The 46,080-nt window shown below is 36.7% G+C and carries 32 protein-coding genes and 1 pseudogene; 19 read left to right on the top strand and 14 right to left on the bottom strand.

Features of this window, described 5'->3' with window-relative positions; translation table 11 throughout:
• The 6 genes from AC1W31_RS10790 to AC1W31_RS10765 form a co-directional block, all read right to left on the bottom strand.
• A partial coding sequence (locus tag AC1W31_RS10790; protein WP_481734452.1) for a sugar phosphate isomerase/epimerase family protein occupies positions 1-638 on the bottom strand: 638 nt, incomplete at its 3' end.
• Positions 639-709: 71 nt separating this feature from the next.
• Positions 710-1,561 carry a sugar phosphate isomerase/epimerase family protein gene (locus AC1W31_RS10785; RefSeq protein WP_481734451.1) on the bottom strand — a complete coding sequence of 284 codons (852 nt, stop codon included), beginning with the start codon at positions 1,559-1,561 and terminating at the stop codon, positions 710-712.
• 1 nt (position 1,562) lies between these two features.
• Positions 1,563-2,333 (bottom strand): 3-keto-disaccharide hydrolase, encoded by a 771-nt coding sequence (locus tag AC1W31_RS10780; protein ID WP_481734450.1) that lies wholly within the window; start codon positions 2,331-2,333, stop codon positions 1,563-1,565.
• A 167-nt stretch (positions 2,334-2,500) separates the two neighbouring features.
• Positions 2,501-5,206, bottom strand: coding sequence for a c-type cytochrome (locus AC1W31_RS10775; protein ID WP_481734449.1), 2,706 nt, complete (start codon positions 5,204-5,206; stop codon positions 2,501-2,503).
• A gap of 160 nt (positions 5,207-5,366) precedes the next feature.
• Positions 5,367-6,875, bottom strand: coding sequence for a RagB/SusD family nutrient uptake outer membrane protein (locus AC1W31_RS10770; RefSeq protein WP_481734448.1), 1,509 nt, complete (start codon positions 6,873-6,875; stop codon positions 5,367-5,369).
• Positions 6,876-6,894: 19 nt separating this feature from the next.
• On the bottom strand, positions 6,895-9,993 hold the full coding sequence (locus AC1W31_RS10765; protein WP_481734447.1) for a SusC/RagA family TonB-linked outer membrane protein: 3,099 nt from the start codon (positions 9,991-9,993) through the stop codon (positions 6,895-6,897).
• Between the two features lie 432 nt (positions 9,994-10,425).
• On the opposite strand from AC1W31_RS10765, the gene AC1W31_RS10760 reads away from it, so the two are divergent.
• The 6 genes from AC1W31_RS10760 (at position 10,426) to AC1W31_RS10735 (ending at position 19,356) form a co-directional block, all read left to right on the top strand.
• A complete protein-coding gene (locus AC1W31_RS10760; RefSeq protein WP_481734446.1) occupies positions 10,426-10,566 on the top strand; it encodes a hypothetical protein in 141 nt (46 codons plus the stop codon).
• A 15-nt stretch (positions 10,567-10,581) separates the two neighbouring features.
• Positions 10,582-13,737: a SusC/RagA family TonB-linked outer membrane protein gene (locus tag AC1W31_RS10755; protein ID WP_481734445.1), complete on the top strand. Its 3,156-nt coding sequence runs from the start codon at positions 10,582-10,584 to the stop codon at positions 13,735-13,737.
• An 18-nt stretch (positions 13,738-13,755) separates the two neighbouring features.
• Positions 13,756-15,240, top strand: coding sequence for a SusD/RagB family nutrient-binding outer membrane lipoprotein (locus AC1W31_RS10750; RefSeq protein WP_481734444.1), 1,485 nt, complete (start codon positions 13,756-13,758; stop codon positions 15,238-15,240).
• 78 nt (positions 15,241-15,318) lie between these two features.
• Positions 15,319-17,742 carry a bifunctional YncE family protein/alkaline phosphatase family protein gene (locus tag AC1W31_RS10745; RefSeq protein WP_481734443.1) on the top strand — a complete coding sequence of 808 codons (2,424 nt, stop codon included), beginning with the start codon at positions 15,319-15,321 and terminating at the stop codon, positions 17,740-17,742.
• A 144-nt stretch (positions 17,743-17,886) separates the two neighbouring features.
• Positions 17,887-18,630 (top strand): dioxygenase family protein, encoded by a 744-nt coding sequence (locus AC1W31_RS10740; protein ID WP_481734442.1) that lies wholly within the window; start codon positions 17,887-17,889, stop codon positions 18,628-18,630.
• A gap of 66 nt (positions 18,631-18,696) precedes the next feature.
• Complete coding sequence (locus AC1W31_RS10735) at positions 18,697-19,356, top strand: pirin family protein (protein ID WP_481734441.1); 660 nt, start codon at positions 18,697-18,699, stop codon at positions 19,354-19,356.
• An 81-nt stretch (positions 19,357-19,437) separates the two neighbouring features.
• Here AC1W31_RS10735 and AC1W31_RS10730 read toward each other — a convergent pair whose 3' ends face one another.
• Positions 19,438-20,577 (bottom strand): MalY/PatB family protein, encoded by a 1,140-nt coding sequence (locus AC1W31_RS10730; RefSeq protein ID WP_481734440.1) that lies wholly within the window; start codon positions 20,575-20,577, stop codon positions 19,438-19,440.
• A gap of 3 nt (positions 20,578-20,580) precedes the next feature.
• Positions 20,581-21,861, bottom strand: a complete 1,281-nt coding sequence (locus tag AC1W31_RS10725) for an MFS transporter (RefSeq protein ID WP_481734439.1) — start codon at positions 21,859-21,861, stop codon at positions 20,581-20,583.
• Positions 21,862-22,057: 196 nt separating this feature from the next.
• Between AC1W31_RS10725 and AC1W31_RS10720 the strand changes: the two genes are divergently transcribed.
• Both AC1W31_RS10720 and AC1W31_RS10715 read left to right on the top strand, forming a co-directional pair.
• Positions 22,058-24,397, top strand: a complete 2,340-nt coding sequence (locus AC1W31_RS10720) for a ChbG/HpnK family deacetylase (RefSeq protein WP_481734438.1) — start codon at positions 22,058-22,060, stop codon at positions 24,395-24,397.
• Between the two features lie 223 nt (positions 24,398-24,620).
• Positions 24,621-25,589 (top strand): VOC family protein, encoded by a 969-nt coding sequence (locus tag AC1W31_RS10715; protein ID WP_481734437.1) that lies wholly within the window; start codon positions 24,621-24,623, stop codon positions 25,587-25,589.
• 186 nt (positions 25,590-25,775) lie between these two features.
• Here AC1W31_RS10715 and AC1W31_RS10710 read toward each other — a convergent pair whose 3' ends face one another.
• The 3 genes and pseudogenes from AC1W31_RS10710 to AC1W31_RS10700 form a co-directional block, all read right to left on the bottom strand.
• Positions 25,776-26,369 (bottom strand): gluconate 2-dehydrogenase subunit 3 family protein, encoded by a 594-nt coding sequence (locus AC1W31_RS10710; RefSeq protein WP_481734436.1) that lies wholly within the window; start codon positions 26,367-26,369, stop codon positions 25,776-25,778.
• Positions 26,370-26,412: 43 nt separating this feature from the next.
• Positions 26,413-28,130 (bottom strand): annotated as a pseudogene (locus tag AC1W31_RS10705) (GMC oxidoreductase).
• Positions 28,131-28,237: 107 nt separating this feature from the next.
• On the bottom strand, positions 28,238-28,978 hold the full coding sequence (locus AC1W31_RS10700; RefSeq protein ID WP_481734435.1) for a PI-PLC domain-containing protein: 741 nt from the start codon (positions 28,976-28,978) through the stop codon (positions 28,238-28,240).
• A 194-nt stretch (positions 28,979-29,172) separates the two neighbouring features.
• Between AC1W31_RS10700 and AC1W31_RS10695 the strand changes: the two genes are divergently transcribed.
• On the top strand, positions 29,173-30,075 hold the full coding sequence (locus tag AC1W31_RS10695) for an MBL fold metallo-hydrolase (RefSeq protein ID WP_481734434.1): 903 nt from the start codon (positions 29,173-29,175) through the stop codon (positions 30,073-30,075).
• A 71-nt stretch (positions 30,076-30,146) separates the two neighbouring features.
• Here the strand turns inward: AC1W31_RS10695 and AC1W31_RS10690 are convergent, their stop codons facing one another.
• Positions 30,147-32,312, bottom strand: coding sequence for a hypothetical protein (locus tag AC1W31_RS10690; RefSeq protein WP_481734433.1), 2,166 nt, complete (start codon positions 32,310-32,312; stop codon positions 30,147-30,149).
• A 614-nt stretch (positions 32,313-32,926) separates the two neighbouring features.
• On the opposite strand from AC1W31_RS10690, the gene ccoS reads away from it, so the two are divergent.
• The 9 genes from ccoS to AC1W31_RS10645 all read left to right on the top strand — a co-directional run bounded on the left by ccoS (position 32,927) and on the right by AC1W31_RS10645 (position 41,905).
• Positions 32,927-33,076 (top strand): cbb3-type cytochrome oxidase assembly protein CcoS, encoded by a 150-nt coding sequence (gene ccoS / locus AC1W31_RS10685; protein WP_481734432.1) that lies wholly within the window; start codon positions 32,927-32,929, stop codon positions 33,074-33,076.
• A gap of 136 nt (positions 33,077-33,212) precedes the next feature.
• Complete coding sequence (ccoN, locus tag AC1W31_RS10680) at positions 33,213-35,369, top strand: cytochrome-c oxidase, cbb3-type subunit I (protein ID WP_481734431.1); 2,157 nt, start codon at positions 33,213-33,215, stop codon at positions 35,367-35,369.
• Between the two features lie 221 nt (positions 35,370-35,590).
• The gene (locus tag AC1W31_RS10675; RefSeq protein WP_481734430.1) at positions 35,591-35,767 is read left to right on the top strand and encodes a hypothetical protein; all 177 of its coding nucleotides are present in this window, start codon (positions 35,591-35,593) and stop codon (positions 35,765-35,767) included.
• Positions 35,764-36,624 (top strand): cbb3-type cytochrome c oxidase N-terminal domain-containing protein, encoded by an 861-nt coding sequence (locus tag AC1W31_RS10670; protein WP_481734429.1) that lies wholly within the window; start codon positions 35,764-35,766, stop codon positions 36,622-36,624. The genes AC1W31_RS10675 and AC1W31_RS10670 overlap by 4 nt, the downstream gene beginning before the upstream one ends.
• A 1-nt stretch (position 36,625) precedes the next feature.
• The gene (gene ccoG / locus AC1W31_RS10665) at positions 36,626-38,050 is read left to right on the top strand and encodes a cytochrome c oxidase accessory protein CcoG (protein WP_481734428.1); all 1,425 of its coding nucleotides are present in this window, start codon (positions 36,626-36,628) and stop codon (positions 38,048-38,050) included.
• 10 nt (positions 38,051-38,060) lie between these two features.
• Entirely contained in the window at positions 38,061-38,486 is a 426-nt protein-coding gene (locus AC1W31_RS10660) for a FixH family protein (protein WP_481734427.1), read from the top strand.
• Between the two features lie 3 nt (positions 38,487-38,489).
• The gene (locus tag AC1W31_RS10655) at positions 38,490-39,203 is read left to right on the top strand and encodes a sulfite exporter TauE/SafE family protein (protein ID WP_481734426.1); all 714 of its coding nucleotides are present in this window, start codon (positions 38,490-38,492) and stop codon (positions 39,201-39,203) included.
• A 37-nt stretch (positions 39,204-39,240) separates the two neighbouring features.
• Positions 39,241-40,842: a sensor histidine kinase gene (locus tag AC1W31_RS10650; RefSeq protein WP_481734425.1), complete on the top strand. Its 1,602-nt coding sequence runs from the start codon at positions 39,241-39,243 to the stop codon at positions 40,840-40,842.
• A 4-nt stretch (positions 40,843-40,846) separates the two neighbouring features.
• On the top strand, positions 40,847-41,905 hold the full coding sequence (locus AC1W31_RS10645) for a response regulator (RefSeq protein WP_481734424.1): 1,059 nt from the start codon (positions 40,847-40,849) through the stop codon (positions 41,903-41,905).
• A 3-nt stretch (positions 41,906-41,908) separates the two neighbouring features.
• Here AC1W31_RS10645 and AC1W31_RS10640 read toward each other — a convergent pair whose 3' ends face one another.
• Positions 41,909-42,901, bottom strand: a complete 993-nt coding sequence (locus tag AC1W31_RS10640; RefSeq protein ID WP_481734423.1) for a 2-hydroxyacid dehydrogenase — start codon at positions 42,899-42,901, stop codon at positions 41,909-41,911.
• Positions 42,902-42,943: 42 nt separating this feature from the next.
• Positions 42,944-45,328, bottom strand: coding sequence for a heavy metal translocating P-type ATPase (locus AC1W31_RS10635; protein WP_481734422.1), 2,385 nt, complete (start codon positions 45,326-45,328; stop codon positions 42,944-42,946).
• Between the two features lie 162 nt (positions 45,329-45,490).
• On the opposite strand from AC1W31_RS10635, the gene AC1W31_RS10630 reads away from it, so the two are divergent.
• Positions 45,491-46,080, top strand: a 590-nt coding sequence (locus tag AC1W31_RS10630) for a universal stress protein (RefSeq protein WP_481734421.1), incomplete at its 3' end; no start/stop codon positions are given.

The following is a 46,080-nucleotide window of genomic DNA, read 5'->3' as shown; positions in this document are numbered from 1 at the left end:
TCGCCATTCCAATCTTTATAATGGACATGATTTATTAGCGAAGCATACTCTTTCATTTTTTCGAGCGGATTCATGCCACCATTTATGATATGGCCAACATCGGGTGTCCAGCCCGTTACGGTACTATCTAAGGATTCTAAAACAGACTTGTAATCTGATTCAGTTCTAATAATTGAGCTATGTGGAGAATTGGGGTGAAAACTACATGGAATTCCTTTTTCGGATGCTCTTTTGGAAACGGCATTAACGATATTCACCAAATTCCGTTGGCGATTTTCTAAATCATGGCGACCCGTTGGAATTTGAACGGTGTTTAAGACTGCCCCAGGAAAACGTTGCAATAAGGCAATTGCATTATCAGCAATTATTTTTTCTTTTTCTGATTCTTCCGTACCATTCCACTCCAATGCCAAAGCAAGTGCCGCTAATTCTAAGTTTTGTTCTTTTAACTTAGCTTCCAAACGGTCGGCATCAACCAAATCGCCCATCCAAGTGAAAATTGGTTGAATTCCTGTGAAACCTGCTTTGGATATAATTTCTATCATGTGAGCCAATCGTCCTTGGTGGGTTTGTCCATTACCACTCATAAACCACGTATAAACTTCTGAACCGAATCGAAAAGGCAATTTGTCTTCCATTTTAATCTTTTTTTAATTTTTTACCTTAGATTTTTAAATTATTTTTTGTGAATGCATAAACATAAAGTTCTTTACAATCCATGTTTTTGACCCATATCTTTGATAAATTTCAGTCCATTTTCGGCAATGTGCCAAGGGTCATTGTATTCTCGCCAAACGTTTATGGCGTTCGCAAAATCAGGGTCATTTCTTGAAAAAGCTTCAATAGTAAGCCAACCACTATAATTAACTTTTGCCAAAGCTGAAAAAGCATCATCAAAAGGAACGTGACCATCTCCAGGCGTACCTCTATCGTTCTCGCTGATATGTACATGGCTCAAAAATGGCGAAATAGTTTGAATGGCGTGGAGGTATTTTTTCTCCTCAATGTTGGCGTGATGCGTATCAAACATGGCTTTTACGTTTGGATGATTTGACATATTGACCAATTTTGCTAATTGTTCCATGGTATTGCACAAATAACATTCAAATCGATTGAGGGCTTCTAATGCCAGTGTTACTTGCGCTTGGTGCGCATATTCTCCCGCTTGATGCAGAACTTCCGCTCCCCATTTGTACTCGTCTTCCAAAGCAGGATGCGCTAAAAAATGAGCGTGAGCAGAATGAAATGGCCCGCAAAGTATTCGAGCATCTAAATCAAAAGCACGGTCGATTGACCATTTTAGGCGGTCAAGGCCTTTTGCTCTGATAGTTGCTGAATCACTAATTGGATTCGCTTCTGGACTTACCACGGTTACAGCGGTAACTTCCAAACCTACTTCTTTTGAGTGTTTTCCTAAATTTTTATATTGAGATTCTTCGGGAGAACCAACAAAATATTCGACGCCGTCGTAGCCAATTAATTTTAATCTTTCAATGATGGGAAATATATCCTCGGAAACCCCCGCCGACCATGCTAAAACATTAAATCCAATTTTATTCATCTTATAATTTTTTCAAACGTAAATTTCTATATTGAACTTTCATGGGTGGACCTACGTGAACTTGTACGCCAATAATGCCTTTTGATTTGCCGTTAATTACGTCATTATCTGTTACATCGCTCATCAAAATATCATTGATATAATGCTGTAAACGATTGCCTTTGATAATTAGATGAAACGAATTCCAATCTTGATTTTTTATTTGCGTTTTTAAGGAATCTGAACTACCCAATGAACCCGTAACTTTCAAATCCGACCAAGCATTATTTTTAACTTTTGCTCTCACCTCTTCTGGTGTCCAATTTCCTGATTGTGGATTTATGGTCGTAATTTGTCCACGGTAAGCCAATGTTGTTCTGCCACGTTCTTCATAATTTTGTCCAGTATAACGATTTGCACCGTCAATATCGGCTTGATAACCTTTTAAAGCATAAGGAACATCGGGTAATTTTTCACTTCGGTAATTTATTCCCGAATTTCCTTTTTCGGTAATATGGAATTCTCCTTTCAGTTCAAAATTGGCAGGTTCTCCGCCTTTCCACATAATAAATGAATTGGTTTTTAGTAGGGTTTGTGGTGTAATTTCTCCCACTAAACTCCCATCTTCAACTCGCCAATATGTTGGGTCACCTTCCCAACCATTCAGCGTTTTTCCGTCAAAAATATTGACAAAACCTTTTTCTTGACTTGAATTAATAACTTTACAACTAATGAATATGATAGAAATGAGCAATCCAATTTGCCAAAATGATAATTTATCTTTTAATTTCATGGAGGTAAGTATGTTATTATTTGTATAAGTAAGTATTCGGAATAATTTATTTGATACTACTGTAGGAACCAGTACTATCAAATTAAGGAATTTATGTGCTTAACGCTGGCAGGGTTCAAAATCCTGCCAGCGTTGAAGCCATATAACCCCGCATTTTAAAGAAAACGTTACTTGCCGTCCTTTTTAACTTCTGATTTGGTCGCCGAGAACATGGGATTTTTGTCATTCCCACCAGACATCAAATACGCCATTAAGTCTTTCATTTCATCGGCATTTAGGCTGTTAATTAATCCTCCAAACATAATGGAAACAGATGAAAATTTAGCGGAAACAACATTCTTTTTCAAGACTTTTTCCAAGACTTCTGGAGAATACGGATTCTGAGAAACGTAATAATAATTTTTGTCTTCATTAATCAAGCGTCCAACAATTGAACTGCCATTTTTAAGACTGTACTGCGTGGCAGCGTATTGATCAGAAACCGTTTTGTCGGGGTGGATAATTGCCTCTAACATATCTTTTGAGGAAAAACGAGTTCCTAATTGCGTTAAATCTGGCCCAATTGCTCCGCCCTCTCCCCGCATTGTGTGGCACATTTTGCAAGTTGCAGCGGAATACATTGCTTTACCTTGGGCAAAATCTCGATTTACTAATCCATTTTCAACCAGTTGCAAAGCAGTTTCCATTTTCCAATATCCACCTGGGCCTTTTGGTGCGGTGGCAGAAATTAAATCATTGCCATTTTTGCTTAATCTTTCTGCTCCAGATAATTTATCAAGATACGCCCTCTTGCTTTCAGGGACATTTTTTAAAGCCAATTTTCTTGCTCTATCTAAAAAGCCTACATAACTTCTTCCTCCTTTATAGCCGAATGCATCGTAATACCACTTGAAATATTTATCCTGAAGAGCGGGTGTCCAGCCAACTTTTGCTAAACTGAGCATGGTCGCATAATACGTATGTTGAGCAGGCGGAATATTCGCCAACATAGCGGCAATATCGGCTCCGTATTGAGGGTTTCTCAAAATCAAATCGCTTGAGGCCGTTGCTGTTTCAACATTCAATTCATTACTTCCCGCCTCGGTTTTGATATCCATCAATTTCATGGTTTTTGCCACGGCTTCAGGAGCATCTAAATAAATCAAAACCTTGCTCAATGAACGGTTCAAATGAGCGGTATTTGCTGGATAAAGTGGGTTCAAATACGCAATAATTTTAGGTTTTAAGGTAGCATCGGGTTGTCCCATTCTTAGAAATGCTAACTCAAATGCCCTCAATAAATCCAATTGTTGAGGTTGCGTTAAGGCTTTAAAGTTGATAGTTAAAAGCGCATTCAAAATTTCATTTTTCTTGTCTACTTTATTCTGGCGAATTAAGGAAACCAAGGCCTGAGTTTGTGCCATCGGGTCTTTTTCATTCAAAGCCAAGTTTTCCCATTCGCTTACAGGTTGATGTTCGATGGCCAAACGAGCAGCGTATCGAATAAATCTATCGGGATTTTTCAAATAAGGAAAAGCAATTTTAACGGCTTCTTTATTTGGTTCGCCTGTATGATATTGTTCCAAGCTTCTTCTGATGGTATTGGCAGAATTTATCGGTTTTGCCGCAACAGGGTCAGTATTTTCATTTCCAATATAAGAAACTCGGTATAAATCAGATTCTAATTTACGACCACCCGTTAAGAAATACAATGCTCCATCTGGACCAATAACGCCATCGGTTAATGGTAAAGGAAGTCCCGATAAAAATTCTTCTCTTTCGCCCGAATAAGTTGAACCCGAAGGTTTTAGATTTATTGCGTGAATAATGCCAAAACTCCAATCGAAAGCCAACAGCGTACTTTTATATTTTGCGGGAAATTTGGCATCTTTTAAATGGATTAAATTCGTTGGCGAACCTTGCCCAATGTTAAGAACGGCAGGTAAATTATCAGGAAATGTTGGCGACCATTTACTATTGCCCGTTCTCCAGCCAAATTCACTGGCACTTGTAGCGTGACAAATACGAGTTGGACGGTACCAAGGCAGACCAAAATCCCATTCCATATCCGCATCGTACACAAATAAATCGCCTACTTCATTAAAAGCCATATCAAAGGCATTTCGATAGCCAGCGCTAAATAATTCCCATTTTTTTCCTTCAGGGTCGAGGTTTGCAATCCATCCTCCTGGAGCATTACGGTCATTGGCGTGTCCACGAGGGTCTTTTATGAGTGGAAATAAATTGTCTTCCTGCCAATTTGAGGGTAAACGGTAAGCATCCAAAGGTGGAATGTCGGTATGATTTCCACAAATAACAAACAAAGATTTTTTGTCGGGAGAAAGCACGATGCTATGCGGGCCGTGTTCTCCTTCACCAACTAATTCTTTTAACAAGGTAAGTTTATCAAATTGGTCGTCATTATCCGTGTCTTGAAGTCGGTACAAGCCACTTTTACGAGTAAATTGTTTGTTATTTTTGCCGTTATTAATCATTACATACAAACTATTGAAGGCATACAATAAGCCATGAGCATAACCCATTCCCGTTGTATCAATATTGGGTGCTTTCCCAATTGTTAGCTTTTCGATAGTCGTTTTACTTTCAGTACCAATGGCGGGAATTTTTAAGCGATATAAAGAACCGTATTGGTCTGAAACAATCATCCTTCCTTTGTCATCGAAAGTCATTGAAACCCAAGAGCCATAATTATTTTCCGAAGGACTATAAAGATGTTCTGCTTTGAACCCATCAGTCAGTTTTAGCTTTTCAACTTTTGGATTTTCTACGCCTGAAATAGAAGGTTTTGTAGTTCTTACGGGTATAAATGAAGCAATTACAAAAATTGCAATTAGCCCAAAGAAGAGTTTAATATAAACACTTTTTGTAAACATGAGTTGTTGATTTTATAAACTATTTATTTTTTGATTTCTAATAAAATAATTATGAAATAATTAGGATAAATATAGTTAATCATACTACCTTTTTAGTACCGACCTGTAAGGTTTTGTCAAACCTTACAGGTCGAAATATTGATTTTGGTCAATAATAAAACTAAAAATAAGGTGTTAAGGCTGCTTCATCGGCAGGAAGACCGTATAATAGGCTAATATTTGAGAAAGCGTTGCTCCGAAGTGTTGCGCCTTCTGGATAATAGTAATCCACAGGGTTTGCTTTAATTCGATTTCCGTAGGCTGTTATTACTTCAATGGCTCTGCCTGTTCTAATTAAGTCAAACCAACGTTTATTTTCAAAGGCTAATTCAACTCTTCTTTCTTGATAAATAGCACTCCGCATTTCAGTTTGCGAAATGGCTTTTGAAGCACCAAGACTCGCTCTTGTTCGGATTTGATTTAAATAAGTTGCGGCTTCAGAAACTTTATTTTGCTCCATTAAGGCTTCGGATAAAAATAATAGAACTTCTGAATAGCGGTAAATTGGCCAATTATTTCCCGTATTTCCGTGTAAAGTATGCGTCTTGGCGAATTTTTTGATGTACGGAAAAACCTTATTTGCCCTTAAACTTCCACTTAATGTTACATAACCAATTGAGGCACCTTTTCTTAAATCACCCGTTTCGTAAGCCGCAATAATATCGGGAGTTGGCGCATTATTGCCTTCACCTGTCAGCGGTTGTGGGTTAGAGGTCCCCGTGATGGGCTTTAATTCTTCGGGAGTCATTGGGCGAGGGAGAAAATTGTAAATTATACTGCCATTCAATCCCGCTGAACCTTCCAAAAACTGAACTTCAAAAATTGATTCTTGATTGTTTTTATTATCTGTATTGGTGGAAAAGGCATTTTCATACCCAACCATCAAACTGTATTCGCCACTCGTAACGATCTCTTTGGCTACTTTTTCAGCCTCTGCCCATTTCTTTTGAATAATATATACGTTTGCCAATAAGGTCTTTGCCGAACCAGAAGTAACTCGACCCGCTTCTTGTTTTGATTTTGGTAATAAAAAAGTGGAGGCTTGCGTAGCATCTTTAATAATCTGTGCGTACACTTCCTCAACTGAAGATAAGGGCAAAGCTGCTTCTTGTCTGATGGTTACGGGCGTTAAATGCAAGGGTACTTTTCCGAAATATTGTACTAATTCAAGGTAAGCATACGCTCTCAAAAATAGGGCTTGACCTTTCAGATTATTTTTTGAATCAGCATTAAATTCAACATTGTCAATCTGAGATAATATTTGATTGGCACGGGCTATAATCTGATAATCCAAACGGTAATTATTTAACACGTGGGTGTTTGAAGTAACACCATTGGCAGTTGGAACGGCAAAATCGGCAATATCTTCTTGCTGCTCAGTGGCTCCAAAGAGGATATTTCGGTAATAATAAGTATTGTCGGAGTGCATTTCTCCTAAAAGATACGCTCTGTCGTTGACAATACTTCGCAATGGCACATACGTCGCATTGACAGCTTGTTGAAAATCAGCTTCTTTATTAAAGAAAGTGGCTGAACTCAAGGCCGTTTCTGGAACGACCGTCAGAAAATCCTCTTTACAACTCGTTTGGGAAAACCCCAATATGATGGATATAATTAATACCTTTTTCATGTTTTCAAAAGTTTAATGTTTAGAAATTTAGATTTATACCGAGTGTATAGGTACGAGGCACGGGATAGTTTGACAAATCCAGACCTTGACTTAAGTTTCCACCATCACCATTGCCAGCACCATTGGCACTTGTTTCGGGATTTGGTCCGCCCCAATATTGCGTAAAAATGTACGCATTTTGGATGGAAGTATAAATCCTTGCCGATTTGAACACTTTATTCAAAGCGCCAATTGAGTACCCAAGTGTGATGTTTTTGATAGTGAAAAATGAAGCATCCGCAATAAATCTGCTGTTCATCCAATCCCTTTCAATACCCGTTACGTTACCGCCACCGACGGTTGTACCGTAAAATCCTTTCCCTGGATTTTCAACTGAACGGAAACGATATTGGGCTTCTTTTACCATGTTAAACACCCCATCTAAATTTGCCGTACTGTATAAGTGTCTGACTAATAATTGATTACCGTAAGAACCTGAACCGATCACACTAAAATCAAAGTTTCCGTATTGCAGTGTATTTGTAATCCCGTAAGTGAATTTTGGGAAAGGACTTCCAATGATTACACGGTCATCATTGTCACCGCCATTAGTAATAATTCCATCTCCGTTTTGGTCGGTTAATTTGATACTTCCTACCGTAGAACGACCTGGAACTTGGGGAGAATTCTTCAAATCTTCAGCATTTTTATAAACTCCTTGAGCTACATGTCCATAGAATTGCCCAAATGGCTGACCTACTTTGGTAATATGAAAGGCACCATAAACTCGGTCAATACCATCGGCTAAGGCTACCACTTCGTTTCTATTAAATGAAATATTGAAATTGGTTGTCCATTTTAATTTTCCAACAGTGTTTTTAGTGACAAGCGAAAATTCATGTCCCCAAAATTTAATCTCACCGATATTATCATTAAAATTTCCAAAACCAGATTCTTGTGCTACTTGAACACTGTATAATAGATTCGTTGTGTTTTTCTTATAAAAATCATAGATAAATTGCACTCGGTTATTGAATAAACCAAGGTCAAGTCCGATATCAAACTGGCGAGTAGTTTCCCAACCCAAATTTTTGTTTGCCAAAGATGTAACCACTGCCCCAGACGAAACTGTATTGCCAAAAACGGCGTTAACCGTATTGTTAATTAGAGCGTAGGAAGTATAATTACCAATATTATTATTCCCAATAACGCCGAAACTTGCTCTAAGTTTCGCAAAAGAAATTTCGGAATATTTTTGAATAAATGGCTCGTCCGAAATCACCCAACCCACTGATGCAGAGGGAAATGTACCCCATCGATTATCTGAACCAAAGCGAGATGAACCATCGGTTCTCACAGCGGCAGTAAATAAGTATTTGCCTTTATAATTGTACGTTAATCTGGAAAGGAAGGAGGTTAAACTCCATTCTTGAACGCCATTAAAAGTACCCGCCCGATTGACATTAATTGCTCCCTGCACCGTTGGAAGTCTGTCGTCTGCATAAGTGTCGGCTTGGGTACGTGTGCTTTCTTGTCTAAATTTTTGGTTTGTGAAACCCACTAATAATTCAAAATTGTGATTATTATTGAAACTCTTCGAATACGTAGCCAAATTTTCATTCAACCAAGTGGTATTTTCCGTGTTTTCACGAATTGAAACGGCCGTGGTTGGAATCGGAACATTGATTGCACTCGTCGCAGTGGAAGGATTAAAAAAGAAGAATTTTGTACGCAAAACCTCCACGTTAAAAGTCGATTTCAAGACTAAACCGCTAAATGGTTTATATTGAAGATACGCATTTGAAATTAGGTTTGTGGTCGTGGTCTCATTCACTAATTCATTTGCTGCACGCACCCAATTGGCGTAAGCGAAAATATTTCCTGTACTGGCTGGGAATTTATTGAAAAGAGTCAATTCACCATTGGCATCACGAATTGGCATAACTGGCCAAGTGTGCAGCGCATTAAATAAAATACCCGTTCCTCGGTCACCGTCCGTTCTTGGCGTATTATCGAAAACGTATTGAGGCGCTAAATTAAAGCCCAGTTTTATTTTGTCCGAAACATCAAATTCAGAATTTATCCGAAGTGAATACCTTTTATAAGCATTATTTATCACCACGCCTTGCTGATTAAAAACCCCCGCAACCACGGCAGTTCGGGCTTTTTCTCGGTTGGAAGTGATGCTTAAATTATAACTTTGTAACGGTGCGACTCGCAAAAGAGCATCATACCAATCATTATTTTTACCTTCATATTGGGCTGGATTTTGAAATTCTGCGGGAACTGGTTGCTTGGCATCCTCATAAGATTCTTTTTTAAACTGTGCAAATTCAACCGCATTCATCATTTCAATCCTGCCTTTCATGGGAACTTGTTGTAAGCCTGTGAAAGTATTAAAACTCACACTCGTGCCAGCTTTTCCTTTTTTAGTCGTTATCAAAACCACTCCATTGGCTGCCCTTGAGCCGTATAAAGAGGTGGAAGCGGCATCTTTCAAAATGGAAATTTCTTCAATTTCATCGGGGTTCAACGCACTAATATTCCCAGTAATCGGAAAACCATCAATCACGTAGAGTGGGTCACTTCCTGCCGAAACCGAGACTTGCCCTCGAATACGAACCGACATTCCTTGACCAGGTTTTCCCGTAGTTTGGTTTATTTGAACTCCTGCCAATTGCCCCTGTAGTTTTTGGGTAATTTGCGAAACTGGAATGTCTTTCAACTCTCGATAATTTACCGTTTGAACGGCTCCGGTAACTTCCTTTTTCAACTGTGTGCCGTACCCGACTACCACAATTTCATCCAAATTCTGTTGATCTTCGTTCAACAGTACACTCAAAATATTTTGTCCTTCGGTAATCGCTACTTCTTTCGATACGTAGCCGATAAAACTGAATGATAAAACGGCTTTATTGCTTACTTCAATCTTAAAACTACCTTCAGCATCCGTAGTAGTACCTCTTGTTGTGCCTCTTACCGCAACACTTACACCACTTAATGGAACGCCATCTTGACCAGAAACTTTACCTTTGATTTGTTGCTGAGAAAAAGCAACTGATGAGAGAAACAGAATCGTTGCAAAAAAACAGGTGGACGCAATAATTCTGACTTTGTGAAAAGTAATTGTGTTTTTCATTTGTAAAGGTTGTTTAGAATTTGAATAATTTTAATAGCACTTAATAAGTATATTATTTCTTAAAATTATTCAAATTTTATAAATTATTAATTAACGACTGTCCTGTACCTTCATGCGTTAAAAAAAGAAGTATTTACATAAAACAGATGCTTCTTCAGAAATCAAGAAATAGAAAATTTAGTTAAAATCGGGAATTCTTCTACTGTTAAAATATTCATTTTTAGATATTTATAAATAGGAGAAACCACGGTGCTAAAATATAATTTTGACAAGACAAAGTTTTTTTAATTATCCATTTGTAAGGCTCAATTCTATTAAACGTACATAATTAGAATTTATACCTCACAATTAAGAGAAATAATTTCCTTCGGTTTGCTGCATTTTACTTAGCATTCATACATTAAATATGTATTAATTCTTAAAGTTTTTAGTATGAAAAAGTCATACAAATTTCATCATTCAATAACCTTCACTTTTTATGTCAAGGATACATTTGTGGATAAAATATTTAATGAAAAACATTCGCCATTTATTTTTGTGGATGCCATCAGTTTTGTTAAAATATTTACTTAAAATCCCCAAAAAATTATGCAGAAAAATTTACTAAAAGTCTTACAGACTTTTCTGATTGTGTCAACTACATTAATACAGTCAATGGCACAGAACAGCACGATAACAGGTAGTGTTTCGTCGGCCTCTGGCGAGGTTGTTCCGGGGGTTTCTATCCAAATAAAAGGAACCAATTTAGGAACAGTTACTGACACTAAAGGCTTTTATAAAATTAGCGTGAATGGAGAAAAAACCGTGCTTATTGTTTCTTCAACTGGCTTTGCTTCCCAATTAGTAGTCGTGGGGAATCGTAGTAAGATTGACGTAGTTTTGGAAGAAGATACCAAAACACTTGATGAGGTAATTATTACGGCTTTAGGTATAAAACGTGAAGAAAAATCCTTGGGATTTGCCGCTCAAACTATCAATGCCCACGCCGTTGTTGACGCTAAATCTAATAACTGGGTAAATACGCTTTCGGGTAAAGTAGCTGGTTTAAATATTCAAGGGGTTGGTGGTGGACCAATGGGTTCATCCAGAATTACATTACGAGGTGAATCTTCGTTGAATTTAGAAAATAACCAAGCTCTTATTGTGGTTGATGGCGTCCCGATTAGTAGTAAAATTACGGGTACTGGTTATACTTCACACCTTTCGGCAGATAGTCCCGTTGATTATGGCTCAACAGTTTCAGATCTGAATCCTGACGATATCGAAAACGTTACTGTGTTGAAAGGAGCCGGTGCAACTGCACTTTATGGTAGTCGTGCGGCTGGTGGTGCTTTAGTTATCACCACGAAAACGGGTGCAAGAAAAGATAGAGGAATTGGGGTTACTTTCAACAGTAACGTCAGTTTTGAACAAGTAAATCGTTATCCAGATTATCAATTTGAATACGGAGAGGGCAGAACAAGTGCCTATTATTCTTATTTAAACAGTGCTGATGGTATCAATACAAGCACATCGGCTGGTGCGGGACGTGCGTGGGGACCAAAATTTAATGGTCAAAATTATTTTCAATATAATCCAAATTCCCCCGACGGGAAAGCCACTGAACGTACGCCTTGGGTTCCCTACAATAATTATATTTCTGGTTTTTTCCAAACGGGAAGAACAATCTCAAATAGTATTTCACTCGAGGGAGGTACTGATAAAGGTTCTGCAAGGTTTTCATTTACGCACATGAAAAATGAGTGGATTATTCCAAATACTGGTTTTGAGCGTATCAATGCTGCTTTATCGGTTAACCAACAATTATCAAGTAAATTAAAAATTATTGGGAAGGCAAATTATACCAATAAGCAGAGTGATAATTTGCCCGCAGCAGGTTACAATAATCAATCTCTCATGTATTTTTTGATGATTGGAACCGCACCAAATATAAATCCAGCATGGTTTAATCCTTATTGGCAATCTGATTTAGAAGGTGTTCAACAGCGTAATCCTTTCAATCCTGGCCCTGATAATCCATATTTGGGCATGAACGAGATGTTGAATAAAATGAATAAACACGGATTTATCGGTAATATTTCAGCCAATTATCAGATTTCTGATAAATTTGATCTTATGATTAGAAGTGGTTTGGATATGTCTTTTGAATATCGTTCGCAACAACGTCCATTCAGTATGACCAAATATCCAAGAGGAATGTTCAGAGAGCAAAATGTTTTTAGTTACGAATCTAACACAGACTTTTTATTGAATTACAAGGATAAAATTAAAGATAAAATTACGGTAAGAGCTTCGGTTGGTGGTAATGCAATGAATCAAACGTATGATTTTGCAGGTTTATACGCTGACCAATTAGCCCAGCCAGGAATCTATCAAATTTCTAATAGTTTAGACCAAGCCGTTGCTGACCCACTCAAAACTCGTAAGGCAATTAATAGTATTTACGCTACCACACAGTTTGCTTTTGACGAAATGATTTTCTTAGATTTTACGGGTAGAAATGATTGGTCAAGTACGCTTCCTTTTGTTAATAATTCATTTTTCTATCCTTCGGTTAGTTCAAGTTTTTTACTGAATGAATTATTAAAAGTACCCGATGTTATTTCATTTGCTAAAGTTCGTGCTTCTTGGGCTCAAGTTGGAAATGATACTCGACCTTACCAAACAGTGCGTTATTATGACCGAATTTATAGCAATAATTTCACAAATCCATCCACCCTATTCAATGCAAATCTTAAACCTGAAATTACATCAAGTTATGAGTTTGGTTTGGACTTGCGTATGTTCAAAAACCGTATCGGTTTAGACGTTGCGTTTTATAATAATGATAGTCGTAATCAAATTTTGGCCATACCGCTCGATCCTACTTCAGGATTCTCAAATGCGCTCATAAATGCAGGTTTAATCAATAGCAGAGGTGTAGAAGTAAAATTAGTGGGTAAAATCGTCAATAATTCTAATTTCAAATGGAATTCTACGGCAATTTGGTCGCAAAATCGTAGTTATGTACGTGAATTAGCGGAAGGAATTACTAACCAAACCATTTATAGTCATAGTGGAAATGTAACCATTGAAGCCCGTGTCGGTGGGTTAATGGGTGATATGTACGGTCGTGGTTTCCAACGTTCTCCTGATGGACAAATTATTTATTCATCGACTGGGTTGCCTGCCCAACTCGACCCTACCGTTAAAAAATGGGGAAATGCTTTTGCTGATTGGAAGGGAAGTTGGTCGAATGAATTTGCTTATCGAGGGCTTAAATTAAGTGTTTTATTAGACGGTCAAATGGGTGGAAGTATGTATTCACAAACCAATCACAAGAACAATACCCTTGGAAAAACCCAAGTAACACTCCCGGGAAGAGAAGGTGGAATTATTGGTGATGGTGTTGTTTTGCAACCCGATGGAGCGTATAAACCCAATACAGTTAAAGTTGCGGCGAGTGCTTACTATGATAATTACTATCAAATTAGTAACGCAGAAGTAAATATTTTTGATGCTTCATTTCTGAAAATTCGAGAGGTTCGTTTCGAGTTCAGTTTGCCACAAAGTTTGTTAAGTAAAATCGGCGTTCGTCAAACAAGCGTAGCTGTGTTTGGACGTGATTTATTCAATTTTACTAAATTCCCTGGTTTCGACCCAGAAGGCGGTAATCTTAATAATGGTACCTTGACTCCTGGTGTGGAACTCGCACAGTTTCCGTCTACAAGAAGCATGGGAGTAAACCTGACATTCAAATTTTAATTTAAAAGTATTTCAAAAATGAAAAATAAATTCAAATATATAATTGCAATTTTAGTAGTGGGGTCATTTATTACATCATGTAGTAAGAATTTTGAAGAAATCAACGTTGACCCAAATCGCCCCGAAAAGGTGAATCCTGGGGTGATTTTAGGGCAAATGCAGTACCGAATAATTAATAATTCAGTAACCGCAGCCCGTGGTTTTACCCACGAATTAATGCAAGTTGATGCTCCACGTGCCAGTACGAGTGGATTAGGATTGCATCGTTATTCTGTTAGTCCTGGTGTGGGTGTTTGGAGTAGTTTCTACCAAAACCTTACCGATGCCGAAGATATTTATGCAATTGCTGATCGTCTGAAAGAAAATAATTACAAAGCAATCGCCTTACTTTATAAATGTTGGGCTTATTCTATTTTAACAGATTTATATGGAGATGTACCATATTCACAAGCAATTAAAGCAACGGAAGGGAATTTTAAACCATCTTTTGATAAACAAAAAGATATTTATACCCAAATTCTAAAAGATTTAGAAACAGCGAATGGTTTATTTGATGACACTAAAATATTAGCATATGGAGGTGACTTAGTTTACAATACGAGTGTGTTGACAGGAGATAAAAATATGGGTATTCAACGTTGGAAAAAATTTGCCAATTCACTCCGATTAAGATTATTGTTGAGGTTATCCAAAAGAGAGGGAGAACTAAAAATTAAAGACCAAATAACCGCCATTTTAGCTGACGCCGTAAAATATCCTACTTTTACTGCTAATGCAGACGAAGCTATATTTCGTTACCCTGGCACATTTCCGTATTTTAATCCCTACTATAATGCTCGTACTTTGGATTGGAGAGAAGGAACGTATTTTACTGAATTTTTCTTAAATCCCATGAATGCCAGTGCCGATCCACGTCGTGCCATTTGGGCGATTCCAGTTATGGTAGGCGGTATTTCAACCTTCCGAGGTATTCAAAGTGGTTATCCAACCACGTTGGAATATGTAGTTGGTCAAAATTCAAGTTATACCGATGCACTTAAAACGCTCCCGCAGTTAGGGGTTATGATGACCTTAGCTGAAGTAGAATTTATTAAAGCTGAGCTTTCTCTTAAAGGATATATCACGGGTAAAACGCCAAAGGCCCATTATGAAGCTGGAATTGCTGCTTCAATGATACAATGGGGAGCCGTATTGCCTACTGCTTTTTTGAGTCAAAAAACTATTGCTTATGACGCAACGGGTACTTCTGAAAAGCAATTAGAACAAATTATGCTACAAAAATACTACGCTTATTTTTTTGTAGATTATCAAGCATGGTTTGAAAAACGTAGAACTGGATATCCAGTTCTACCTCGTGGTGCGGGTATTCCAGCCGAAAATAAATTTCCCAGCCGTGTGCCGTACCCAACTTATTTGCAATCGCTTAATCCAGAAGGATTATCGGGTGCCACGGTTTCTATTGGTGGTGACAATAGCGACACGAAAGTATGGTGGGAAAAGTAAATTATCTTTATATGTTTATTACAAACGCTGGTAGGTTCTAAGTAGCTTACCAGCGTTATACTTTTAAAAATAACTCAAATGAAACAAATTTTTAAGCTCATGTTGTTGCTATGTTCTGTGGCAACCTATGGACAATCTTTAAATGCTCAACTTGAAAGTCGCCGAGTAATGTTGCCCAATGGCTGGTCGTTGACTCCTGCGGGGCGGTCGATTGAAGTGGGTGATTTACCGTTGAATATGTCGGTTTCTTCGTCTCAAAAATTGATGGCAGTAACGAACAATGGGCAAGGTAAGCAAACGATTCAGCTAATTGATATAAAAACTGAGAAAATGCTGGATAACGTAGAAATCCCAAAATCATTTTATGGATTAAAGTTTAGCCGTGATGAAAAAAGCCTATATGCCTCGGGGGGTAATGATAATTGGATTCTGAAATATGCCATTGTCGAAAATAAACTTATCCTAAGTGATAGTTTAATTTTAGGTAAAAAATGGCCCAACAAAATTTCTCCCGTGGGAATTGAGATAGACGATGACCGTCAATTGATATACGTGGTTACCAAAGAAAACAACTCGTTTTATATAATAGATTTGAAAACTAAAGCCATCGTACACGAGCAAAATTTAGGTCATGAAGGATATACGTGCGTTCTTTCTCCCGATAAAAAAATATTGTATATCTCACTCTGGGGCGGTCGTAAGATTGCTTTATTTGATACTGAAACCCGCAAAATTACAAGTACAATTGCCGTTTCATACAATCCCAATGAATTAATTCTGAGCAAAAATGGAAAGCATTTATTTGTGGCAAATGCGGGAGATAACAGCGTTTCAGTGATTGATACAAAATTACAAAAAGTAATCGAGGTATTGGACGCAGGTTTGTATCCAAACTCATTGGTTGGGTCGGCTACCAACGGGGTTGCCTTATCTAAAGATGAAAAAACTCTTTATATTGCTAACGCAGATAATAATTGTTTAGCAGTTTTTGATGTAAGTACCAAAGGAAAGAGTTATTCAAAAGGGTTTATGCCAGTGGGGTGGTATCCTACGAATGTGAGAGTGGTAGGTAAGAAAATTTTTGTCGCAAACGGAAAAGGATTTACTTCATTTGCGAATCCCAAAGGGCCACAACCTTCACAAAAAGCCATCCGTTCGGAATCTCATCTGGGGGAAGATACTCGTGGACAATACATTGGTAATTTGATGAAAGGAACGCTCAGCATTATTGATTCACCAAGTGAAAGTGAACTAACCATTTATTCTAAAAAAGTGTACGAAAATACGCCCTATAAAAAAGACAAAGAACTTATCGCTGAAGGCGAAATAAACAATCCTATTCCTATGAAAGTAGGAGATTCGTCCCAAATTAAGCACGTTTTTTATATTTTGAAGGAAAACCGTACTTATGACCAAGTTTTTGGGGATATAAAAGAAGGAAACGGTGATTCAACGCTCTGCTTATTTGGGGAAAAATACACACCAAATCAGCATAAATTAGCTAAAGAGTATGTGTTACTCGATAATTTTTATGTCGATGCTGAAGTTAGTGCTGATGGTCATAACTGGTCTTTAGGCGCTCATGCTAATGATTATTTAGAAAAAACTTGGCCTACAGCTTACGGTAGAAGAGGTGGTGTAACCGAAGCAATGGGACGACGTGAAATTGCCAATAATAAAAGTGGTTTTATCTGGGATATTTGTAAAACCAAGGGAGTTAGTTTTCGTACGTATGGTGTTTTTGCCGACGACAAAAAGGGGAACATCCCTGTCTTAGATAAAGCACACGTTTGTTCATATTTTACAGGATATTATAACCAAAAAATAAAGGATACAACTCGAGTAACCCAATGGAAGAGAGATTTTGACTCTTTGGTTGTTGCTAAAGCCGTTCCTGCTTTCAACTCAATTAGGCTTGGTGCTGATCATACGCAAGGAATGGCAGTAGGAAAACCAACTCCTTTTGCTTGCGTGGCAGATAATGATTTAGCGGTAGGAATGTTTATTGAACATTTAAGTAAAAGCCCAATCTGGAATCAATCGGCCGTATTTATCTTGGAAGATGACGCACAAAATGGCCCGGACCACGTGGATGCACACCGTTCAACTGCTTTGGTAATAAGTCCTTACACAAAACGTAAATCTATTGATCATACGATGTATTCAACCTCAGGAATGTTGCGAACCATAGAACTGATTTTGGGTCTACCTCCGATGACCCAATACGATGCTGCCGCCACGCCGATGTATCGCTGTTTTACTTCAAAACCTGATTTTATGCCTTTTAAATCGATTGCTGTTTCGGTGGATTTGAGTGAGGTAAATACTGCGTACACTCCCTCGGCTAAACGTTCAGAAGGGTTAGATTTTACAGAAGTGGATAGTAACGATGATAACCTTTTCAATGAAATTCTCTGGAAAGGTATTAAAGGGGAACTCTCACAATTGCCCGCTCCGAGGCGCAGTGCATTCGTAAAGGTGGTAAAAAGCGACTTAGATTAATATAGAATGCTTTTAAAACAAAAAGATTGATGATTATTTTTAACAGTCTTTAACAATTGTTGAAGTAAATAAAAGCAATATAGAACCGCCAGATAACGTATTTATGAGTATAATTAACTCACATTTCAAAAATTAGTGGTGATAATGGAAAGAAAAAAATTTTTAAAATTCGGTTTGTCAAGTCTGGGATTGATGACAATTGCCCCATTGCTAATTACTTGCAAAAGTTCATCAGTTGATGCTGTGACGACAACCACTGGTTCATCGACCACCCCTGGTTCAACTAATGGGAGTTCAGCCAGTGATTGCACAGTGAATCCGTCGGAAACGGAAGGGCCATTCCCAACGCATACACCTGCCAGTTATGTGATAAAAGATATTACTTCGGGCAGAGCAGGTGTAGGTATGTTAACAAACATTACGATTAAAAATAAAAATAATAGCTGTGCTAATTTAGCAGGAGCGGTTGTGGATATCTGGCATTGTGATGCCGATGGTAATTATTCTGAATATGGAGGTTCAGGAATGCAAGCTACGAATTATACATCCGTACATTTTTTAAGAGGTCGTCAAACAACGGATGCAAACGGTTTAGTTAGCTTTTCCTCAATTTTTCCAGGTTGGTACAGCGGACGTGCCGTTCACATTCACGTCCACGTATATAATACGAGTGGCAAATCACTTTTGGTAACGCAAATTGCCTTTCCTGCAACTGTCTGTGATACCGTTTTTACCACAGCAGCCTCATTTTATAAAAAAGGAAAAGCCGACACAACCAACGAAAAAGATAATGTTTTTAGCGATGGATATTCAACGCAGTTAGCATCATTATCGGGTGATATTACCAATGGTTTTACCTTGACTCATACTATTGTGGTCAGTGCTTAGGAATAATTATAAAATGAAAATGTAGCTCAAATACGACTTTTGAGCTACATTTTTTATCACAATAAAATGCGACAAACCGAAGGAATAATTTATCTTTCCGAACGCAGAGAATGTTTTCAAACCGATACTTTTAGGAGTTATTTTACGCTCCCAAATCCCACCTCGACTTCTCCTTTTACGTCCTTAATTAAGTTTTTGGATAACACTTTATCGGCTCAAAAAACGTCGATATTTTTAGCCGATGATGATTACGTTATAATACTTTTGCCCTTAGTAGGAGCGGTGGAAGTATTTTATCAAAATGAAAGTAATATCCTCAATCCGGGAGAATTAGCTTGTTTTTCGATAAAAAATCAGGATGAAATTCTTATCCAAAATCCTTACGAAGCGGAGCTGATAAATTATCTTGAAATTTGGATAAAGCCAGAAAAGCAAATGCCTCATGGGAAGTATTTTTATGAATTTGACTTGGAGAAAAATGTCAATTCTTTGTTTCAAATTGCGGAAAATTATTTGACAGAAAAAGTTTTTATGGGCAAATTTGGTGGGAGGAAAGAAGGCGTTTTTCCGATTGAGAATAGCGCATTTGTATTTATCATCAATGGTGCTTTTGAAGTTCAAAATAGACTTTTGGAAGCTCGCACAGGACTTTCTCTCTGGAATTTGGATGAACTTGAAGTCGAAGGTTTGGCGTATGAAAATATTATTTTGGTGATTAATAATTAGGCATATTCCACTGAAATTAAGTATTATGTCAAAAATGGAAGTCGTTCTTCAAAAGGATGACTTCCATTTTTGCTGTAAAATTTATGATAATGCTATTTTAATTCTCTTCACTGCTTCCTCTAAAACTGATTTTGGGCAGGCAAAATTTAGGCGTAAAAAGCCATCACCCATAAAAGTTTTTCCGGTCATTAATCTTACTCCTGACTTTAAAATTACTTCTTGAATATTCTCAATGCCTGTTTCACGGGCATCAATCCAACCTAAATAAGTAGCTTCCAGCGGTAATAATTTCAAACCTTTGTATCCATTTAATTCCTGATACATATAATCGTGGTTGGCTTTCAAATAATCAATTAATTGCAAACGCCAGTCTTCACAATCACGATAAGCTGCCATGGCCGCCACCATTGAATGTCGGGGAAGTGGAGGGAAAAAACCATCTTTTGCGGCATTAAATTTTTGTCTCAATTCAGGGTTCGGAATGATGGCTACTGAACAGCCCAAACCCGCAATGTTGAAGGTTTTTGAAGGTGCTAATAGCGTAATGGTCATATCCTCAGTTACTTGACTCAAACTGGCTATGGGAATGTGTTTTTTATTTTCATCCAAAATTAAGTCACAATGGATTTCGTCTGAACAAATAATGATGTTATGTTTTTGACAAATTTCTGCCAATTTTACTAATTCTTCCTTCGTAAAAACCGTTCCCGCAGGGTTGTAAGGATTGCACAACATGAACAATTTTGTATCCTCCGTAATCGCTTTTTCGAGCGCATCAAAATCGAATGTCCAACGATTTTCTACTTCAATTAAAGGAAACGTTTGTAGTTTTTTACCTACGTACCCAGGCGCAAGATGAAAAGGGTGATACACTGGAATGGAAGTAATAACGGCTTCGCCAATTTCGCCAATCGCTCGACAAGTTGCGGTAATAGCAGGAACAAGTCCAGGAATCCAAACTTGCCATTCTTTTTCAGTTTTCCAACCATAAAGCCGTTCAAGTCGAGCTTGCAAAATGTCTTTTAGTTCTTCAGGAACGATTGAATAGCCAAAAACACCATGTTCGGTAACTTCTCTAAGTACTTCTAAAATTGGTTCTGGACTTCTGAAATCCATGTCCGCCACGGGCATGGGAATGGTTCCTTCGGGGTCTTGGAAGAAATCCCATTTGAAAGAATCGGTATTTTTTCTGTCGATGACTTCGTTGAAATTGTATTTCATAAATTATTGTATTTCAGTGGATTTAAGTTTATCTACGTATGATTTGAATTTTATGGAAATGATAAATACAAAGCCCATTAAAGCGGCATTAATAAAAAATGATATTTGATAGGAGCCTTCTAAATTAAATAATTTTGCGGTTAAAAAAGGCCCTAAAAACGCTCCTCCGCCTTCAAACATACTAATGGTTCCGTTGATTTTGCCCGCTTCTTTCAATCCAAAACTTTTGATAATAATGAGATTATATAGCGAATAAATTCCACCCCAACTAATGGCTAAAAAGGTAATTGACGGCAATATTATTGATTTATCCATCGAAGAAAAACCTAAAATGCCCAATATCATCAATAGACAGCAAGTTGAAAAAACGATGTATGGATTAATATAATCGGCAAATAATGAAATTAACAGCTTGCTCAAACCAGCAATTAAAAAATATAAAGTTAAATAATAACTGGCATTTTTAGCATCAAAACCCAAACCAACTACGTGCAGAAAAACATTAGCAATGGTGCCTACAAGGCTATAAAATGTGCAAAATCCACAGATACATATTAACCAAAATAGGTGTTTTTTTGTAGCTTCTTTATACGACATTCCTATTTTCAACAAATCTGAACTAATATTTTTTTCGAGATTTTTTCCAAATCCTAAGGCAAAAATGCCAATTTCAGCGGGTGAATTTTTTACAAAGAAATAAATATAAAAAAAGGCTAACAATGGAAATATTGATAGTATTTGAAATGCTTGTCGCCAACCGTAAGCATCTAATAAATGGGTGTTTAAAGGGGAGAAAATGGCACTTCCAAGACTTGTGCCTACTAAAACTATCCCAATGGCCAATCCTCTTTTGTCATTAAACCATGATGAAACCAAGATGATACACGAAACTGAACCTGCCGTAACCATAGCAATTCCCAAGAAAAAATGAACAAGATAGGCTTCAAATTTATTATGAATAAAACTATAACTCGCCAGCGTTATTGCTAAGGTTAATGTGCCCAAAAGAAGCATTTTTTTTACTCGAATCTTGTCAATAATTATCCCCGAAATTAAGATGAAAAGAAGTGTGACACCATTAGTAATTGATTCTCTGACTTTTAATTCCTCACGACTCCAATGAAATTCATCCAAAAATGCTTTGTCGAAAACTGATAAAGAGGTGGTAGTCAGACCATTAACTACAATTAAGGTAAGAAGCCCCGAAAAGCAAATAATCCAAGGGTAATATTGAACTTTCCAATCAGGGGTGATGGGTGGGGTCTGAATATTGTGATGAAACATTCTTAATAATGGGTAAAGTTAGCATGGGACTCATAGTTTAAACTACGATAATTATTATTGGGTTCATAATGCAAACTATTTTCTCTATTGCCATAGAACTAAGCATTCAGTAAAACAAAATTATTTTTACCTTTGAAACTTGAAGTGGTAACATCAACCATTTTCAATCTCAATGTTACTCAATTCCACAAAAACCATGAAAAAAATCCTCATTTTACTGTTTTTGAGCATTAATCTATTTGCTCAAAAAAATATTTCACTTCAAAGAAGTACCCCCGAAGCTGAAGGGGTTTCATCCGAAGGTATTAGTAGTTTTATTGATGCCGTTTCAAAAAGTAAGCATGAATTACACAGTTTCATGATTCTGAGACACGGAAAAGTGGTTTCGGAAGGCTGGTGGAATCCCTATAGAAGTGATTTAAAACATACTTTATATTCGTGTAGTAAAAGTTTTACGGCTTCTGCTATCGGGTTAGCCGTGAGTGAAGGAAAATTGACGGTTAATGATAAAGTTATTTCGTTTTTTCCAGAAGATTTACCCACCACAATCAGCCCAAATTTAGCTGAATTGAAGATTAAAGACCTTTTGAGTATGAGTGTAGGGCACGAAAAAGAGCCTTCTGCTATCATTGCTTTGAGTGATAATTGGGTTAAAGATTTTTTGAATACACCCATTAAATATCAACCTGGTACCAAGTTTCTGTACAATTCTCCCGCTACTTATATGTTGTCTGCGATTGTGCAGAAAGTGACTGGACAAAAAGTAATTGATTATCTAAAACCAAGACTATTTGACCCACTCGGAATTACTGGAATGGATTGGGAAGTTGACCCAAAAGGAATTAATACTGGTGGTTGGGGATTGCGTTTGAAAACCGAAGATATGGCTAAATTTGGTCAGTTATTTCTGCAAAAAGGAATGTGGAAGGGAAAGCAAATTTTGCCAGTTTCTTGGATTGAGGAGGCTACAACCATGAAAATTATGCAAGACCCAAATGCCACGCAAGCCCGCAAAGATTCGAGTGATTGGTTGCAAGGATATTGCTATCAAATGTGGCGATGTAGAAATAATGCTTTTCGGGGTGATGGCGCAAACGGACAGTATATTATCGTTTTGCCAGAGAAAGATGCCGTAATTGCTATTACTGCCGAAGCACCCGATATGCAGGGAGAAATTAACCTGATTTGGAAGTATTTATTACCCGCTTTTCAAGATAAGAAATTGGCTTTAAATCCTAAATTATTGGCAAGTTTAATAGAAAAAACGGCTTCATTAGCTTTACCAATAGGCACTAAGAATGCTCATTCTACTATCGAAAATGTAATTTCTGGTAAAAATTACGGAATGCTTGCGGGAGAGAAAAGCCTTGAAGGTGTTAGTGTAGAATTCAAGAATGATATGTGTTATTTGTCCTTAAAAACGGACTCCGTAACCCATAAAATTCCATTCGGATTTGGGAAGTGGGAATTATCAGAAACCACAAAATTTGGGCCCTATTTAGTGGCACGAGCAAGAGCAAATCGGGTTGGATTACCCATTTTTAAAGTAGCAGGAAGCTATGAATGGAAGGACGATAAAACGCTTGAAATGACGTTGAGATACATCGAAAGTCCTCATACTGAAACGATTACTTGTACTTTTGAAAATGATAAAGTAAGTGTTGATTTTCTGAATATTTTCAATAAGAATCAGCAAAGAAATATTTCAAAAGGAGTTATTGGCAAAGATGTGGCCAATGCGCCAAAATTGATTATCAGAGGGGACGATATGGGATATTCTCATTCGGGAAATGAGGCGTTGATAAAATGCTATAATGAAGGTATTGAGACTTCGATTGAGGTAATTGTGCCGTCGCCGTGGTTTCCTGAAGCCGTAAAATTGTTGGTTCAAAACCCCAAAATTGACGTGGGTTTGCACTTTGCCATTACCAGCGAATGGGATAATGTAAAATGGCGACCTTTAACAGATTGTAAAAGCCTGAGAAATGCCGATGGTTATTTTTACCCAATGCTTTATCACAACAATAATTATCCAAAACAGGCCATCACAGACAATGATTGGAAGGTGGAAGATTATGAAAAAGAGTTGAAAGCACAAATTGAAATGGCGTTGAAATACATTCCACGATTGAGCCATATTTCTGGACACATGGGTAGCACGGGTTTTACGCCCGAAATTAAGGCCTTATGTAAACGAGTTGCCAATGAATACAATTTAATAATGGTGGATTCAGATTCTCAAAAAGATAATAACATTGCCTACACAGGTTTTGATTTTAAAGACAAAACAACGGAAGAAAGAATTGAAGGATTTATTGGTATGCTTGATAAATTAGAAAGTGGTAAAACGTATGTTTTTGTAGAACACCCTGGTGTAGATAATGCCGAATTGAGGGCTATTTCCCACATTGGATACGAAGATGTAGCCCAAGGAAGACAAGACGTTACCACTATTTTTACCAGCGAAAAAGTGAAAGAAGCCATCTTAAAAAAAGGCGTAAAATTAGTGAGCTATAAAGAGGCTTTGAGCAAATGATGTTTGACAGAGTAAGTATGGTTTTATAAAAATTATGTAAAGAAAATTAGTATTGCAGATACTGACTGTCAATAATTGGCGGTCAGCATTTGTATTATTATTGATTTAATAATGAAAAATTCAATTATTTCAACAAAAAAACCTTATTTATCGTAATTTAGATTAATTTAGAAATGAAATAAGACTCCTCAATTAATATTCCCGACAACCAAATAGAACTTTTATGAAATTAAACTATGTTATTTTTTGCTTATTTTTTCTATATTTTGAAGCAACTGCCCAAAAGCCTATTCTTTTAGATGACATACATTATTACGTGAGTGACTCGTCGGTTCGTAAGGTTGCGGTAAATTATTTCAAGACCTTTTTTCAAGGTCGTGCTATGGCCGAACAAGCAATTAATCCCTTGCCATTTAATGATTATATCTCTCTACGTCCCGAGGAGGCTACTTTGACTATTTCAACATCGGGTCCATTTGCGGGTATAAATGAAGATATTTCTAAAAACTTGTTACGTGAAAAATTGAAACCTTCTGCTTCAAATCCGCCGATGTATGGCGTCTATTGGGTTGCATTTAATACAAATAATATTCGCAAAACGGTAAAGAAACTTTTAAAAACCGGTTATCATTTTGCGATGGAAGACTTTACTTTACCAACCGAACCCGAAGTAAATGCAGTGGCAATGTACGGTTTTGATTATAACATTATTGTTTTAGTGGAGCGGCCAAAAATGAAGAAGATGAAAACGGAATTCGGGATCGACCATTTGCAGCTTTTAGTCAAAAACTTAGAAGAAAATGTAAAATTTTATCAAACCGTTTTATCGGCGGAAATTATAGATAAAAAGGATCGCTCAACAGTGTTAAAAATAGGAAATTATAAATTTGTTTTGTCCGAGCCAGAAGTATTAGGGCTTGTTCGTGAGCAAGTTGTGGTACGTAACCCCAAAAAATTTGTGGCTAATGTAGACCATTTAGGTTTTTTATACGATGAAATTGAACCCGCTTTTTACGGCGCAAAAGCCAATAATTATCAAATTATTATGGAGCCGAAACCCGTGATTTTTTACGGTAAGCCTACCCCATATACTGTTTGCATTTTGATGAGTCCAGACAATTTTCAAATTGAACTACAACAAGAGGAGGGAAGAATGACTGGAAGAAAAATTTATAAGGATGATCAGAAATAAATTCTAAAATTAAGCCTTCAAGTATTTCTAAATGCAATGAAAAGTACAAATATGCAAAACCGCTGACGGGGTGAAAAACAGCCGTCAGGGTTTCGGACAAAGACCCTGACGGCGGTTTTTCATCCCGTCAGCGGTTATCGAAGTCGAATTTTTGAGTTGTGTCTATGAGTACATAATTCTGTAATTTTACTCATTCCAAGCATTTTGACCATTCAGTAGAATGCAAGGTAAATATTCACCAGGAATATCCTGATAGGCTAAAATTTCTTTTCCAATTTTTTCAGAAGTATAAAATCCAAAAAGCGTAAGTCCTTTGATTGATTTATAAAAAGTAGGTTTCTGCGCATTTGGTTCGAGGTTTATTCCCCAAAGATTCATGCCCGAACGGGGAGATTCTTTTTCATGAATCATCAAGTATTCCGTTTTTTCTTTTGGCGTTAATGCGACAAAAGGTTTGCCGTATTTGTCCACGCATCGTTCATCGAATTCTTCTAAACCTTTCAAAAATTCTTCTTTGCCCTTTTCGTCTTTGGTTTCGTTCACCATTTTATCAATAAATTGTGGCACGCCCAATTCTTTTGCCCCCGGTGTTTTGGTTTTGGGTAAAATGGTTTCCGCAATTTCTGCCACAATTTCTCCCTGATTGGGTTTCAAAAAAACGGGTTTCCAGTCCAATTTTGCTTCTTTGGCACACGAAATAAATAAAGCAGACATAGAAGCACTTGAAAGCGAAAACCCTAAAACTGCAGTAGTATTTTTTAAATAATCTCTACGATTCATATTGCGATATGTTCAAATTTTGTTTGCAACAAATAGTTTTCAATTAAATATTCTTCTTATTCATTTCACTAACCGCAAAATCTACCGCTCTGGCAGTCAATGCCATATAAGTAATGGATGGATTTACGCAGTTAGATGAAGTCATACAAGCACCATCCGTTATAAATAAATTATTGATGCCATGCACCTGATTATTGCCATTCAACACCGAAGTTTTTGGGTCTTTTCCCATTCTTGCCGTTCCCATTTCGTGTACGCCAACGCCCAAACCTCCGGCATTATCAAACGTTCTAACATTCTTAAAACCAGTCGATTCCAGCATTTCAGCAGCATCTGCCATGATTTGTTTCCTCATTTTCAATTCATTATCCTTGATGGAAGCATCAAAAACTAATTGCGGAATTCCCCATTTATCAACCAATGTTTCGTGAAGCGTAACTTTGTTTTCGTGATAAGGTAAAACTTCTCCAAAACCCATTAAACCCATGCCCCAACCCCCTGGTTTATACAGCGATTCTTTAAAATCTGCGCCAATGGAATGTTCATCGCCACCACGTCCCCAATTGGCTCTGCCTGCACCCGCACCTTGATAGTCAAAGCCTCTCAAAAAGTTAGGATTTTTCGATTTTTCGTCAATATTTACGTATTTCGGAATGAATAATCCTGCTGGCTTTCGTCCTTGATAATATTGGTCTTCCATGCCTTCAAAATCGCCCATCGCTCCAACGTGGTAATGATGATCCATCAAATTATGCCCTAATTCTCCGCTATCATTGCCCAATCCATTCGGAAAACGAGCTGATTTAGAGTTTAACAATAGTTGCGTAGTTGACAAAGTTGAAGCACGAGAGAAGATAATTTTTGCTTTGAATTCATGCACTTCATTCGTTTCGGAATCAATCACTCGTACCCCCGTTGCTGTTTTGGTCGCTTCATCGTACATGATTTCTTTCACGATAGAATTCGGTCTAACTGCTAAATTTCCTGTGTTATTTGCGGCGGGTAAAGTAGCCGAATTACTGCTAAAATATGCCCCATACGGACAACCACGAGAACAGCGATTACGGTTTAAACATTTTCCTCTACCCAATTTTGTGTGAACTTCTTGTGGGTCAGTCAAGTGAGCAACTCGCCCAGGCGTTACGTATCGGTTGTTGTTATATTTCTTTTTTTAAAATGGTCTTCCAAACAATTCAACGGAATTGGCGGCATAAATTCTCCGTCGGGAAAATGGTCTAAACCCAATTTCTCACCGCTTACGCCCACAAATTTTTCAACGTAAGAATACCACGGAGCAATTTCATGATAACGAATGGGCCAATCAATGGCAATTCCTTCACGAGCGTTTGCTTCGAAATCTTGGTTGCTCCAACGGTAAGTATGTTTTCCCCAAATCAGCGAACGACCACCCACTTGATTTCCTCTAATCCAGTCGAATTGTTGCGTTTCTTGGTAAGGATTTTCCAAATCGTTGGTATGAAAATGTTTATTCGCTTCACCTACAAATCCACTTCTCACTTGAATATGATACTTTTTTCGGTCTGTGTCGGTCAATGCTCCACGGTGTTCCATATCCCAATGGTCTTGCATCATGGTCGGATAATCTTGGACATGGTTTACCATTCTCCCTTTTTCAAGTACCAAGGTTTTCAGTCCTTTTTCACAAAGTTCTTTGGCCGCCCATCCGCCACTCATGCCCGAGCCAATCACAATTGCATCGTAGGTGTTAGTTTTATTTAATTTGATATTGAGATTTGCCATAATGGATATTTTAATTTTAAGGATTGTAAACCTGTCCTATAAATTTAAAGAAATGAATTCTACAAATCTACTTAAATACAAAAGCAGAATTACCTTGCACCTACCCGTTAATTTTCCTTTTTAAATTTGGCTAATAATTCCAAATCATCCGTTCCGATGATATCTACTTTTAGCTTTTTTAACGTTTCAAACCCCAAAGTGGAATTGGGCGTTGCCCATATTCTTACTTTTTTCCCTTTTGCATGATTTGATTCAACGAAAGAACTTATTTTTTGAAAAACATCTTCAGACATTGGCGTTTTCCCCGCCCAGTATTTTCCAAAATCCAAGAAACTGGCACTCACAAGTGATACCCGTTTGAGCGCATCTTCGGAATAAGTCAGTTCCATTCGACCATCGAAGTTAAATATTTTGTCGTATTGCTGAAATTCATGGGGCGCTGGCATATCGCCACTAATACTTATCGTGACGTGCTGAAGTTCCTTTCTGTAGGGACTTAATTGTGAATACAATAATTTTAAAATTTCCTTGCCTTCTTTTTTCAAATCTAATAAAAGTTGTAGTGGCTTTTTATTAGGGTAAGGAAAACCTTTATTATCTTTGATTTTCACCAAAAGCGGTTCTATGTATAATTTTTTAAAAGTTTTTTCGGGCGTGATTTTATCCCAATCATGCGCCACATAAAGTTCGTTGTCTTTCACATATAAATCTGCTTCAATTGAGTCAAAACTCAGATTGTAGGCAGCGAAAAAGGGTTGTTTTTGCTCATAATCGTTATGAGAATGAATTAATTGTGCCTGTAAGTTGGAACACAATAAAAGGGTAGTTGTTAGGTAAATGAAACGCATTTTTTTAGATTTTAATTTTTGATGTAATTTAGTCTTTATCATATTTAAAAAAGGAAATTTTATATTAATTCTTGAATTTATTGTTAAAATAAAACGAGAAATATGACTTATTTAACATGTAAATTTTTGAAAAAATTAAAAGCTAATTTTTAAAAGGAGCTTCCCCAAATCCTCAACAGTCTAAAAATTAATTAATGAATCGTAGAAATTTTATCCAAAAATCGGCTCTAACCCTCGGAGCATTTAGCCTTTTACGCAATGGCTTATGGGCAAAAACGGTCACAGACACGCCCTATAAAATCAAAGAAGTACGTGGCGGCGTAAATGTTTTTACTGAGAAAGGCGGAACAATTGCCTACTTAAATACGTCCAAAGGCATGATTGTGGTCGATTCCCAGTTTCCAGAACAATCACAACATTTGATTGATGAGTTGAAAAAACAATCGACTAATCCATTCAAATTATTGATTAATACGCATCATCACGGAGACCATTCGGGCGGAAATATTGCTTTCAAAGGTTTGGTTGAACACGTAGTAGCGCATCAAAACTCACTTTTGAATCAAAAAACGGTTGCTCAAAAACAAAAAACGGAAGAAAAACAACTATTTCCAGATGTGACTTTCTCGGATACATGGAGACAAAAAGTTGGAAAAGAGCATATCAAAGCGCACTATTTCGGAGCGGGCCATACGAATGGTGATTCTATCATCCATTTTGAAAATGCCAACGTTGCCCACATGGGTGATTTATTGTTTAATCGCCGTTATCCTTTTGTGGACAGAACTGCGGGTGCCAATGTTAATAGTTGGATTAAAGTGTTAGACAAAACGCTGAATACATTCGATAATGATACAATTTTTGTATTTGGACATGCCTTTGACCCTGAGAAAATCACAGGAAATAAAGAAGATATAAAAGCCTTCAAAGATTATTTGGAAAAATTATTGGTATTTGTGGATTCAGAAATTAAAGCAGGAAAATCGAAAGAAGAAGTGGTTAAAGCAACAGTAATTCCAGGCGTTACGGAATGGAAAGGCGACGGAATTGGTCGTGGATTGCAATCGGCTTATGAGGAATTGACGGAGGGAAAATAATTTAATAGGAAGTATATGACAGCCTTCCGATTACATGAAAGACTGCCATATACTTTAATGAATACAGCGTTTTAAATCAAGTTGGCTTGGGCTTTAATATCATCTATAATATTAGATTTTAAGCCTTTTTTCTCAAAAATACCAACCATTTCATTTAATGTTTCGGTTGCTGCCACTTCATTACCTGCATCTTTTTGACATAATGCCATATTTCTCATTGCCATATTAAGTGTAATATTATCCACGCCATCATTCCCTTTTGAATGTTTTACAACTTGTTCAATCATTATTTTATTCAATGATTCATTACTTGTACGGACATTAATATTTTTAATGTCTTTGTCGACGGTAATGGTTTTGTAATTTCTACTGGCATTGATTCCTTTCACAAGAGAAGCATAGGAAGATAAAGAGTTTTTGGGGTATTTATCAATTACTAAATCAAGTGCGGCATTACCATTTTTTAGGCTATCAGAATCAGAACCTAATAAATAAAACAAGTATCCCTGATCATTTCCTAAGTATAAATCGGCAATCTCATCTTCGCTGGCTGTAACAGGAGACTTTACTCTCAGGGTTATCTCGTTTGAAACTACAGGGCTTCCATCCATTGATAAATATACAGCTTTGACAGTGTAAAATCCCATTTGATCAAAAGTAAAACCACTTTTTCCAAATCCTATATAAGCACTTTCATAAATAGCAGGCGTATCAGTGCCAATAGTTTTTATATCAGCTAAGGCTAAATGCTCCATTAGTGGCTCATAAATTACTACCTCATTATTAGGTTTCTGGATAGCAATTCTTACAAAGTCAAAATTGGGATGAAGCCGTGCATTTACCATTTTTCCACGTAAATCGTAGGTTGATAATTTTAAATCAACAACCACTGGTTCTCCAAAAGCATAAGAATTTCGAGCCTCAATACGTAAATTTAAGCCAGAGTTATTCTCGATCGCATCTTGAAAATCAGAGAGGTCACTATGCTGATAAAGCGCTGAACCAACAGCAAAATTACTACCTCCCATTATTACATTATTTCTGAAAGCATGACGTAAATGTGTAACTTCTTCATTATCAAATTGAAATGCAAAGTTATTCCAGAAATTTGCGGGGTTACCAAATGCATTATTCCAAGGGTAATTCATCCAAGATAACGAAGTAGGACGGCTTGGAATAGAAGGGCTTCCTAAATGTTTTTGCCATGAATGAAGCAAATTGAAGCTATGTCCCAATTCATGTACATAGGTATAAAGTTGCAATCTCTGTTGAGTAGCTGTAGTTCCACCGATACCGGTATGAAATACTGCACAACCTTGACGTTGTCTTCCCTGTTGGTCAAACATAATTCCATATAAACCAGGTCCTATATCGTGCAACATGGCTTCTAATAACCAAACACGCCAATTGGGTTGGTCTGCCCATGAAGTGAAATTATTGACCATTGCTGTGTGCAGTTCGCTATCACTCCACGAGGCTCCAATACTTGCCGTAGAGACAATATTTGTCCCCCCAGTATTTTGCATTTCAATACCACATTCAGCATAAGCACCCGCAACTGATAATGTACGTGCTGCTCCACCGGATGTTAGTGAGCCTGTATTGTAAGAAACAAAAGGGGTAATACCTGCTACGTTATCTTGTTCATATTGCACGGTTCTAAAAAACCTTGATTCAAACACATTTATATAAGTTGCTCCCATTGCACCAGTAGCACTTGCAAAAAATGAAAGGGTAGCATTGGCAGCAGGCAAAAAAATAATATTTCTTGGAATCGAAATTTTTACGTAAGGGAATGATGCCGAGAAGGTCCCTGTTATTAATCCCTCAATGTTGACCAACGTCGAACTATAACTTATAGTTGGAGTATTAATTACGAATGAGCCATAATAATTCTTTACTGCTCCTATTATTTGAAAGAAATCGCCACTTACCTTATTCAATGGTCTATTTCTATCAACATCAACTCTCAATTCAAGTTCAAAAGAACCCAAAACACCCCTGTATCTACCACTCACAGCCAATCTTGCAATTGGAAAAGGTGGAAAAGGTCTTGGAATAGGATTAAATGGAGGTAGTCCCGCTTGTGTTTCAGGTTCTTCATTTGCGCTTGGTTGCTCACCATGAAAAGGATTAAATACCGATGGGTCGATATAGCTTTCCGAAAGTTGATTTGTTTCACTCACTACAATTGCATCTGCATTGTTTGAAGTTACTGTTGGATCTATTGCTGACATTTTTTTGATTTTTAAGATGGAAAAAATGAAATTGCAATGCCTCTCAATCTATTTTAGATTGAAAAATAACATATGCTTAAAAAAAATTACTAATAAATCAAGAATTGAATTATATAGCAATAGAGTGAGTTTCCATGGCAAAACCTCAATGCTAACCAATTCAAATTAAATGTGGTTTTAATGAAAGTGTTAACAGTTAATTTTATTTAATGGTGTAATAACAGGATAAATGTAGTAATATAGATTAATTAATTCCAAATAAAATTTATTTAACGGTTTGATTATATAGCTAACGGTTATATAATTGATTGAAAAATCATTTTGTCTGAAAGTCAATACTTTAACAATTCTCAACATTATCGCAAATCCAGAATCAAAACCTTTTCTTTATTTTAATTCTATCCGTGTTTACTTTAGACGCACGCTGTATTGATTTGAAAATCAAATAGTATAAAACACGCCTTAAAACTATCAATTCCCTTTCACTCCTCCCAAAAACATGACTTTCGTCAGTTTCTTACCTGACAAACACCGCTTTCTCCGCTGATTCTACTCATATTTCTCTCCTTCAAATAGCCTCAATTTTGTAGAAACAAATTCCAAATCAATCAACGATGAACATTATATTTTTTATGATTGGCTTAAGCCTTTTAATGGCATTGGGATTCTTGGGAGCATTTTTTTGGTCGATGTCGAAGGGGCAAAATGATGATTTACATACGCCCGCCATGCGAATTTTGTTAGAAGATGAAAGTTCAAATTAATTTTTATATCCATGAAAAATCAACCGAAAATTGCAACAAATTACGACTTGAAAAGGTGTAAATGCGATAAAGAATGTCATCGCTGCAAAGCCCTAAAAATGATACAAGTAGAAAAATTTAACCGAAGTTAAACCAGATGACAGCTATTACAGAAAACATTACGACGCCGATTTCTAACACGAATGTTGAACATTTTGCATACGACAACAAAATCGTAAGGAATTTTGCCCTTGCCTCCATCATTTTTGCAATCGTTGGCTTGTTGGTGGGTTTATTAATTGCTACCCAACTCTTTTGGCCTGCCGCCAACGTTACACAATATTTCACTTTTGGGCGGATTCGGGCTTTGCATACGAATGCGGTCATTTTTGCCTTTGTGGGCAATGCTATTTTTGCGGGAATTTATTACTCACTCCAACGGCTGTGCAAAGCTCGGTTATACAGTGATTTGCTCTCGAAAATACATTTTTGGGGTTGGCAAGCCATCATTTTAGCCGCTGCTATTTCTTTGCCATTAGGCTTTAGCACTTCTAAAGAATATGCAGAATTAGAATGGCCCATTGATATTGCTATTACGGTTATTTGGGTGATTTTTGGTATCAATATGTTTGGTACAATTATCAAACGTCGTGAGAGACATTTATACGTAGCAATCTGGTTTTATATCGCCACATTTGTTACGATTGCTTTACTTCACGTGGTAAATTCATTGGCTATTCCAGTTTCATTTACCAAGAGTTATTCGCTTTATGCGGGTGTTCAGGATGCGTTAGTACAATGGTGGTATGGTCATAATGCCGTTGCATTTTTCTTAACAACTCCTTTCTTGGGATTGATGTATTATTATTTACCTAAAATGGCTAATCGCCCCATTTATTCTTACAAATTATCGATTCTTCATTTCTGGTCGTTGATATTTTTGTATATCTGGGCGGGACCTCACCATTTGCTCTATACAAGTTTACCCGATTGGGCTCAGTCTTTAGGAACTGTATTTTCGGTTATGCTAATTGCACCTTCTTGGGGTGGAATGATTAACGGTTTATTGACTTTGAGAGGTGCTTGGGACAAAGTTAGAGAAGACCCGAGGTTGAAAATGATGGTTGTCGGAATTACCGCTTACGGAATGGCAACCTTTGAAGGCCCTCTATTATCTTTCAAAAGTATCAATGCCATCGCCCATTATACGGACTGGATTCCTGCTCACGTACACGTGGGAGCGTTAGGCTGGAATGGTTTCCTTTCGTTTGCTACCATCTATTACATTATTCCAAAAATGTACGGTAGAGAGATGTTCTCGAAAAAATTGATGAATGCTCACTTTTGGTTAGGGACTTTAGGAATATTGTTCTGGGCGGTTCCCATGTATATTTCAGGCTTTACCCAAGGAATGATGTGGAAAGAATTTACGGCCGAAGGTAATTTGAAATACCCAAGCTTTTTGGAAACTACTTTACAGGTAATTCCTATGTATATGTTACGGGCTTTGGGAGGATTAATGTATTTATCAGGCGCATTAATTGGAGCGTATAACATCTTCAAAACGATGTTAATTGGCAAATTAGTGGCCAACGAACCCGCTCAAGCTTTTGCCATGGAAAAGGTTTTTGTTCCACAAGGAACAGATACTTACTGGCATAGATGGGTGGAAAGAAGACCTTTGCAGCTATTATTTTGGTCGTTTGTGGTGGTGGGAATTGGCGGTGCCATTGAGATTATCCCAACGTTTATGATTAAGTCAAATATTCCAACGATTGCGGCGGTGCAACCATACACGCCTTTGGAATTGGAAGGTAGGGATTTATACATCCGAGAAGGTTGCGTATCGTGTCATAGTCAGATGATTCGACCATTTAGATCAGAAACAGAACGCTACGGAGAGTATTCTAAAGCGGGGGAATTTGTGTATGACCATCCATTTTTATGGGGTTCAAAGCGAACAGGGCCAGATTTGCATCGAGAAGGCGGAAAATATCCTGATTCGTGGCATTATCAACACATGAGAGACCCCACGTCGATGTCGCCAGGTTCAATTATGCCTCCTTATGAGTTCCTTTTAGAGCAAAAATTGAATACGTCGAGTACAAAAGATAAGTTGAAGGCCATGAAAACGTTAGGCGTTCCTTACGACGATTATGCTATTAATCATGCAGAAAGTGATTTGGCAGAACAAGCAAAAGGGATTTCTGAGAATTTGGCCAAAGAAAATATCAAAGTAAAATCAGATAGAGAAATAATAGCCTTGATTGCGTATTTACAACGATTAGGAACTGATATTAAAAAAGCTAATTGACAATGGATAATTGACAATGGATAGTTGACAATGGATAATTGACAATGGATAATTGATAATTGATAATTAAAATTGGCTTATTCAATATTTATCATTTAATTCAGAAGAAATACTATTTAAAATCCACTATCAACTGTCAATTATCAATTATCCATTATTAACTGTCAATTATCCATTTTCAACTATCAACTATCAATTATCCATTCTAAAATAACAAAACCATGTTTAGACAATTCTTAAATAATGTTCAAGGAGCGGATATTCCGATGATTACCTCGCTGCTTATATTCTTCATATTCTTCATTTTAGTTGGTACTTACTTATTTATTGTTGACAAAAAACATCTTAACTACATGAGTCATTTACCGCTCAACGAAGACAAAAATCCTGTGAAATGAAAAAGCTATTAATACTACCATTATTACTGATAAATTACGCTGTAAGTGCATCAATTTTAGGTATTGACACTGCAAACGAACCCACTGCGATTGAAATTATCCTCCTTGTGGCACTGTCAATTATGTGTATTGTATTGTTAGTAATTGCCTTTGCTTTACAAGGATTTGTGAAATCTTTATTACCCAAAGTAGAAGAGGATATTGAAATACAACGAGCGCTTGATAACCGCACATTTTTGCAAAAAATATTTAGTTTGAAGCCCATTTCCATGGAAAAAGATTTGGAAATGGAACACAAATACGATGGAATTGCAGAATTAGATAATCCAACACCTCCGTGGTTTATGTATTTGTTTTATACAACCATTGTCACTGCCGTGGTTTATTTCTTCACGTTTCATGTGATTGGCGATGGTAAAGTAATGACTACCGAATATGCGGAGGAAATAGCGGTTGCCGAAAAAGCAAATGAATTGTATATGAAAAAATTTGCTAATTCTGTGAATGAAAATAATGTGATTGTACTGACAGATGCCAAATCTGTGGAAGATGGAGAAAAGTTATACGCTAAAAATTGTGTGGCTTGTCACGGAGATAAAGGGCAAGGCGGTGTAGGTCCAAATTTGACGGATGAGTTCTGGTTGCACGGTGGTGCGCCAAAAAATATTTTTCATACCCTAACCGAAGGGGTTCCTGAAAAAGGTATGATTTCTTGGAAAAAAACGTTAAATCCAATTCAAATCCAGCATGTGGTTAGTTATTTAAGCAGATTTCAAGGAACAAATCCTGAAAATGGAAAATCACCTCAAGGCGATAAATATGTAGCAACGGCCTTGGAAAAACCAGCGGCAAAGTAAAATGAACAAAGCAAAAATAGATACCACGAATTTTAGAGATCATCTTTCAAACGTAACGGAGACTGGGAAGAGAATTTGGATATACCCTCGGATTGTGGCAGGTGATTTTTACAAACTTCGTACTTATTTTTCTTGGTTGCTCTTGGGGCTATTATTGGGTTTGCCGTGGTTAGAAGTTGACAATCATCCTTTGTTTCTATTTAATGTTATCGAGCGTCGATTTATTTTTTTGGGCGTTACATTTTTTCCCCAAGATTTCCATTTAGTAGCCATTGGATTGCTCACATTTATCGTTTTTATCATTCTTTTTACGGTGATATTTGGGAGGTTTTTTTGCGGTTGGGCTTGTCCACAAACGATTTTTTTGGAAATGCTCTTTAGAAAAGTTGAAATTCTCATCGAAGGCGACCATAATGCGCAAAGACGTTTAGATCAACAACCTTGGAATACCGAAAAAATTTGGAAGAAAACCCTAAAGCATACCATATTTTTGGTTCTTTCATTTCTCATTGCCAATGTATTTCTGGCCTATATTATCGGTAAAAAAGAATTATTTGCCATAATTTTTGATAATCCTTTCAATCATTTAATTGGACTTATAGCCATTTTGATTTTTACGAGTGCTTTCTATTTTGTTTTTGCCCGTTTCCGAGAATTAGTTTGCATAATGGTTTGCCCTTATGGCAGGCTTCAAGGCGTGATGTTGGATAAAAAGTCAATCGTAGTTGCGTATGATTTTATCCGAGGAGAAATCAGAGGAAAGCATCAAAGTGCGGAGGAAAAAGTAGTGGCAAAAAGTAAAAATGAACCCGTTCATGGTTCGTGTATTGATTGCAAAATATGCGTTCAAGTGTGTCCAACGGGCATTGATATTCGTAATGGATCACAATTGGAATGTATCGCCTGTACCGCTTGTATTGATGCTTGTGATGAAGTAATGGACAAAATTCAGGAGCCACGTGGACTTATACGTTATGCTTCAATTGAAGGAATTGAGCAAAAGAAGAAGCTTAAATTTAACTTTAGAATTGCTTCCTATTCATTTGTTTTATTGGCTTTAATAAGTGTTTTGGTTTTTTTATTAATCACTCGAAGTACGATTGAAACCACGATTTTGAGAGCACCAGGATTGATGTATCAAGAAAATAAAGATGGTACCATTAGCAATTTATACAATGTTCAAGTTGTGAATAAAAGTTACCAAAAGATGCCATTGACGTTTAGCGTAAAAGGCGGAAATGGACAAGTTAAAATGATTGGCGATGCCATGATGGTGAAGCCCAGCGAAGTCGCAGAATCATCCTTTTTTATTTTTATTCCAACGAAATATTTGAAAGAGAGTTCGGTAAAAGTGGAAGTAGAAGTAATTTCAAATGGTAAAGTAATTGACATGGTGAAAACTAAATTTCAAGGACCCGTAATTTAATAAGAACATCATGAACTGGGGAAAATCAATCGTCTTAAGTTTTGTGCTTTTTGCCACATTTGTTGGCATAATGGCGTATAAAATGGCCACAACCAAAGTGGATTTAGTGCAAAAAAACTATTATCAAAATGAAATCGATTACCAAAAACACATTAATCAAGTCAACAATTCAGCTGCTTTCAAAACCGTAAAAACCATGACCTACTTACCCGAAATGCAGGCTTTGAGAATCGGATTCCCAACGCCCGTGAGAAAAGGAGAAGTAACTTTCTTCCGTCCTTCCGATAAAAGATTAGATTTCACCATTCCAATTAAACAAATTTCACTCTTCACTTATTCAACGAAACTTTTGCAAAAAGGTCGTTGGAAAGTACAGGCCACTTGGTATGATGGGGCTTTGGAATATTATCTTGAAGACGAATTCACCATCAATTAAAAAATGAACATTCTTTATTCAATCGCTTTCATGACGGGTTTGGCGGGCAGTTTCCATTGCATTGGAATGTGCGGCTCAATCGCTCTTGCTTTGCCCGTTGGGAAGCTCATTTTTTTAGAAGCTAATATTAGTAGAATTCTGTACAATTTTGGCAGAATATTGACATATAGTGTTTTGGGAGGTGCTTTTGGATACTTCGGTAAAACACTTTTTGTAGCGGGTTTTCAACAGCAATTATCCATTTTGATTGGATTGTTAATGATGTTTCTCATCTTACCGAATCGACTTATTGCTTGGAGTCCTTTTCAAAGATTGACGCATTTATTAACGGGTACTTTTAAGAAAGTATTTCCACTCAAATCTCCTTTAGGATTCGTCCTTTTAGGTTTGCTCAATGGGCTTCTGCCCTGTGGATTTGTCTATTTAGCTCTTGTAGGAGCTTCCGCTGCATCTACTCCAACCGAAGGGGCCATTTTTATGGCTTTCTTTGGTCTTGGAACAGCCCCTATGATGTTTTCAATTGGTCTTTTACCTAAATTTTTAACGTTAAATTTTCGTCAAAAAATTAATAAATATCTGCCAATTTACACCTTACTTTTAGCCATTTTCTTCATTTTCCGAGGACTCAATTTAGATATTCCATACCTCAGTCCCAAATTTGAAAAAACGCCTATTTCTCAATCACTGCCAATGTGTCACTCCATAAAAAAGTATTGATAATATACCACTATTTAGTATATTTAGCCATATTATTATGAATTTTTATATGGATTTTCCTTTCAGTATTGCACTCTTAAAAACTGTTTTAGAAGACACACCTTCTTTTATGGGTGTGTATAATGTGGCTAAGCGTGAGTTTATGTATATCAATAAATTAGGACTCCAAATGTTGGAAGTAGATGATTTAAAAGAATTTACAAGTAAATATCCGCATGGTTTCAGAAAAGAAAAATTAACGATTGAAGAGCATAAGCAGCTCGAAGAAAAACTCCAAAATGAGCGTATTTTGACGGATGAAGTGTTGTTTCAAAGGCACAATCAAACGGAGTTTTGGGGAACGCTGCAAATCTCTATATTTTATCATAACGATGAAACGCATTTTTTTATTCGGATAAATGACCTAACGCCTCGCAAGCAGAATGAACAAATAATTCGGGATGAAGAAACCCGTTTCGAGGCACTTTTCATGCACGCCGCCATAGGGATAATCATGGTGAATCGAGCGGGTAAAATTGTGCTTTCAAACCGATTTGCGGATGTTCTTTTTGGGTATGAACTTGGTGAGTTGATGGGTCAGGAATTGGATATTCTCATCCCTCAAAAAGTCAGAGAGCGTCATCAAAAAACTTTCGATAATTATACCGAAAGACCGCAATCTCGGGCAATGGGCATTGGTTTGGATTTGAACGGAAGACGCAAAGATGGATCTCTTTTCTCCATTGAAATCAGTTTAAGCCACTTCAAATCTGGAGAAACGCCCTACTATATTTCATTTATCAACGATACAACTTTCAAGAAAAAAGCAGAAAAGGAATTATTGGATAGAAAATCTGAAATTGAAAAATTGAATGAAAATCTTGAAAAAGAAGTGATAAATCGAACGAATGCTTTAGTAGAAACGCTGAAAAGTTTAGAAAAATCGAAGGAGGATTTGGAAGTGGCTTTGAACAAAGAAAAAGATTTGGGAGAACTGAAATCTCGTTTTGTTTCCATGGCATCGCACGAATTTCGTACCCCTTTGACCACCATTCAGTCGGCTGCGTCTTTAATCGAAAAATACCAACGTACGCAAGACCAAGAAAAACGGGAGAGACATACGCATAGAATTAAGGCGGCAGTCGGAAATTTGACGGATATTTTGGAAGAATTTTTATCGGTTGGAAAATTAGAAGAAGGAAGAGTTGAAACCCAAATGGGCTTATTCAACCTACAAGATTTAGTAAAAGAATGTTTATTCGATTTGAAAAGTATTACTAAAAATAGACAAATTATCGAATTTACGATCAATGGAGACGATGAATTGTACTTGGATAAATCATTATTGAGAAAAATAATAATCAATTTATGTTCAAATGCCTTGAAATTTTCGCCCGAAAATTCAGTCATCAGCTTAGTTGTTGATAATCAAATAGATACATTTGTGCTAAAAGTTATTGATAGAGGAATCGGTATTTCAAATGAAGATAAAAAAAATCTTTTTGAACGGTTTTTCAGGGGGGCAAATGTTACCAATATTCAAGGAACAGGACTTGGTTTACACATTGTTGCTCGTTACGCAGAACTGCTGAATGGTAAAGTTTCAGTTGAAAGCCAATTGAATGTTGGTACCACGTTTACAGTCTCCATAAACCTTTAAAACTATGAAAAAAATATTACTAATTGAAGACAGCGACGATATCAGAGAAACAACCGCTGAAATTTTGGAACTTGCCAATTATGAAGTTTTTACCGCAGAAAACGGTAAAATTGGGGTTGAAATTGCCAATCAAACAAAACCTGATTTGGTCGTTTGTGATATCATGATGCCCGTGTTGGATGGCTACGGGGTACTGCATATTTTTAGCCAAAGTGCAGATTTACAGAATATTCCATTCATTTTTTTAACTGCAAAAACCGAACGTTCCGACCTTCGTAAAGGAATGGAAATGGGAGCGGATGATTATTTAACCAAACCTTTTCAAGAAATTGAATTGTTGAATGCGATAGAAAGTCGTTTGAAAAAGATAGAAAATATTTCCAATTCCTTCAAAAATACACAAGAAGGCATTGAAGAATTCTTTCAAAAAGCAACCAAACACACTGATTTATCTTCGCTTTCGGCGGATAGAAAAGTGAATATTATCAAGAAAAAACAAATTATATATTCAGAAGGGGATGATCCGATTAGATTCTTTTTCTTAAAATCGGGTAAAGTGAAAACGTACCAATCTAACCGAGATGGCAAAGAGTTTATCACGGCATTGTACAATTCTGGTGATTTTTTTGGACACATTGCAATCATCGAAAATTCCGAATACCAAGAATCTGCTGAAGCCTTAGAGGAATGTGAAATTATTGGTATTCCGAAACAAGATTTCTTAGCGTTAATCACTCGTAATCAATTAGTTGCGAATCAATTTATTAAAATGTTGGCGAATAATATTCAAGAAAAAGAAAAACAATTAACCCAAATTGCTTACAATTCAATCCGAAAAAGAACGGCTGATGCTTTAGTAATGCTATCAAAAAAGTACAAAAACAACTCCCAAGAAAATTTTTCCATGAAAATTTCCAGAGATAATTTGGCCTCCGTTGTTGGCACTGCCACCGAATCTTTAATCAGAACCTTGAGTGACTTTAAATCCGATGGGTTAATTGAAATTAATGGAAGTGAAATAAAAATCTTAGACGAAAAAAAATTGGCTTATTTAAAAGGCTAATGCTTAAATTTTTACCTCATTTTCCAATGCTATACCCGCCTCAAAATCGGTAATATTATCAATCGTAGTAATGGCTATTTGGGTTAGTGCTTCGTCCGTAAAAAAGCCTTGATGCGGTGTAATTAACACATTTGGGAAGGACATCAGTCGCTGAATTACATCATCTTGAATAATACTTTCGGACAAGTCTTTGAAAAAAAGATTGCCTTCTTGTTCGTAAACATCAATTCCTAAATGACCTAAATGTCCATTTTTCAAGGCTTTAATCGCATCGGGCGTATTAATCAAACCACCTCGACTAGTGTTTATGAGCATCGCACCTTTTTTCATTTTTGCGAAAGCTTTTTTGTTGAATAAATGCTGGGTTTCGGGACTGAGTGGGCAATGAAGGGAAATGATGTCTGCTTGTTCGATAACTTGTTCAATCGACTGATATTTAACGCCTTGTGCTATTAATTCATCCGATTGGATTATATCATACCCAATTACTTTACACCCAAATCCAAGCATTATTTTGCAAAAAGCAGTACCGATTTGTCCAGTGCCAATTACGCCAATGGTTTTGGCGTAGAGATTAAATCCTATCAAATTTTCTAACGAAAAATTACTTTCTCGTACCCGATTATACACTTTATGAGTTTTCCGATTTAAAGTTAAAATTAGTGCCACGGCGTGTTCTGCGACTGCTTGGGGAGAATAAGCAGGAACTCGTACCACTTTTATTCCATATTTCTTCGCAGCTTCAAGGTCAACATTATTGAACCCAGCGCATCGTAACGCAATGAGTTTTATGCCATTTTGGGCTAAATTTTCAATGGTTTTCTTATCAATTTTATCATTCACAAATACACAAACGCCATCAAAATCAATCGTTAAATTTATGGTGCTTTCGCTTAAAGAAGCTTCAAAATAGGTGAATAAGTGGTTGCTTTTTGCCTTGTATTTTTCAAAATAAATTTTGTCATACGACTTGGTACTAAAAAATGCTATTTTCATGGAAAGAGGTTTTACACTATTTGATTGATTAATTAATTAATGCTATAATTTTTTGCCACCCCAAATCATTCCTAAAGACGCAATTCCTACCAAAGTTATTGAATTTAATGGCATTAGAATAGCGGCAATAATTGGAGATAAGTTGCCTTGAATGGCAAAACTTAACCCAATGAAATTATACATCAATGAAAATGCGTAACTGAATTTTATTAATTTCAAACCAAAATTGCTATAATTCAAGAACTTAGGAAGATTTTTTAAGTTTTCGGCCTTCAAAATAGCATCACTCATGGGCGTAAAATTCAAGGTATTTTCTGTAACTGCAATGCCTACATCTGCCTGTTTTAAAGCCCCTGCATCATTGAGTCCATCGCCAATCATGATTACTTTTTTACCTTCATTTTGTAACTTTTTGATGAAGACTAATTTCTCTTGTGGGGAACACCCAAAAACTAAATTATTCTTGACCATAAATACCTCTTCTAATTTCTGACGGTCAGCATCATTATCGCCCGAAAGTAAATAAGTATCATAATTTTGCGTCAATTTTTTGACGGTATATTCAATGCCTTGTCGATAAGAATTTGGGATTTCAAAATACCCTAAATAGATGCCATTAATTGCTAAATGTGCTTCGGATGATACAACTTTTGACGATTTATTTGGCGTTTCTAACACCTTTAACCACGATTTTGAACCTAATATTAATTCCATTCCTTCATAATCGCCTGAGATTCCTTTGCCCGAAATTTCTTTGAAATAATGAATGTTAAGTAATTCATTATTCGCTAAAACTCCTTTAATCTTTACCGAAATTGGGTGCGACGAATTGCTCACTAATGAAGCAACTAACTGTTTTTCAAAGAGCGAAAGTTGTCGTTTGCCACGAAAAATTGGAAAAGAATTTTCGGATTTGGTAATGGTTCCTGTTTTATCAAAAACAATGGTGTCACAATTTGCCATTTGTTCAATGACCTCCCCATTTTTTAGGTAAAAATGCTGTTTTCCTAAAAGCCTCAAACCATTTCCCAACGCAAAAGGATAACTCAAAGATAAAGTACACGGACAGGCAATTATCAAGATTGAAACGAACGCATTTAAAAGCCTTGACGAATCTTGAAAATACCAATAAGTGGCCACCGAAAACGCCAAGGTGAGTATGCCAAAAGTAAAATATTTGCCAACTAAATTTGAAAAATTTTTAATTCGACTTTCTTGGGTTTTTTGGAAAGTATCATTATTCCAAAGCTGGGTTAAATAACTTTGCGAAACTTCTTTCAAGACCTCCATTTCGAGCGTGCTACCCACTTGGCGCCCGCCTGCAAAGAGAAAATCGCCTAAATGTTTTGGCTCCAAAGCAGCTTCACCCGTGACAAAGCTATAATCAATTTGCGCATTTCCTTTATAAAGCATTGAATCTGCGGGAATTAATTCGCCATTTCTGACCAGTATTTTATCGCCTTTTTTCAACTCACTTATCGAAATAGGCTCTTCTTTTCCAAATAAAATGCGAGTTACGGCCATAGGAAAATAGGATTTATAATCCCGCTCGAACGACAAAAAGTTGTAGGTTTTTTGTTGAAACCATTTGCCAATTAATAAGAAAAAAATCAAGCCAGTTACCGAATCAAAATATCCCGCTCCTTGTTTGAAAACAACTTGATAAATACCTACGGAAAAAGCCACTAAAATGCTCAAAAGTATGGGAAAATCAATGTTGATAATTCCTTTTTTGAGGCTTTTAAAAACCGAATCAAAATATCCAGAAGCCGAATAAAACACCACTGGCGTAGCTAAAACGATATTTAAATAGCCAAAAAGATGTTTGTAAGTGGTATCTTGCAAACCCAAATATTCAGGAAAACTAAATAGCATAATATTTCCAGCACAAAACCCTGCAACGCCTAATTGAGTAAGTAATTTTCGCTCAATTGGGTATTGTTTTTCCTTCATTACATCACGTTGAGAAATCAAAGGTTCGTAGCCCAAAGAGGTCAATAATTCTGCAACTTGTCGCAGACTGATTGTTTGTTGCTGGAAAGTTATACTGACCTGTTTTTTCAAAAAGTCAACGTCAGAACGTTCAATGGTTGTATTTAGTCGATATAAGTTTTCGAGTAAATATAAGCATGAACTACAATGAATGGTAGGAATATAAAAAGTGACTTTAGAAATAGTATTGTTCTGAAAATCAAGCAGTTCTGTGATAATTGTAGGGTTTTCTAAATAGGCAAATGCTCCTATTTGTGGCGTATTGCCCGCCATTTTTTCGAGGTTATAATACTGACATAAATTATTTTCGTCCAGTATTTGGTAAACCGTTTTACAACCATTGCAACAAAAGTATTTTTCTTCAATATGAATATTTTCGTCAGGGCATTCAAGTCCGCAATGATAACAAAGAGTCGATGTTTTGGAATCAGTCATGATAATTTGTTCATTTCCTCAAAGGTCCTTCCAAATAATATTAAAAAACATGATGATTCCTATTTGTGTTTGTGACAAAAATCATACTTTTGCCTATGAATCATCATATAATAAATCTATTTTTTGGGTGAATTTTGTTTCATAAATTATAAAAAATAAGACATGAAAACGATTCTTTTTCCGACAGATTTTAGTAGCAATGCCGTTCATGCCTCTGGGTACGCAGGAATGGTTGCAAATCGCATGAACGCCAATATTGTGCTTCTCAATGTATATACGGTTCCAACCATTTCTGAGTACCAATTACCCAATGATATCGAGAATTTTATCATGGAAAACAAGCGGACTGCACAGGATAATCTGGAAAAATTTACAAAAGAATTTTTGAAAAATACAGGTTTACAGCCTGACCGAGTTTCGAGCCGAGTTGAATACGGATTTATTGCCGATAAAATAGTTGATATGGCCAATGAAATTCAAGCGGATATGATTGTAATGGGAACGAAAGGGGCCACCAATTTTTTGGACAAATGGCTTGGTACGAATGCTCAAAAAGTAATGAAAAAATCTGATTGTCCCGTTTGGATTATTCCACAAACTGCGCTCATTCATTATCCACAGCACTTTTTATATGCGGCTGATTTTCAAGAAGATGAATTATTGGTAACCCATAAAATTATGGAAATTGCCGAGCCTTTCGGGGCAAAATGCAATGTTGTCCATATTCACGATTATTTTGAAATGAACGTGGG

Source organism: Arcicella sp. (assembly GCF_964672035.1).
This window is presented reverse-complemented; position numbering and strand designations above follow the sequence as displayed.

Excerpts from the sequence above, each read along its gene's own strand:
- AC1W31_RS10785 (WP_481734451.1), bottom strand. The coding sequence starts at position 1,561 with ATGAATAAAATTGGATTTAATGTTTTAGCATGGTCGGCGGGGGTTTCC.
- AC1W31_RS10780 (WP_481734450.1), bottom strand. The coding sequence starts at position 2,333 with ATGAAATTAAAAGATAAATTATCATTTTGGCAAATTGGATTGCTCATT.
- AC1W31_RS10775 (WP_481734449.1), bottom strand. The coding sequence starts at position 5,206 with ATGTTTACAAAAAGTGTTTATATTAAACTCTTCTTTGGGCTAATTGCA.
- AC1W31_RS10770 (WP_481734448.1), bottom strand. The coding sequence starts at position 6,875 with ATGAAAAAGGTATTAATTATATCCATCATATTGGGGTTTTCCCAAACG.
- AC1W31_RS10765 (WP_481734447.1), bottom strand. The coding sequence starts at position 9,993 with ATGAAAAACACAATTACTTTTCACAAAGTCAGAATTATTGCGTCCACC.
- AC1W31_RS10760 (WP_481734446.1), top strand. The coding sequence starts at position 10,426 with ATGAAAAAGTCATACAAATTTCATCATTCAATAACCTTCACTTTTTAT.
- AC1W31_RS10755 (WP_481734445.1), top strand. The coding sequence starts at position 10,582 with ATGCAGAAAAATTTACTAAAAGTCTTACAGACTTTTCTGATTGTGTCA.
- AC1W31_RS10750 (WP_481734444.1), top strand. The coding sequence starts at position 13,756 with ATGAAAAATAAATTCAAATATATAATTGCAATTTTAGTAGTGGGGTCA.
- AC1W31_RS10745 (WP_481734443.1), top strand. The coding sequence starts at position 15,319 with ATGAAACAAATTTTTAAGCTCATGTTGTTGCTATGTTCTGTGGCAACC.
- AC1W31_RS10740 (WP_481734442.1), top strand. The coding sequence starts at position 17,887 with ATGGAAAGAAAAAAATTTTTAAAATTCGGTTTGTCAAGTCTGGGATTG.
- AC1W31_RS10735 (WP_481734441.1), top strand. The coding sequence starts at position 18,697 with ATGCGACAAACCGAAGGAATAATTTATCTTTCCGAACGCAGAGAATGT.
- AC1W31_RS10730 (WP_481734440.1), bottom strand. The coding sequence starts at position 20,577 with ATGAAATACAATTTCAACGAAGTCATCGACAGAAAAAATACCGATTCT.
- AC1W31_RS10725 (WP_481734439.1), bottom strand. The coding sequence starts at position 21,861 with ATGTTTCATCACAATATTCAGACCCCACCCATCACCCCTGATTGGAAA.
- AC1W31_RS10720 (WP_481734438.1), top strand. The coding sequence starts at position 22,058 with ATGAAAAAAATCCTCATTTTACTGTTTTTGAGCATTAATCTATTTGCT.
- AC1W31_RS10715 (WP_481734437.1), top strand. The coding sequence starts at position 24,621 with ATGAAATTAAACTATGTTATTTTTTGCTTATTTTTTCTATATTTTGAA.
- AC1W31_RS10710 (WP_481734436.1), bottom strand. The coding sequence starts at position 26,369 with ATGAATCGTAGAGATTATTTAAAAAATACTACTGCAGTTTTAGGGTTT.
- AC1W31_RS10700 (WP_481734435.1), bottom strand. The coding sequence starts at position 28,978 with ATGCGTTTCATTTACCTAACAACTACCCTTTTATTGTGTTCCAACTTA.
- AC1W31_RS10695 (WP_481734434.1), top strand. The coding sequence starts at position 29,173 with ATGAATCGTAGAAATTTTATCCAAAAATCGGCTCTAACCCTCGGAGCA.
- AC1W31_RS10690 (WP_481734433.1), bottom strand. The coding sequence starts at position 32,312 with ATGTCAGCAATAGATCCAACAGTAACTTCAAACAATGCAGATGCAATT.
- ccoS (WP_481734432.1), top strand. The coding sequence starts at position 32,927 with ATGAACATTATATTTTTTATGATTGGCTTAAGCCTTTTAATGGCATTG.
- ccoN (WP_481734431.1), top strand. The coding sequence starts at position 33,213 with ATGACAGCTATTACAGAAAACATTACGACGCCGATTTCTAACACGAAT.
- AC1W31_RS10675 (WP_481734430.1), top strand. The coding sequence starts at position 35,591 with ATGTTTAGACAATTCTTAAATAATGTTCAAGGAGCGGATATTCCGATG.
- AC1W31_RS10670 (WP_481734429.1), top strand. The coding sequence starts at position 35,764 with ATGAAAAAGCTATTAATACTACCATTATTACTGATAAATTACGCTGTA.
- ccoG (WP_481734428.1), top strand. The coding sequence starts at position 36,626 with ATGAACAAAGCAAAAATAGATACCACGAATTTTAGAGATCATCTTTCA.
- AC1W31_RS10660 (WP_481734427.1), top strand. The coding sequence starts at position 38,061 with ATGAACTGGGGAAAATCAATCGTCTTAAGTTTTGTGCTTTTTGCCACA.
- AC1W31_RS10655 (WP_481734426.1), top strand. The coding sequence starts at position 38,490 with ATGAACATTCTTTATTCAATCGCTTTCATGACGGGTTTGGCGGGCAGT.
- AC1W31_RS10650 (WP_481734425.1), top strand. The coding sequence starts at position 39,241 with ATGAATTTTTATATGGATTTTCCTTTCAGTATTGCACTCTTAAAAACT.
- AC1W31_RS10645 (WP_481734424.1), top strand. The coding sequence starts at position 40,847 with ATGAAAAAAATATTACTAATTGAAGACAGCGACGATATCAGAGAAACA.
- AC1W31_RS10640 (WP_481734423.1), bottom strand. The coding sequence starts at position 42,901 with ATGAAAATAGCATTTTTTAGTACCAAGTCGTATGACAAAATTTATTTT.
- AC1W31_RS10635 (WP_481734422.1), bottom strand. The coding sequence starts at position 45,328 with ATGACTGATTCCAAAACATCGACTCTTTGTTATCATTGCGGACTTGAA.